The sequence below is a fragment of the Flagellimonas sp. L-11 genome (assembly GCF_056857735.1).
On the sequence record NZ_JBSXNR010000078.1, the window covers coordinates 1 to 57671 of the forward strand.

Sequence of the window (57671 nt, forward strand, 5' to 3'; positions counted from 1 at the left end):
GGGCACGTCACCGCTCATCGACAACTCTTTGATCAATAGTTCCCGCTGCTCCAAGGGCAGCGACATGATCTCTTTCTTAAGTTCTGATAGTTCCATACTGTACAAGATACAAATAATAGCTATTTTAAACTAGAGCCTTTAATAAGTATGACTAGTTGAAATTAAGCATGTTGAGGAAGAACATCATCTTTTTTACACTTCTTTTATTTGTGCCCTTCTTTATTTGGGCGCAAGGATATCGATTGCCCGAAGGTGAAAAGTCTCAAAAGATAAAGTTTGAGCTCATCAACAACCTTATTATAATTCCAGTAGAGGTAAACGGTACAGAGCTCACCTTTATTTTGGATTCTGGGGTAAGTAAGCCCATACTTTTTAATCTTTCCGAGTCAGATTCCATACCGATAAATAATGTTTCCGAAGTCACCATTCGTGGTCTTGGCGGAGGAAAACCGATGAAGGCCCTAAGTTCCAAAAACAATGCTTTTAAACTTGGTGAGGCTAGAAATTACTCCCAAGACCTTTATGTGGTTCTGGACAGGGGAATCAATTTTTCTACCACCCTTGGTATTCCCGTGCACGGAATTATGGGGTACGATCTATTCAGGGACTTTATTGTTGAAGTAAAATATAATTCCAAAAAGATAAAATTGCACAATCCAGAATTGTACCAATATAAGGATAAAAGAAAAACACAGACCCTACCGCTTACCGTAGAGAAAAGAAAGGCCTATGTGGAAGGCACGGTGCTAATGAAGGATACTGCAAATGTACAGGTTAAATTGCTGGTGGATACCGGTAGTAGTGATGCCTTGTGGCTGTTTCCGGCACCCGAAAAAGGGCTGGAGATTCCGGAAAAGAACTACGAAGACCACCTCGGAAGAGGACTGAGCGGTGATATTTTCGGAAAGCGAAGTAAGGTCAATGGGGTTCGGATAGGCGATTTTGAACTTGAAGAAGCCAAAGTAGCATTTCCTTACCTTGAATCTTTTCAGGGGTTGGAAGGCATGGGTGATCGTAATGGCAGTTTGGGGGGTGAAGTCCTCAAGCGTTTCAATATCGTTTTCGATTATGCCCGAGGGCTGGTTACTTTAAGGAAAAATGGAAACTTCAAAGACCCCTTCCAATATAATTTAGCAGGAATAGACTTGCAGCACAACGGTTTGCGTTATATCGCAGAAAGTATTGCCGATGTCAATGGAATTGTGAAAGAGGATGATGCGGATACTTTTGGGAATGTCCAAATTTTATTGGAAAATAAGACCCGTTTAAGTCTTGTTCCCGAAATTGTTGTATCCGGTATTCGTTCGGGAAGCCCCGCTGCGGAGGCAGGATTACGTGAGGGTGACGTGATTTTAGCGGTAAACGGAAAAAGAGTCCATAAGTACAAGCTTCAGGAAATCCTTAAAATGATCAACGAAAGAGAAGGGAAGCGGATAAAAGTATTGATCGAACGGTACAACAGGGATTTGCTGTTCACCTTTGTCCTTAAAAAAATGTTTGACGACGACTAATTAAGAAACAAAAAGCCCCAAAACCAATTGGTTTTGGGGCTTTTAAAATATATTTTTCCTTTTCCTTATTTCGCTCCTGGATTTTTGACGGTACCCTTAATTTTCAAAACTTTTGTGGGCGTATCCGCATTGGAGGTCACGGTAATGGCCTTTCTAATGGGGCCAATTCTGTTGGTGTCATATTTCACTTCTATTTTACCAGTTTTTCCAGGCATAATAGGCTCTTCTGGCTTTTTAGGGATAGTACATCCGCAGCTAGACCTAACGTTGCTGATTACCAAGGGGGCATCACCAGTGTTGGTAAATTCAAAAACACGAACACCATCGCTACCTCTCTCGATTTCTCCGTAATCAATGGTCTCGCTTTTAAATTCGATTTTAGCAGTCTCCTGAGCGTAAACCCCTAAGGATAAAAGCCCTACAAACAGCATGAGTACAGTTTTTTTCATCATTTTTGGTTTTTGGGTGAACTTCAAATGTAGATGTTTTGATACCTGCATCCAAAATTCTTTTGTTATAGAATAACGTTACTTATTTTTGTTTCGTATTTCTGGATTGGCTCTCACCCGAAGAATAGCGTAAAAATTAACATTTAGCTTTCCCTTCAAAAATCCAATCTCAGTCCAATTTAACAAAAACTGTACCGAAAAATGGAGATTCCATCAAAATATGACCCAAAAAGGGTTGAAGAGCACTGGTATGCCTACTGGTCCGAGCATAAATATTTCAGCTCCAAACCGGATGAAAGGGAGCCGTATACCATAGTAATTCCGCCACCAAACGTTACTGGTGTGCTTCACATGGGGCACATGCTCAACAATACCATACAAGATGTTCTTATCCGAAGAGCCAGACTCTTGGGGAAAAATGCCTGTTGGGTGCCGGGAATGGACCATGCCTCTATCGCCACCGAGGCCAAAGTGGTCGCCAAGCTCAAAGCCGATGGCATCGACAAATCAAAATTGTCCCGCGATGAGTTTTTAAAGCATGCTTGGGATTGGACCAACGAATATGGAGGTGTGATTCTCCAACAATTGAAAAAGCTGGGCTGCTCCTGTGATTGGGACCGCACCAAATTTACTATGGATGACGATATGTCCGCCTCAGTGATCAAAGTTTTTGTTGATTTATATAACAAAGGGCTGATTTACAGAGGGTATCGAATGGTGAATTGGGATCCAGAGGCCAAGACTACACTTTCCGACGAAGAGGTGATTTATGAAGAAAGGCAAGGCAGTCTATATTATTTATCTTACGCCATAGAGGGATCCGATGAAAAAGTGACCATTGCCACCACCCGTCCAGAGACTATTTTGGGCGATACCGCTATTTGTATCAATCCAAACGATGACAGATACCGTCATCTTAAAGGTAAAAAGGCCATTGTTCCTATTTGTGATAGGGTAATTCCTATCATTGAAGACGAATATGTGGACGTTGAATTTGGTACAGGTTGCTTAAAAGTAACCCCTGCACACGACGAGAACGATAAAAATCTGGGAGATAAGTACAATCTAGACGTAGTTGATATCTTTAATGAGGACGCAACCCTGAACTCATTTGGACTTCATTACGAAGGGAAAGACCGTTTTGTGGTGCGTAAAGAAATCGTCAAAGAACTGGATGAAAAGGGATATCTGGTAAAGACTGAGCAGCACACCAACAAAGTGGGTACATCTGAAAGGACTAAGGCCGTAATCGAGCCACGACTTTCGGATCAATGGTTCCTAAAAATGGAAAACATGGCCAAACCTGCCATCGAAGGCGTTTTGGAAACCAAAGATGTAAAATTGTACCCATCCAAATTTGAGAATACCTACCGCCACTGGATGGAAAACATACGCGATTGGAACATATCCCGTCAATTGTGGTGGGGACAGCAAATTCCCGCTTATTATTATGGGGATGGCAAGGAGGATTTCGTGGTGGCCGAAACTCCGGGCGAAGCATTGGAATTGGCAAAAACCAAGAATCCAAAGATTAAAATGTCCGACTTACGCCAAGATCCCGATGTTTTGGATACCTGGTTCTCATCGTGGTTGTGGCCCATAAGTGTTTTCGGTGGCATTTTGGAGCCGGACAATGAAGAGGTGAATTATTATTATCCAACTAGTGACTTGGTTACGGGACCCGATATTTTGTTCTTCTGGGTAGCCCGTATGATCATGGCCGGATACGAATACCGAGGAAAACGGCCTTTTGAAAATGTATACCTGACCGGATTGGTCCGTGACAAGCAACGCAGAAAAATGTCCAAATCATTGGGCAATTCACCCGATGCCCTGCAATTGATATCCGATTTTGGTGCCGATGGTGTTCGTGTTGGACTTTTATTGAGTTCGGCTGCCGGTAACGATTTGTTGTTTGATGAGGCACTTTGCCAGCAAGGAGCCAACTTTGCCAATAAAATTTGGAACGCTTTCCGATTGGTAAAAGGTTGGGAAGTGGCGGATATTCCACAGCCCGAAGCTGCACAAAAGGGAATTGAATGGTACAAGGCAAAGTTCAATCAGACCCTGATGGAAATTGAAGACCATTTCTCCAAGTACCGTATTTCCGACGCCTTGATGGCTACCTATAAATTAGTGTGGGACGATTTCTGCTCTTGGTTGCTGGAAATTGTAAAGCCAGAGTATCAAAAACCGATCGATAAAGCAACCTACAACGAAGTGCTTCGTCTTTTCGAAGAAAACTTAAAATTGTTGCACCCATTTATGCCTTTCTTAACGGAAGAAGTTTGGCAACATATCGCCGAGCGTACCCCCGAAGATGCGTTAATTGTAACGCAATGGCCAAAAGCTAAAGGAGTGAATTCAGCCCTAATTGCCGAGTTTGAATTTGCTTCCGAGGTAATTTCTGGGATACGGACCATCAGAAAAGAGAAAAATATTCCTCAAAAGGATGCTTTGGAGCTCTTTATGTTTAATGATGAGAAAGTAGGCGATCAAATGGACGCCATCATTCTAAAACTAGGAAATCTGTCAAAAATGGAGGCAGTGGATACTGGTTTGGAGGGTGCTTTGACCTTTAGGGTAAAGAGCAACGAATATTTTATTCCAATCAGCGGAACCATCGATGTGGATGCCGAAATTGCCAAGATCACCGAAGAGCTGAATTACACCAAAGGATTTTTAAAATCTGTGGAAAAGAAGTTGAGCAATGAGCGTTTTGTGAACAATGCCCCTGAAAAGGTGGTGGCCATGGAACGCAAAAAAGCAGCCGATGCCGAGGCCAAGATTGAAACCTTGGAAAAGAGTTTGGCCAGTTTAAAATGACCTTTGGTTATAAATAGGAATGATTTTGAAAAGAGGGTATATAAAAAGCAACAAAAGTTTAAATTTGTCAGGTTGAGGCCTTCGGCTACGCTCAGGATAAACTAAAGTTGAAACCCGTTGATTATCAACTTACTTTTGGTTGTCGACTACCTGCCCGTCCGGCAGTTGGGCACTCGAACTGACAGATAACAAGCTTCTAGAGCCCCTCTTTTATCATTATTTTTCATACTTTGGAAAATATTAGAACCAACAATACAATTACCAATGAAAAACCTCAATAGAAGAAGTTTTATCCAAAAAACCTCATTGACTGCGGCAGCAATCTCTATAGCTCCAACGTATTTAAAAGCCAATTCAGAAAGACCGCTTTCATCAACGTATATGGGTGGATTTGCCGCACCTAAACTAGAAAAGGTGCGTGCTGCATTTATAGGGGTAGGAGCCAGAGGAGGAACCCATGCCAAGTTTTTTGCTGCTTTGGAAGGAACTGAAGTCGTCGCCATCTGTGATTTATACCAGGATTTGGTAAAAGAAAAGACCCAATGGGTAAAAGAGGCCAGCGGACCAGACCGACATACAAATATTGCCCAATACTGGGGCGATGAGGATAAGTGGCGTACCATGCTCAAAGAGGTAAAGCCCGATGTGGTGTTTATTGCCACGAACTGGGTAAATCACGCACCTATGGCCATTGGGGCCATGGAAAACGGGGCACACGCCTTTGTTGAGGTGCCAATCGCTACCACCATCGAAGACATGTGGGATATTGTGGATGCCAGCGAGCGCACCCAAAAACATTGCATGATGCTTGAAAACGTTAATTACAGCCGTGATGAACTGATGTTCCTCAATATGTGCAGGCAAGGATTGGTCGGTGAAATTTTGCACGGCGAAGCAGCTTACATTCACGAACTACGCTGGCAAATGGAAGAGCAGGAACGGGGCACGGGTTCTTGGAGGACGCCCCACTATGCCAAACGGAACGGAAACTTGTACCCGACCCACGGTTTGGGCCCTGTTGCCCAATATATGAGCTTGGCGAGACAAGAAGATACCTTTGGCAGTTTGGTATCTTTCTCTACACCCGCAAGAGGACGCGAGCTGTATGCAGAAAAAAATTATCCAGCCAATCATAAATGGAACCAACTCGATTTTAAAGGAGGGGATTTGAACACTTCCATCATTAAAACAGCCATGGGTAAAACCATCATGGTACAGTGGGACGAAACCAGCCCAAGACCCTATTCCCGATTAAATTTGGTGCAGGGAACCAAAGGTGCGTTGGCAGGATTTCCGACCCGGGTGGCTATTGAAGGCGGAGTGGAAGGACTCACGGAAGACCACCATTCTTGGGTTCAAGGGGAACAACTCGAAAAAATATATGAAAAATATGACCATCCGCTCTACAAACGATTAAACGAAGCTGCCAAGGGCAGTGGGCATGGAGGGATGGATGGTATTATGGTGTATCGAATCGTGGAATGCCTGCAAAAAGGACTTCCGTTGGACCAAAATGTATACGAAGGATGTTTGTGGAGCGCAGTTGCGCCATTAAGTGAACGCTCCGTAGCAAGTGGTGGTGCACCACAGCCTTTTCCAGACTTTACAAGGGGCAATTGGAAAGAAACAGCACCACTGGAAATAATAAGTTAAGCAGTAAAGATTAATGATCGAAATAAAAGTCCCGGCCCGAATCTGTTTTTACGGGGACCATCAAGATTATTTGGGATTGCCCGTAATTGCAGGAACCATTGACCGCTTCATCAATTTAAAGGCGATTCCGAATTCTGATAGAAAATACCTTTTGAAGCTGTTGGATTTAAAGGACGAATTGTCCATTTCTTTGGATGATGATTTGAAACAAGTGCAAGCCGATGATTACTTCAGGTCGGTAATGGCAATTTTAAAAGAGCAAGGTTTCCAACTTGACCAAGGTTACGACATCGAAATTTCAGGAAACATTCCCGTGAATGCAGGGCTTTCCAGTTCTTCGGCCTTGGTAGTGGCCTGGATTCGTTTTTTGGTGGCAACACAGGGAAAATCGGAAGAAATCAGCGATTATCAAATAGGAAGATGGGCGTATGAGGCCGAAGTGCTGTTCTTTGACCAACCCGGAGGTTTAATGGATCAGTACACCATCGCTCAAAAAGGACTTATTTATATCGACACCCAAAGTGGGGAAAGCACACGTTTGAATGCTGATTTGGGCAAACTGTTGGTTGCTGAATCGGGCGTGCCCAAAAAGACCCTGGAAGTGCTCAAAAATGCACGGGTGTACGCACAAAATGCGGTGGGCGCCGTTAAAAAGGTACATCCTGAATTTGTTTTGGAAGAATCATGTTTGGGTGATTATGAAAAATACATCGACTTGGTGCCAGAGGAGCTTCAGGGGTATTGGTACTCTACCATATACAACTATCACATCACATTACAAGCAAAGGAAGAGCTTTTGAAAGCTGCTCCCAATCCACAAACTTTGGGAGATTTAATGAACCGGCACCAAACCATTCTTCAAAATCAAATCAAGAATACACCATCGGAAATGATTGAGATGATGGATGCTGCTCGTGATGCAGGGGCACTGGGAACAAAAATAATCGGTTCTGGAGGTGGAGGATGTATGGCGGCCATGGTAACTGATGCTGTCGAGGAACAGGTAAAACAGGCGTTTTTGGACAAAGGTGCCAAAGCGGTGTATGCTGTAGAACTAACAAGTTGATTACAATGGAGAATACGAGTTTGATCATTATGGTGGGAGGGGCGTCTTCCCGAATGAAGCGGAGTTTAAAAAATAAGGAGGATCAAAAAGGGGTCATGGACAAAATCCCCCATAAAAGTTTGATTCCCGTAGGGAAAAATGGCAGGCCCTTCTTGTATTACTTGGTACAGAATGCCGTGGAGGCAGGATACGCCAAACTGTATTTGATCACTAGTCCCGGAAACCAAGCATTTCAAAGTTTGATTGATAATAAGGATCTTCCTGCAGGGTTGGAAGTTTTTTTGGCAGTCCAAAGCGTGCCCGAGGGAAGAAAAAAACCTTTGGGAACCGCAGATGCGCTCCAGCAATGTTTAGATCAATACCCAGAGTTGAAACAGACCACCTTCACCGTTTGCAATGGGGATAATCTTTATTCTGTTGGCGCTTTGATGAATTTGAGGGTGGAGCGGACAGCACCGCACGCCTTGATCAGTTACGGCAGCTCGGGTTTTGATTATACCGAAGAGCGTATTGCCAAATTTGCCGTAATGGACATTTCTTCTGATGGATTTTTGAAGGAAATCATCGAGAAACCAAATATAGCGGATGTACCCAAATATAAAGATGCTTCAGGCGAACTTCGGGTAAGCATGAACATTTTTAGTTTTTCTGGAGCGGAAATATATCCCTATTTAAAAAAATGTCCCATTGATCCTGTTCGGGATGAAAAGGAATTGCCCAAAGCGGTGGCCGTTTTGGTAAGTGAAGAACCGCAGAGCGTATTTTGTATACCACGCTCCGAACACATTCCAGATTTAACGGATGCCAACGATATTCAATTATTTAAAAATTTAGAGTAACTTAAAGGCATATAATCCCATTCTTGCATCGAGCAAAGTTTAATTTTTGGAAATGGAATCGTATGCAATGGCATTGTTATATGCCACACCGTTTTTTATAGGCCTGGTGCTTATTGAAATACTTTATGGTCGATTTGTAAAGGACCAGAAACATAATCTAATGGATACCGTGAGCAGCCTTAGCTCGGGTTTGACCAATGTGGTTAAAGATTCTTTGGGGCTTGTAATCATTCTGGTGAGTTATCCCTTTTTATTGGAACATTTGGCTTTGGTGGAAATCAAAGCGACCTGGTTGGTTTGGGTGGTGGCTTTTATTGCGTTGGATTTTGCAGGCTATTGGAATCATAGGTTGAGCCATCACATTAACTTTTTTTGGAACCAGCATGTAATTCATCATAGCAGTGAGGAGTTTAATTTGGCCTGTGCGCTTCGTCAACCTATTTCCAATTTGTTGGGCTATTATGCACTTTTATTGATTCCTGCAGCCCTCTTGGGTGTTCCGGACCAAGTGATTGCCATTTTGGCTCCCATCCATCTTTTTGCCCAATTTTGGTACCACACTCAGTATATTGGGAAGTTGGGTTTTTTGGAATATGTAATCGTTACTCCCTCACAACATCGGGTGCACCATGCCATCAATAAAGAGTATATTGATAAAAACCTCGGACAGATTTTTTGTGTTTGGGACAGAATTTTTGGAACGTTTCAAGAGGAATTGGATGAAGTGCCCCCACAATACGGGGTATTGAAACCGGCAAACACTTGGAATCCCATTATTATCAACTTTCAGCATGTATGGAGGTTGATGCAGGATGCATGGCGCACAAAAAGCTATTGGGACAAATTGCGCATTTGGTTTATGCCAACGGGTTGGCGTCCACAGGATGTAAAAGAGAAATACCCTGTCGCCATCATTGAGAATGTATATAATTTTAGGAAGTATAAACCCCAAGCGTCCTCTTCCCTTAAAGGTTATTCTCTTTTTCAACTGGCCATTACCACTATTTTAATGCTTTTTATGTTCTACAACTATTCGGATATTGGTTTTGATGGTCTCTTGTTGTTCGGTGCTTTTATTTTTGTGGGTATTTATGGCTACACCACCTTAATGGACGGTAAAAATTATGCCGTTTGGATTGAAGTGATCAGAGGGGTAGGGGGATTGGTGTTGATTTATTTTACTGAGGACTGGTTCGGAATCAATGCGTACTTTTCCATGGGAAGTTATCTTGTAGCTTTTTATTTTTTGATCACCATTTTTGGAGGTATTTACTTTACCTACTTTGAGAAGTCGTTTATTGCTACGGATTTGGCTTCTTAGAGTGTTTTTAGCTCTTTCTCCACCAATTCCACATATTTCTCCATGGCCTCTTCCTCACTAATTCTTTTGGCTTGGAACAATGCGTTTGCCTTAAAAGCGTTGATCAATGGTGTTCTACTGCCAGGATTGTCAAAGTTTTTGTTTGCTATCTTGAAATAGGCATAGAGTTTTAGCAGAAGATCCGCGGGCAACGGGTCGGTGTAGCCGTTGACAAAGTCAACGGCATCGTTAAATCTTTTGTGTAGGTCTTCGTTAATCATCCAACGGTCTTATAGAGGCAATACAGGTGCGCGCCCCAACTACTTTTTGGTTCAATTTAACGGTAATGTCACAATCAAGCGGCAATAAGAGGTCTACACGGGAGCCAAATTTGATAAAGCCGGCATCATCGCCTTGTGTTACTTGTTCGCCTTCTTCGGCATAGTTTACAATTCTACGGGCCATGGCACCGGCAATCTGCCTGTACCCTATTTCACCAAATTTAGGGGTGTGCAGTATTATGGTGGTGCGTTCGTTTTCGGTACTGGACTTTGGGTGCCAGGCCACTAAATATTTTCCAGGATGGTATTTGGAATAGGTTACCGTGCCACTGGCGGGGTATCGGGTTACATGTACATTGGTGGGCGACATAAATATGGATACCTGTTTTCTTTTTTCTTTAAAGTATTCGGGCTCATCAACTTCTTCGATAACAACGACCTTACCATCAACGGGGGCCAGAATTTCATCAAAATTGGGCGTGACCAGTCTCTTTGGGTTTCTAAAAAACTGCAGAATTGCAATCAAAAAAAACAATGCGGCTATTTGAACGGCAAAACGAATCCATTCCACATCGATATAATACTGTGCGACCAATACGGCAGCTACCACTAGAAAAAAAGTGGCGATAATAATTTTTTGCCCCTCTTTATGAAACATAGGAGAATATAGTTAAAATGAAATAAGCAAAAGGCGCAGCGAACACCAAGCTATCCAGTCGGTCCCAAATTCCGCCATGCCCGGGTAAAATAGCTCCGCTATCCTTTACCCCGGCCATTCGCTTGAATTTTGACTCCAATAAATCGCCCAAACTCCCTGCGACCACTATTAAACAGGCCATTGCCATCCACTCTGTTACAGAAAGCCTTGTTTCGTACCAGGATAAAAAGTAAGCGGCCACCAGTGCAAAAATAAGACCTCCTACAGAACCTTCAATAGTTTTTTTGGGTGAAACTGCAGGAAATAATTTTGAACGGCCCAAAGTTCTTCCGACCAAATAGGCAAATGTGTCGTTTACCCATATTAAAATAAAGATGCCCATGATCAAAAATTGGGCAAACTCATCATGTTTATACGGTATCATGGTCAAAAAAATACATCCGCCACCAATGTAAAAAAGGCCGATGATGAATTTTTGAAGGTTATTGAATTTTTTCGGTTTTTTCGAAAACAGGAACATTAACAGTGCTAGGTCCACTGTTATGGTGCAAAGCATCAACAAGTTTACTGCTGTGCTATCGTTGGTCAGGTAGATGAAAACCCACCAAAGTGCCAAATAGGCTGCAAACATATAATATCCCTTAAGGCGGACTATACGCTTGTATTCATAAAGGCAGGCCAATCCAAATGCCATAAAAAGAAAGTCGAAAGCGTCCGAACTTAAAAATACCGCGCCTAGCAGAAGTACCACATAAATCACCCCTGTTATGGAGCGTCTTAAAATTTCTTTCATGTATTTATAAATCTTCCAGGAGTAAAAGATATACATTTTTTGAGGCACTTCCGTAGGAAAGGAAGTCATCTTTGTTTTCCTCGGTAGCTTGAAAATGCTTTAATGTGGTAATGTTATTGGGAATATTATTTTGATAACGTTCTTTAATTATTTTGAGAGCTTCGCTTATGGAATCCACCAATTGACTGGTAGTGGCGAACACCACCAAATTGGAAGGGAGTTCATTTAATTTTTTTTCCTTGATTTGATTGGAGCATACCAAAATGGAACCATTGTGGGCAACAAGGTGTTCACAGGTGGTGAAGAAAATCTCACTTTTGTTGCGGTTGTCTGTGAAATCTATATTTTCTGAAGCAAAACGGGTTTCCAATCTTGGATCCATGGAATAGAAAAGATGGTTTTGCCAATCGTTCTCGGAAACAATGTTTTTGAGAGCTTCGGATATTTCGGCAAAGTCTTCACAGTAAATAAACTTTCCGCCATTTTTTTTAAAGTAGATGGTAAATTTCTCATCTACGGGAATTTTTAAATCGGGCATGTGGTCGCCACGGGTTTCCGCAGTTTCCTTGGAAACCTTTTTTCCTCCTCCGAAAAGTTTTTTAAAAACTCCCATTTATGGCATTGTGTTCTTTGCTACTGAATCAATATAATTCTTTTGATTAAACTTTATATATCAACGGTTTATTCTGCAGGTTCAAGTTTTTCTTCCTCTTTTTCAAAAGGCCTCCTACCAAATATTTTTTCCAGATCGTCTTTAAAAATAACTTCTTTGTCCAAAAGTCTTTCGGCAAGTTCGGTAAGCTTGTCCTTGTTGTCTGCCAACAATTTAATAGCTCTCTGATATTGCTCTTCAATCATTTTGGAAATTTCCTGATCAATTTTTTGAGCAGTCTGCTCACTATATGGTTTGGTAAACCCATATTCGTTCTGTCCAGATGAGTCATAATAGGTAATATTCCCCAATTGATCATTTAGCCCATAAATAGTGACCATAGCGCGGGCTTGTTTGGTTACTTTTTCCAAATCGCTCAACGCACCTGTGGATATTTTATCGAACATTACCTTTTCCGCTGCCCTACCACCCATAGTGGCGCACATTTCGTCCAACATTTGCTCTGGACGTACAATTAAACGTTCTTCGGGTAAATACCATGCAGCTCCCAAGGATTGTCCGCGGGGAACAATGGTAACTTTCACCAAAGGTGCAGCGTGTTCCAACATCCAGCTTACCGTTGCGTGTCCGGCTTCGTGGTATGCAATGGTTTTCTTTTCCTCAGGTGTGATGATTTTGTTTTTCTTTTCCAGACCTCCAACAATTCTATCCACGGCATCCAAGAAATCTTGTTTGGTCACTGCTTTTTTCTCTTTACGGGCTGCGATAAGGGCAGCTTCGTTGCAAACGTTGGCAATATCGGCTCCGGAGAAACCAGGGGTTTGTTTGGCCAAAAAGTCCAAGTCCAAGGTTTCAGCGGTCTTAATGGGGCGAAGGTGTACTTCAAAAATTTCTTTTCTTTCGTTCAGGTCGGGCAGGTCAACATAAATTTGACGGTCAAAACGTCCTGCACGCATCAATGCCTTATCCAGTACATCGGCACGGTTGGTAGCGGCAAGCACAATGACGTTGGTGTTGGTGCCAAAACCATCCATTTCGGTCAATAACTGGTTTAGGGTGTTTTCGCGCTCATCGTTGGAACCTGTAAAGTTGTTTTTTCCCCTTGCACGTCCAATGGCATCAATCTCATCAATAAAAATAATGGCTGGAGATTTGTCCTTTGCTTGTTTGAACAAATCGCGCACTCTTGATGCCCCAACGCCTACGAACATTTCAACAAAATCGGAACCTGATAGCGAGAAGAAAGGTACTTTGGCTTCACCTGCCACGGCTTTTGCCAATAATGTTTTACCGGTTCCGGGTGGACCTACCAATAAGGCCCCCTTTGGTATTTTACCACCTAATGAAGTGTATTTGTCAGGATTTTTAAGGAATTCTACAATTTCCTGTACTTCTTCTTTGGCTCCTTCGAGACCTGCCACATCTTTAAAAGAGGTGCGGGTGTCTGTTTTTTCATCGAACAATTTGGCCTTGGATTTTCCAATGTTGAAAATTTGTCCGCCTGCGCCTCCACCTGCACCACCAGACATTCTGCGCATCAGGTAGATCCAAATACCGATAATAAGGGCAAATGGAAGCAGGGTCAAGAATATTTCGCCAATTACGTTGGATTCCGTATCAAACTCAACAATGGTATCGAGATTGTTCTCTTTTTTGATTTCCGTGATTTCGTTTTGGAAAATCTGCAGATCACCATAATCCAACACATATTGGGGTACCAATCCTGTTGAAGGGAACAAGGGCTTTTCGGCCACGCCTTTATGTACATCTTTGTTAAGTGCTTCCTCGGTAAGGAATACCTTGGCTTGACGTGTATTTGTAATGATGACGATTTTGGAAATATCACCATTGCGCAAAAATTCCTGTAATTCGGAGGTTGTGGTTTTTTCTGTGCTTGATAAACTGCTTCCACCAAAAAATTGGAAGCCAATGATCAAGGCGATTACCACACCATATATCCACCACGAGCTAAAACGTGGTTTTTTCGGAGTGTTATTGTTCGGGTTGTTTTCTTTTGCCATTTTTTCTTAAGAATTGTAACTGCTTTCCACCATAGTGACCTTGGCATCTCCCCAAAGCCCCTCAATGTCATAAAATTCCCTAATGTGTTTTTGAAATACATGTACCACAACGTTAACATAGTCCATTAGCACCCATTCCGCGTTTTCAGAGCCTTCAACATGCCATGGCTTGTCGTGTATGGCCTTGCTAACCTTTTTTTGGATGGATGAAACAATTGCGTTTACATGTGTGTTGGAAGTACCGTTACAGATGATAAAGTAGTCGCAAACTGTATTTTCGATTTCCCTAAGGTCCAGTAGATTTATATCAACTCCTTTAACGTCTTCTATTCCTTCTAGGATTAAGGCAATCAATTCATCTGCGCTAGCTTTCGTTTTCTGCATTCAAAAAGTTTAGTTTTTTACAAAGTTATGTTTTTTTTGTTTTCTTAGCCCTAGTTTTTAACAAATCATAAAGGCTTACCACATTGGGAAAACAATTTCAAATACTCAAACTTAATGCCACGGACTCAACGAATTCATATTTAAAGGATTTGTTACGTTCGGAAAATCCTATGGATTACACTGTGGTTGTTGCGGAAAAGCAACTTAAGGGAAGGGGGCAAATGGGAACTTTTTGGCAATCTGATGGAGGTAAAAACCTCACATTTAGTGTATTAAAAAATTTTTGTGCGTTTAATGTACAACACCAATTTGTTTTGAACATTGCAATTTCCTTGGCCGTTTGCGATACCCTGAACGAACTTTTTGTACCCAATGTTAAAGTAAAGTGGCCCAACGACATTATGTCAGGTTCAATAAAAATCTGCGGTATTTTAATCGAAAATGTCCTAAAAGGTGATAAGGTAGCCCATTCCATTATCGGAATTGGCCTGAATGTGAACCAAACGGATTTTTTGGGGTTGGAGAAAGCATCATCTTTAAAATCAATAATGGGACAAACTTTTGACCTAGATGAGCTGCTTCATAAAATTTTGCAACGTATCAGGTCTTATCTTCAGGGGATAGAAACAAAAACGGTCAATCAACTTTTACCAGCCTACGAGAAATTACTTTTCAAAAAAGATAAACCATCAACTTTTACCAATGTAGATAATGAAATGTTTACGGGGTATATCCGCAGGGTGTCCCCTTCGGGCAAATTGGTGCTCGAATTGGAGGATAGGGTATTTAAAGAATTTGATTTGAAAGAGGTAAGCCTGCTTTACTGACCTATTTTGTCCAGATTATTGGATAAAGTTCCCATAAAATTAGTAATCGGCGCCTTGATCATCATGGCCATCATGGCATTGAACTCTCCTTCAAAATTTAATGCCACCTCGCTTTCATTTTCTCCTAAAGACTCAATGTCCGCAGTTAATGTAAAAGGTAGTTTGTCGCTTGCCGCGCCCAGCACAACTTTGTGGTGCGGGTTTTGTTCCTTTAGCCTTAGTACGATCTCTGGCATGCCTTTTAACGCGAATTTGAATGTGTTTTCGTCCAACACTTCAAATTTGTCAATATTGTCGGGCATTAGCGTTTCAAAGTTTTTGATGTCCGTCAAGAACTCAAATACTTCTTTGTCGCTTTTCGCTACTTTCTTCTTTGAGGCTTCAATATGCATGGTAAAATATTATTTCCATTCTTGTGGATTGGATTTCCACTCCAATAATGTTTGTAGTTGTGTTTCTTGAATATAATTGGTGTCGGAGGCTTGCTCTATGAGGTTTTCGTAATCCGATAGGGTATGGAGTTCCACGCCTTCTTTTTCAAAATTCTCAGTGGATACCGGGAAACCGTAGGTGAAAATGGCGATCATTCCCTTAATATCCGCCTTTTGTTCCTTGAGCGCCTTTACGGCATTAAGGCTACTGTTTCCGGTACTGATCAAATCTTCGATGACCACAACGCTTTGGCCGGGTTCAAAATATCCTTCGATTTGATTTTGCCTACCGTGCTCTTTGGGTTTTGGCCTTACATAAACAAAAGGAAGTCCCAAAGCTTCTGCGACCAAAATACCGATCCCGATGGCTCCTGTGGCCACACCGGCTATAACATCGGGCTTGCCGTAGAGGGTCTCGACCTGTTTTGCTATTTCTTCCCTTACAAAATTCCGCACCTGGGGGTAAGAGAGCATGATCCTATTATCGCAATAAATAGGCGATTTCCAACCAGAAGCCCATGTAAAAGGATTTTCAGGTTCCAACTTAATTGCATTAATTTGTAATAACAGCTCAGCTGTTTTTTTTGCGATTTGTTTATCTAAAACCATTGCGCAAATGTATGAAGTTTTTGTTAATGAGGCCCCACTGATTTTAACAAACGAGCGCCCCCAGGATTCCAATGGTAATTTGTTCTCGTTGGATGGTGATTCTATTGTTGAGGCGATTCGACTTTTGTCCAAAAAGAAGTTGAAAAAGGCGTATCTGTACCACCCTGATGACAAAAAAATCCTGAAGCTTTTTATGCACAAGATTCCAGTAGTGGTTGCTGGTGGTGGATTTGTGATCAATAAAAAGGGCAAGGTTCTCTTTATTTACAGGAACGGAAAGTGGGATTTGCCCAAGGGAAAAGTGGACAAGGGAGAATCCATAGAAAATGCCGCAATCAGAGAGGTTGAGGAGGAGACCGGTGTTAAAAATCTAGTGATTGAAAGATTTCTTCATACAACGTTCCATATATTTAAAAGGAACGGGGAATACCGATTGAAGCAGACGCATTGGTTTATTATGTCGACCGATTATACCGGAAAATTGGTGGCCGAAAAATCCGAAGGCATCAAAAAGGTGAAGTGGAAAGGCCCTAAAAAAACCAAAAAAGCATTAAAGAACTCTTATCATAACATAAAGGTATTGTTCGATGATTGGCCTTTTAATTAGATAACAAGCCTGCAGCTTCGCTGTTTTTCGCTATCCTGAATATAGGGTAGGTGAGGTAGGCTTCTTCAAAATGTACGGAGCGTTCAAAAATCCAATTCAATTGTGCATACCAATTGTTGGAAAAATTAAGGTCTTTTTCTTTTTTCATTTCAAACTCCCGAAGCAGCAAAGAGTCTTTTTGCAACATTTTCAGGGCTACGTCTTCAAAAACATAAGGGGAGAACCCTTCTTTGCGTTGCAAAACGGTATCAAAGAAGTTCCAGTTAAAGAATGAGTCGGCCCCTTGTGGTTCCAGTGTCTCCAAAAGATACCTGATTCCTGATTGATGGATGGGTATCAATAAATCCCCTTCCCTAAAATGAACTTTTTTAACGATTTTTTCCACTTGGGTGTCGTAATGCAAATAATGACCTTCGTAAGGTGCGTTTCTGGTGTTGAAATCCACTATTTTGTATACTTCTACAGAAAGAGTGGTATCTTGTGCTATGGATGAATATTGAATTTTGTTGGCATCCAACCGCTCTATGACCCTTTTCCAACTCTTTTTTATGATATAGGCTTCTGGAACTTTAACTGTGTCCATTGGATAAAAGTAATCTTGGTACACCGTTTTTTTGGTGAACGGCTTATCTCGGTTGTACTTTAATCTTGGAAGTCCTGTTACTTCGCTAGTGATTTGTTCAGCTTCAAACCCTTTAAAATTGAGGATGCTGGACTTTGTGGTGTCCACCTGCCAGTTGAAGTAATATTCGGAAAGGTCCATGTTGCTTTCCAAGGTCTCCTTTCGAAGCGATTTTATGTTCTCGTGTTCTGCCTCGACCACTTCAATCAAGCTTTGCATAAGAGCATATGTTCCCTCGACCCGTTGTTTGTATGGTTTTAGCATATGTGTCTCCACCATTAGGCCCAAGGTACTCCAAAGTGTGGTGTATCCCGTGGAATATCTGGGGTGGTCCATAAATTGGCTGAACCCCATTTCTGGCGGAACATTAAAAACATTGACATAAGGCGTGATGTCCCATTCCTTTTCGGCCAAGGAATTTTCAAGATTAGGCATCAGGCTATCGTGCAGGTATTCTCCCATTGTACCGCCCAATTTATTATGTTGGGTAAAAAGATGGGTCAGGGTATATTGGTAATCCGCTCCATTGCTTACATGGTTATCGATAAAAACATCAGGTTTTACCCTATGGAATATTTGGGCAAAGGTCTTGGCGTTTTGGGTGTCCATTTTGATGAAATCCCGATTAAGGTCGTAATTACGGGCATTTCCCCGAAACCCATATTCCAAGGGCCCATTTTGATTAGCCCTGGTGGTGGAGTTGCGGTTGAGCGAGCCACCTACATTATAGATGGGAATGGTGACCAATACCGTATTTTTGGGTGTGGGCAGTTTGCCGGTGGCCAAGTCCCTGTAAAGCATCATGGTGGCATCTATGCCATCGCTTTCACCCGGGTGTATTCCATTGTTGATTAAGATGATGGATTTTTCCTTGCGGATATTTTCATAATTAAAATCCCCTTCTGGATTAAATGTTACTGTGTGCAGTGGGTAACCGCTGTCCGTTTTGCCTATGGTGTGAATGTTTATCTCTGGAAATTCACGGGCAAGGGCAATGTAATAGTCAATGGTTTGTTTATAAGTGGCCGTTTCTTTTCCATCAGATAATTCAAAATGGGTCGGGTACGAGGATTTCTCATCCTGCGTTTCAGATTCGCAGGAGACCAAAAGGAAAAGGGCCGTTAAAAAAAATATATGCTTCAAAATATTACGGGAACTTTGGTTCGCACAAAAACCTGTGTTTGGCAGCTCCAAAAATACATAATATTATAATTTAAGAAGCCACATTGATACAGCCAAGGTCTTCTGGCTCTATTTTAAAAATGGGTTTGTTCTTAAAGTTTAGGATATGTGGACATCTGTCTTTGAAACTGTTCCATTTTTTGTGATCTGCTGGATCTATGGAAGATGTGATCATGTTGATTACGACATGCTCATCGATATTTAGATCGATCAATTCATCAAGAAACCCCCAGCCATCCATAATGGGCATATTGATGTCGAGAAAAATGACATCCGGAATATTTTCTCCTTTCTCTTGTCTTTCCTTTATGGCCTCATAGGCTTCGTGCCCGTTTTGAAATATTTGAACGTCATCACAATGAGTAACCGACCGCAACATTTTTTTAATACCAAATACGGTAATGGGATCATCGTCCACAATAAAAATACAACTAACTTTCTTCATTAAAATAAACATTGAACGTAGTGCCCTTGTCAACTTCACTTTGCACTGTTATACTTCCGCCCATGGCCTCAATTTGGTTCCTTACAAGGTATAGGCCAAAGCCTTTGGCATCTTTTCTATTGTGGAATGTTTTGTACATTCCAAAAATTTTGTCGCCGTATTTGTCTAAATTTATTCCCAATCCGTTGTCGGAAATACTCAAGATTATCCCTTCGTTGGACTTTACGGCATTTATGGTAATCAATGGTTCTCTATTGGGGCTTTTATATTTGATTGCGTTGGATACAAGGTTCAATATAATGCTGTCCAAATAGGCAGGAACACAATTCACCTCAATATTCTCCGATATATTGTTTATGACTTGGGACTTGTTTTCCTCCAAAAGGGCTGAAAGGTTTTTCAGTACCTTTAGAACATTATTTTTTAGATTGAGCGGTGTTTTTGTTTCCGATGTTTTGGTATTGATGTCCACCACTTGGTTCAAGTTTTCCAAGGTTTCCAACAAGTTGTCCGATGCCTGTGAGAGCATTTTTAAAATACGTTTACGTTCTTCAGCATCCTTTTCCGAGTTTAAAAAGCCCAGAAGCATGGAGAAATTAGCGGAGTGCGACCTCAAATTATGGGAAACAATATGTGCAAAACTGATAAGCTTTTGGTTTTGCATAGAGGTGATATTTATTAAATTCCGCAACTGTTCCTCTTTCTTTTTTATGTTGGTAATGTCCAAACTCATTCCAATGAGTCCGCAAACCTTCCCCTCTAGATCAAAATATGGAATTTTGGATGTAAGAAAATAAATGGTTTTTCCATGTACCGTGCTAGCGGTCTCTTTTCCTATTATTGGAGTTAAGTGCTTCATCACCTGAAGATCTTCCCTAAAAAATTTGGCCGTTTCTTCGCTGTATAGGTCAAAATCGGTTTTACCAATAACTTGTTCTGGTTTTTTATTGAGAAACTTGCATTCCCCTTTGTTTACCAAAACTTTTCTGGATTCCAAATCTTTTACATATACATTCAATGGAAGGCTATCTACCAATGTGGAGAGCAATTGTTGGTGTTCCTTTACTGTGGTTTCGGCCGTTACCTGATCATGTATATCCTTTATAGTGCCAAAAACCTTAACTGTTTTTCCGTTTTCTATTATTGGTTTTCCTGTTATACGGACCCATCTTTCTTCACCATGGAGCGTAACGATCATTAACTTGGCATCATACGGTTGATGGCTTAGGGCAATTTTATGGAAAAGCATGGATGCTTTATTTCGGCTATACCCTGGTTTAAAGAAATTTAAGGCCTCTATTACGGTTGGCTCGAAGCACTCAGGAACTTGGTAGATTCGTTTTGTTTCCTTGCACCAAGTAAGTTTCTCTTCTTCAATTTCATACTCCCACCAACCGGTTTTGGATACTTCTACCTTTGTTTCCAGAATATTGTTCAACCAATCTATCTGTTGTTCTTTTTCAGCTTCGGAGGTAATATCGTCAGTTTGGACAATGGTCCCTATCACATTCTCCTTTTCATCGAACCATGGGGCAAAATAGCTTTTCAAATGGCGTGTGCCCTTGCTGCTTTTTATTTTATGTTTAATGGAAAAGGGGGTGTGCTCCATGAGCTTTTTCTCAAGGTCTAAAACCTCTGGATATAATGGAAAAATTTTCGTTTGGTGGTTCTTGTCTTGTAAGGATTGACCAAAAATTTCGAGCCACGAACAGGAGGCATCTTGTACGATGCCTTTCTTGCAAAGTAGAGCGGTTGCCTTTGGCAACTGTTTTAGTAAATAAAATTGGTCAACTCTTTCAACTGCTTTCAAAACTCGGGGGATGTTTAAAGACGTTCTACCGCTAAGAAATTTCTGACCAAATGTATAATTATTGAATTGTCAGATAGATTTATTGTTGTGAAAGCATGGATAATTGTTGTGAAAGCATGGATAAATGTTGTATTCGATGGGTTAGTTATGGTTTGAAAATTTCACAAAAGAAAGATTTTACCTACAGTCAATTATTGAAAAAGGAAATGATTTTTATTTTTTGACCACAACTGTGTCAGGTACTAAGCCAGTATGGTCGCCGCCATTCCTAATAACATCGCGAACTATGGAAGAACTGATATAGGATTTGCCAGAAGATGTCAATAAAAAAACCGTTTCGATTTCCGACAGTTTGCGGTTGGTGTGGGCAATGGCTTTTTCAAACTCAAAATCTGCTGGATTGCGCAATCCTCTCAATATAAAATTGGCCTCTATTTTTTTGCAAAAATCCACGGTCATTCCCTTGTAGGTGGTCACTTTGATTTTTGGTTCGTCTTTAAATGCCTCTTCTATAAATTTAACACGTTCTTCCAGAGAAAACATATATGTTTTATCCGCATTGATCCCAATGGCAATCACCAATTCATCGAATAGGGTGACTCCTCTTTTTATAATGTCGTAATGTCCTAAAGTAAGTGGGTCAAAAGAACCGGGAAACAATGCGCGTCTCATGTTGTGGAATAAAGTTTTTTAAAAATACGGTTTCTATCGCAAAGCTTCAACAATAGCGCTATCAAAAAGTGCCTCCAGGGAAATTCCTGCTGTATTGGCCTGCTGTGGCAGAAGGCTTTCCTCGGTAAGTCCCGGGGTTGTGTTTATTTCAAGCAGATGTGGTACATCACCAATAAAAATAAACTCACTACGGGTGTAGCCTTTCAATCCTAGAGTTTTGTATATAAACTCTGCCATGTGCCTTACCTTGGATTCTTGTTTTTCGGATATTCTTGCCGGTGTAATCTCCTGTGATTTCCCCATGTATTTGGCTTCAAAGTCAAAAAAATCGTTCTCCGAGATGATTTCGGTCGCAGGGAGCACAGTTACTTTATTCTGATAGGTAATCACACCAACCGATACTTCGGTGCCGTCCAAAAAAGATTCGATAATGATTTGGGTGTCCTCCTTAAAAGCATCATCAATGGCATTGGCCAAATCCTCTTTTTTGTGCACTTTGGATACGCCGTAGCTGCTGCCCGCTCTGTTGGCCTTTACAAAACAGGGAAGTCCAACTTTGTCCACAATGGCATCTTCGTCCACCGATTGCCCTTTGTTCAAATAATAAGAAGTGGCACAAGGCACGCCATAAGGTTTAAGGGTGCTCAACAAATCCCGTTTGTTAAAAGTGAGCGCAGCTTCGTAATGGTTACAGGCGGTTTGTGGAATGCCCAAAAGTTCAAAGTAAGCTTGCATTAGGCCATCTTCACCAGGGCTTCCATGGATGGCGTTGAAAACACAATCAAAATTAATCTTGTCCCTGTTGACCATGATACTAAAATCAGATTTATCGACCGGCGTCTCATTATCGGATGCATCCAAATAAAACCATTTCTCTTTGGTAATCACGATTCGGTACGCATTGTATTTTTTTTTATCCAGATATTTGTGCACCACATTTCCGCTTTTAATGGAAATATGGTACTCACTGGAATAGCCGCCCATAATTATGGCAATGTTCTTTTTCATTGACTTGTAAAATATCGCAAAGCCAAAATAAAGAAAAAAGGGTTGGCTTTCCTATATTTGTTCCGTTAAGGTGAACTACATGAAGAATTTTTTCAACTTTTTAAAAAGCAAGACTTTTTTGATTCAACTTGGATTGGCTGCAGGGGCCGTTCTGGTTTTGGTGTTTGTTGCTTTGCAATGGCTCAAAAGTACCACCAATCATGGTGAATTTGTAGAAGTGCCGGATTTTTCCAAAATGTCGGTTATGGAGATGCGAAAAGCGGTCGAGGAAGCAGGACTTAGATATCAGGTATTGGATTCTTCCAACTTTAACCCGGAGTATCCCAGGTTTTCCATTTTGGATCAAAATCCGCCCGCGGGGAACAAGGTGAAGTCAAACCGAAAAATATATTTTACGGTAAACCCTTCTGGATATAAAAAGGTGACCGTACCGGATATTATCCAAGTTACCCAACGCAATGCCGCTTCCATGCTCAAGGCCGTAGGTTTGGATGTGGAGCGCGTTACTTATATTGATGAGTTGGGCAAGGACATGGTGTACAGAATGAAATACAAAGGGAAATACATAAAACCGGGAGATAAACTACCCAAAACCTCCAAAGTGGAGCTGATTTGCGGAAATGGTACCATACCCGGTAGTGCTAGGGTACAGGCAGATTCCCAATAAACATGAACACTCCGGACAATCAAGATGAACTGTCTCAAGATGAGCTCTACGAGCATCATGGCTTTGTAGCATCCAAAGGTCAGGAGCCTTTGCGTGTGGATAAATTCTTAATGAACTTTATCGAGAACGCTACGCGGAACAAGATTCAGCAAGCTGCCAAAAAAGGTCATATTTGGGTGAACGGTTCTATTGTAAAGCAGAATTATAAGGTTAAGGCAGGCGATGAGGTTAAAGTGATGTTCGAGCATCCACCTTATGAATTTTTACTTACCCCCGAGGATATTCCCCTGGACATTGTTTATGAGGATGATGTGTTTTTGGTGGTGAACAAACCCGCAGGCATGGTAGTACATCCAGGCCATGGCAATTACTCGGGCACCTTGATCAATGCGCTGGTCTATCATTTTGAAAACTTACCGAACAATAGCTCCGATAGGCCTGGATTGGTACACCGCATCGATAAGGATACCTCAGGTTTGTTAGTGATTGCCAAAACAGAATCCGCAATGACCCATTTGGCCCAGCAGTTTTTTGATAAGACCAGTGAGCGCGAATATGTGGCCTTGGTTTGGGGCAATGTGGAAGAGGACGAAGGTACTGTGGAAGGGCACATTGCTCGAAACCCTAAAAACCGCCTGCAAATGATGGTTTTTCCAGAAGGCGACGAGGGCAAAGAAGCAGTAACCCATTACAAAGTATTGGAACGTTTTGGCTACGTTACTCTGATTTCCTGCAAGTTGGAGACAGGTAGAACGCATCAAATTAGGGTGCACATGAAATATATTGGGCATACCCTGTTCAACGACGAACGCTACGGGGGTGACAAAATTTTAAAGGGGACTACCTTTACCAAGTACAAGCAATTTGTGGATAATACCTTTAAGGTGTTGCCCAGACAGGCCCTACATGCCAAAACACTTGGCTTTGAACATCCTGTAACGGGCGAATTTATGCGCTTTGATTCCGAATTGCCCGAGGACATGGTGAACGGTATTGAAAAGTGGCGTGGCTACTCCAAGCACCACGAATCATAGCTTTCTTCAATCTTAAGATTGAAAACACCATTGGAATACCCTTCCTAAAAAGTAAAATCCTCGCTACTTTTACAAAAAATTAGAACAAGATGAAGATTGTGATATCCCCGGCCAAGTCGCTCGATTACGATACGGCTTTGCCCTCATCAAAATATAGTCAACCCCAATTTTTGGAGCAAGCGGAAAAACTGAATTCCGTCTTAAAAAAGAAAAAACCAAAGGCTTTGTCGGAACTGATGTCCATTTCCGATAAGCTAGCGGATTTAAGCTGGGAGCGCAACCAAAAATTTAAACTTCCTTTTACCGCTGACAATGCGAGACCTGCTGTGTATGCATTCAATGGCGATGTCTATCAAGGCTTGGATGCTTATACTATCCCAGAAGATAAACTGGACCGCTTGCAGGATACGTTGCGAATTTTGTCCGGTTTGTATGGTGTTTTAAAGCCATTGGATTTGATGCAGCCCTACCGATTGGAAATGGGAACGCAACTGAAAGTGGGTCGTAAAAAGAACCTGTACGAGTTTTGGAAAGATCAGATTACGGAATCCTTGAACAACGAACTAGAGGAGGACGAATTGTTCGTGAATTTAGCGAGCAACGAATACTTCAGCGCTGTGGACGATAAGAACCTCAAGGTTCCCGTGATTGCACCGGTCTTTAAAGATTGGAAAAACGATAAACTGAAAGTCATAAGTTTTTTCGCCAAAAAAGCGCGTGGTTCCATGGTTCGTTACATCTTGGACACAGAAGCCGAAACGCTGGACGATATCAAGAATTTTGACTACGATGGCTATCTTTATAGCGAGGAACATACGGTAAAGAAAAACGAACCCGTGTTCATCCGATAAAAAACTTTGGTAAAATCCGAAGTAATCTTTAAGTTAAGGTCGATTAAAGGCGTGTTGTTACGATAGAAGTGCACATGCCTTAAATTGTGATACACTTAAATTTAACCCAGAGGTTACACTTTATTCACGACCTTTGGGTGTTTGTCTATTTTTAACACTAACATAAACCAAATTCATGCAGCAGACTAAACGGTTAGAAGAGTTTAAAAAATCGGTAACCAATAAGTTCAATATCTATAACAGCCTTTTCCTAAGCTTGCCCTATAAGAATGTGGAAAATGTGGGGATTCTTATCCCGCTTTTGCTCGATCAGTGCGAGAAAGGTCTAAAGGCAGGAAAAGAACCCCAAGAGATTCTGGAGGTCTTTTTCTCCAATTTTGTGGATATTCAGGACGAACGGGAACGATTGGATTTTATGTTCAGAATTGTACAATATGTAGAGCGCCAAGTGGTGTTGTACGATAGTGTGGAAGATTCCGCATTTCCCAAACTTCAGGAGTACAGTAGTTCGTTGACCATCAAGGATTATTTTGAGTTGGTAAACCGTACCAAAAACTGGGACAAGGTCTCCAAAAAATTATCAACCTTTAGTGCGCGTATTGTTTTAACGGCGCACCCCACACAGTTTTACACCCCAGCTGTTTTGGATATCATCGCAGAGCTACGCTCGCTGATTGATGAAGATAGAATCCATGATATTGATGTGACCCTTCAACAATTGGGTTTAACCTCTTTGATCAATGCAAAAAAACCTACGCCCTTGGATGAGGCAAAAAATATCATCTACATTCTTCGTAACACCTATTATGATGCAGTTGGAGAACTTTATCAATATGTAAAAAGCAACATTAAGGATGAAAAGTTTGAGAACTACAACCTTATGAAGCTTGGTTTTTGGCCAGGGGGTGACCGAGATGGAAACCCATTTGTAACGGCCGATATTACCAAACAAGTGGCCGACGAACTCAGGCTCACCCTAATGAAGTGCTACTACAACGAATTGAAGGATCTTCGCAAGAAATTGACCTTTAAAGGCATGCAAGGTCACCTTAATGCGTTGAGCGGTAAAATGTACCAGGCCATGTTCGATCCCAGTGCGCCAATTTCCTACGAAGGCATTATTGAGCATTTAGGTGCGGTGAGAGAAGAGTTGATCGAACATTATCATAGCTTATATTTGGATGAGTTGGATCAGTTTATAGATAAGGTCCACATTTTTAAAACACATTTTGCAACCTTGGACATCCGTCAAGATCACAGCAAACACAAATTGGTGGTGGAAACCGTGCTTAAAAAGCAAGGAGCCATCAAGGAAAGTTTGGAAGAACTCAAGGAAAAGGAGTTGGTGGATTTATTGCTCCAAGGCGATTACAAACTTGATCCGAAGGATTTTGATGATGACATTGTAAAAGATACCATTCTCAACATTCAAAATTTAAAAGCAATTCAGGACAAAAACGGTGAAGACGGATGTAACCGCTACATCATCAGTAATTCAGAAGATATTTTTTCCGTGTTGTTTGTATTTGGATTGTTCAGATGGTGCGGTTGGGACGAGAAGGAAATCACTTTTGATATTGTTCCATTGTTCGAGACCATGAACGGTATGGATGCTTCCGAAGAAGTCATGCAAACCCTGTTTGATATACCACAATACAGACAGCACTTGGAGCGAAGAAGAGATATTCATACCATAATGCTCGGCTTTTCCGATGGCACCAAAGATGGAGGGTATTTAAAAGCCAACTGGTCCATTTTGAAGACCAAAGAAACCCTGAGCAAGGTCTGCAAGAAAAATGGGATCAGTGCCATTTTCTTTGATGGTAGGGGAGGTCCACCGGCAAGGGGTGGAGGTAAGACCCATAGGTTCTACGCGGCCCAGACCAAGGATGTGGCCAATCACGAGATTCAGCTTACCATTCAAGGGCAGACCATTACCAGTACCTACGGAACCAAGGAGCAGTTTATTCACAATTCCGAACAGTTGCTTACCGCGGGGCTCAGCAATAACCTTTTTGGCAAGGAACACACGATTTCTGCAGCGCAACGTAAACTTATTGAAGAACTTTCCGAACTAAGTTTTACAAAGTATGATGCGTTAAAGCAGCACGATAAATTTATTCCGTATTTGGAAAACAGGAGTACGCTAAAATATTACACCAAGGCCAATATTGGCAGTAGACCGGGGAAACGGGGCAACAAAAAGCAACTGACTTTGTCCGATCTTAGAGCCATTTCATTTGTAGGTTCTTGGAGCCAGTTAAAACAGAATGTCCCTGGTTATTTTGGTTTGGGTTCCGCCATAATGCAGTTAAAAGAGGAAGGACGATTGAACGAGGTGAAAAAGCTCTACAAAGAAGTACCTTTTTTTAAAGCGTTAATGCTAAACAGTATGATGTCCTTGGCCAAAACCAACTTTGATTTGACCAGTTATATGAAAGATGACCCCGAGTTTGGCGATTTCTGGAATATCCTTTACGATGAATTCCAATTGTCCAAAAAAATGTTGTTACAGATTTCTGGTCTAAAAATTCTGATGGAAGATGAAGCCGTTTCGAGGGAATCGGTAAAAATCAGGGAAAAAATTGTATTACCATTGTTGGTGATTCAGCAAAATGCCCTGTACCATATCACCCAAAATTCAGAATACAAAGAACTGTATGAGAAAATCGTGACCCGTTCCCTCTACGGAAACATCAATGCAAGTAGGAACTCGGCTTAGTCCCTGATTTCTTCTCGAATCTAATAATGGCAACCAGTATGGTGCAAAATTTAAAAGCATCATACTGATTGTTTATTTTTACCCAAACACGGAATATTTTCAATTTTGAGTTCGCAACTTTTTAAACACATCCATCCCTACGAACCCTTTTTGTTGTCCGAAGCCACTAAATTGATTGTGGGCACTTTGCCGCCACCCCGTTTTACAACAAGAGCGCTGAAGCCACAAGATGTTGATTTCTGTTATGGCAGTTGCAATGGACAACTTTGGCCCATTTTAGATAGAATCTTCGATTTGGGGCTGAAATATGAAACCACAAATGAAGCGGTTATGCAACGCAAGCATTTTTTGATCAAGAACAAAATTGGAGTCTGCGATATTGTGGAAAGTGCAGAACGCGAAAAAATTGATGCCTCCGATTTGGGGATGCAAAATGTGGAACTTCGTGATTTGGTCGGTTATTTGCAAGCACATCCCAACATCCAAACCGTTTTATTCATGGGCGGTAACAGCAAAAATGGCCCGGAATATTTCTTTCGCAGACAGTTAAAGGAATATGGTCTAAAATTAAAAGTTGTCTCCAATGAAGTACCCCGAATCCATCATTTGGAATTGCCTTTTGATTTAAGTCCAATGTCAGTTCGAGCGCAGTCGAGGACGGTCAAAACCGTTTCATTGACGGCGCCTTCGGGAGCTGCCAATCGTGCTGTTGGAAGTTTACAGGCCTACAAAGAGTTAAAAAACAAAAATCCTGATTTCAATACCCTTGATTTTAGGGTGATGCAGTATCGGGAGTTTTTTTAATTCATTTCAGAAGAAAGAATCCCATAAAACGCCTTAATGCCATAGGCCAACTGCCCAATTTTGATGTTCTCGTTGGGGCTGTGCTGGTTGTTATCGGGGTTTACAACGGGAACTATAAACGCGGGAATCTTCAATTCATTGATAAATGGTGAAATCGGTACTGTACCGCCCATAGTGCGTATCTGAATCACTTCTTTACCAAAACTTTGATTCAAGGTGTTCACAATAAATTTACCATAAGGATTGTCCAAATCGGTTCGGAAGGCATCTGTAACGCTACCTTCTTCCACGGTTACAATTTTATCAAACTGCATACGCTCTTCTTTGGAAGGAATATGATTCAATACTATGTATCCCTGCTTGGTGATATGGTCCTTTACCAAGTTTTTAAGACGGTTTCCATCACTCTCTACTACCAATCTCAAATCCAGTTCAGCGATAGCACTTTCGGGAACAATGGTCCGTGCTTTGTTACCAACCCAGCCCGAGCCCAATCCACGAATGTTCAAGGATGGGTATTGTAAAGCCTCTTGATAATAACCGCCCACTTTTTCGGCAGTTTTAAACTGAAGTTTTTCAGCAATCGCCTCGTCACTATCAGGAACACTTTTTAGTATGGAATCGGTTTTTCCGTCAATGGAAATACCATCGTAATAGCCGGGAATGGTCACCCTACCTTCGGTATCTTTCATGGTAGCCAGCAACTGTGCCAACTGAAACCCGGGGTTTGGTGCATAATTGCCGTAATGTCCACTGTGTTGAGGTTTAATGGGGCCATAGGTGGTAAGTGTCAAGGTGGTGATGCCTCGACATCCATAAACCACCGTTGGGTTTTCCGAAGCATGAACAGGTCCGTCCACGATCATCAAAAAATCGGATTCCAATAGTTCGCGGTACTGCTTAACGGCAGCTGGCAAGGGTTTGCTGCTCTTTTCCTCTTCACTGTCCAAAATCACTTTTATGTTAAAAGGAATTTCTTTGCCATCTTTCTTTAATAAATCCATAGCGTTCAAGAGCATCACAATAGGCGATTTATCATCAGAAGTTGACCGTCCGAACAAGCGCCAGTTGTAATTAATGTCATCCCCCAGTTCATCAAAAGAAACCGTTTCAAAAGTATCATCGCTGGGCTTTTTTAAAACCACTTGATAGGGATTGGGTTGGTCCCATTTGGATGGGTCTACGGATTGCCCATCAAAATGCATGTAAATGAGTATGGTGGGTTTTTCACCGCTCACTGGCGTGGCCGCAAAAAACAGGGGAAGCCCTTCTGTGTCCAAAACGGCAGTATTGAAGCCTCTATCACCAAATTTACGCTTCAACCACATGATGTTGCGGTCTATATCAGCAGCATCCAAAGCGTCGTTGGGAATGGCGATAAATTCCCGAATTTCGTTAATGGCATCGGCCACTTGCGATTTTACGGCTACATCATCCTGCGCGAAAAGGGAAAAAGTAAGTGATAGGCAAACTAGGGATAGTATTTTTTTCATGAGACAGATCAGCGTTGATTTTAAAAGCTGAAATTTAACGAATTTGCTTCACAAAGTCACTAATACCATCCACTCCATTTGCTGTTATATGTTTGATGAAAGCCGAACCAATGATAGCTCCTTTGGTTTTTTTAGTCGCTTGCTCAAAAGTTTCGGCATTGCTAATGCCAAACCCAACAATTTGAGGGTTTTTCAACTGCATATTGGCAATACGCTCAAAATAGGCTGATTGTTCCGCTCCAAAACCTTGTTTGGCACCGGTGGTGCTCGCAGAACTTACCATATAAATAAAACCTTCGGAGGCATCATCAATAGCTTTGATACGCTCGTCGCTCGTTTGCGGGGTGATTAAAAAGACGTTGATCAGTCCATGTTTTTTGAAAATGGCTTCGTATTCCTCTTGATATTCATCCAAGGGCAGATCGGGCAGAATGAGTCCATCAATACCAATTTCTTCACATTTAGCGCAGAATTCCTCCACGCCATATTGAAGCACGGGGTTGAAATAACCCATTAGGATCAAAGGAATGTTGACCGATTTGCGGATATCTTCCAGTTGTTCAAAGAGTAATACCGTGTTCATTCCATTTTTAAGGGCAGTTGTGGAACTTTCTTGTATGGTCGGTCCATCGGCCAAAGGGTCACTGAACGGCAGTCCTATTTCGATGAGGTCGACCCCGCTTTTTTCTAAATCTTCGATGATTTTTACGGTATCGTTCAAATTGGGATAACCTGCCGAAAAGTATATGGAGAGAATTTTTTTGTCCTCTTGTAGTTTTTGTTTGATCCTGTTCATTTTAATTTTTCATTGGATTCCTGCTTTCGCAGGAATGGACATTAAATTATAACTTAAAATAATCAATATAGTTCTGCAAATCTTTGTCGCCACGCCCGGATAGGTTGACCACCACCACATCATCTGGATTAAACTTCCTTTCTTCAAAAATGGCGAGAGCATGGGAAGTTTCTATTGCTGGTATGATACCCTCTAGTTTACAAAGCTCCAAGCCGGCCTTCATAGCATCATCATCGGTAATGGAAATAAATTCACCCCTGCCAGACGCGTACAAATGTGCATGCATGGGCCCAACACCCGGGTAATCCAATCCTGCCGAAATGGAGTAGGGTTCTGTAATCTGCCCATCTTGGGTCTGCATCAACAAGGTTTTACTACCATGGATAATGCCTACTTTGCCCAAAGCGGAAGTGGCAGCACTTTCACCAGAATCAATGCCTTTTCCTGCAGCTTCCACGGCAATAATACCTACGTCCGGAGTATCCAGATAATGGTAGAACGCACCCGCAGCATTACTTCCACCACCTACACAGGCTACCACATAATCAGGTTTTTCGCGACCTTCTTTTTCCCGAAGTTGATTTTTGATTTCTTCGGAAATCACGGATTGAAAGCGGGACACCATGTCAGGATAGGGGTGAGGCCCTACTACGGAACCAATAATGTAATGCGTGTCCACGGGATTGTTGATCCAGTCGCGAATCGCTTCGTTGGTGGCATCTTTTAAGGTTTTACTGCCCGATGTGGCCGGTCTAACCTCGGCCCCCAACATTTTCATTCGTGCCACGTTCGGGGCTTGGCGGGCAATATCAATCTCACCCATGTATACAATGCACTCAATCCCCATAAGGGCACAAACGGTAGCTGTTGCCACACCATGTTGTCCAGCACCTGTTTCAGCAATAATTCGGTTTTTGCCTAATTTTTTGGCCATCAGAATCTGGCCAATGGTGTTGTTGACTTTATGGGCTCCGGTATGGCACAAATCTTCCCGTTTCAGATAGATTTTCGTGTTATATTTTTCGGATAGACGGTTGGCGAAATAAAGTGGTGTAGGCCTGCCCACATAATCTTTTAGCAATTGGTGAAACTCTTCCTTGAACGAAGGTTCTTCCATGATGCTAAGGTAGTTTTGTCTTAGCTCCTCGCAATTGGGATATAACATTTCGGGGATAAATGCTCCCCCAAACTCTCCGTAATATCCCCGTTCATCAGCATGATAACTCTTCATAGATTTATTTTTTTAGTTGCGACCGCTCTCTAGCGATTCAATGAATATTTTTAAGTCTTCTATATTTTTTAATCCGGGTGCTCGTTCAAATTTGCTGTTCACATCAATGGCGAAACAGTTTTTGGAAGCTGGACTGTTTAAAAACTCTTGTAATTTTTCTTTGGAATCCAATCCAATGCCACCACTTAAAAAGTAGGGTTTGTTGGATGGGTAGTTTTCCAAAACCGACCAGTCAAACGCATAGCCATTGCCGCCCGGAAGCTTTCCTTTGGTGTCAAAAAGAAAATAATCGCAATCCTCTTCATAATCTTTCAATAGATCAAAATCAAAATCATCCTTGATGGAGAATACTTTAATAATCTTCAGCTTTGTCAGGTCTAGCGCAGTCGAGACCACATTTTCGTTTGATTCCTTTTGATTTCTCGACTGCGCTCGAAATGACAGAAAGCTGTCTTTTAATGCTTTGCAATACTCGGCACTTTCCTTCCCGTGGAGTTGCACAGCATTCAATTCATACTTCTTTACTCTTTCCAAAACCTCTTCCAAAGGCGCATCCACAAAAACGCCCACTTTTTTAATGGAACTGGGCAATACTGGCATTTCTCCCGAAAAATATCGAGAGGATGGCTCCCAGAAAATAAACCCCAAATAATCGGGCAGCAATTTTGCCGCCTCGGTTGGATTGTGGTTCATGCCGCAGATTTTTAGTTTCATAGTGCTGTTCTTTGCTCTTTCGAACTATCAGATTGGTCGTCGTCGAAATATCGTTTATACGATTATCTTATCAATAAATTTTTTTGCATTTTCACCCGGATTGTCCGTCTTCATAAAATTTTCCCCGATCAAAAAGCCTTTATAGCCAAACGCTTTTAAATCCCGAATGGCCTCAACCGAACTAATGCCGCTCTCGGAGACTTTCACAAAATCATCAGGTATTTTAATCGACAATGATTTGCTGATGTCCAAATCAACTTCAAAAGTTTTGAGGTTGCGGTTGTTTACTCCCAAGATGTCCAAACTAGGCATTAGGGACTTTTCAAGTTCTTCTTCGTTGTGTACTTCAAGCAATACATCCAGTCCTAGATCTTTGGCCAATTTGGACAAGGTTTTTATTTCTTCTTTGGATAAAATAGCAGCAATCAACAAAATTACGTCTGCACCGTAAGCTTTGGCTTCCACGATTTGATATTCATCTATGATGAACTCTTTTCGCAAAATGGGAATGTTGGTGGATGCCCTTGCCAGAACCAGATCATCCAACGAGCCTCCAAAGTATTTGCCATCGGTAAGTACGGACATGCCACAGGCCCCTGCATCGGTATACCCTTTGGTTACGTCCTGTACGCTCAAATTTTGGTTGATAACGGATTTGGAAGGGGAACGGCGTTTGTGTTCGGCTATAATGCCCGAGTTGCTCTTACGCAATACTTCTGCCAAGGAGACGGAGGTGCGCTCCATCATTACCGAGGCCTCCAATTGGGTCAGGGTGATCAGCGATTTTTTTAAATCGACTTCTTGGCGTTTATCGGCTACTATTTTGTCTAGTATGTTCATGTTGTTTTTGTTATCCCACACCTGATGCGGGATCTATTTTTTTATTGACTCCTCCTTTCACAGGAACGACAATTAGCTTGTTTTTACTTTTTACTCAATTCCTGTATTTTTTTTAAAGCTTGTAAACCTTTGCCACTAAGCAACGATTCCTTTGCTTTTTCAAAACCTTCTTTTGGGGTAATGCCCTTCACGGTGGCAATGGCTACCCCTGCATTGGCGCAAACCACGTTATTTTGGGCATCGGTGCCTTTTCCTTGCAAAATATTCATGAATATCTGAGCCGAATCGGCCACATCTTCACCACCGACAATATCTTGTTGTGAAACTTTATCCACTCCAAAATCAGTAGGCTTCAATATGGCTTCGGTATTGTTGGAAATGGTCTTGGTGTCACCCGTCAACGAGATTTCATCATACCCATCCAACGCATTTAAGATGGTGAACTTTTTATCTGTGTTTTGATAGAGGTATCCATACATTCTGGCCAATTCCAGATTAAATACTCCTACCATTTGATTTTTTGGAAATGCAGGGTTTACCATAGGTCCCAACATATTGAAAAATGTTTTCACCGCCAACTCCCTTCGGATGGGAGCCACATTTTTCATGGCGGGGTGGAAGAGTGGGGCGTGCAATACACAAATACCAGCTTCCTCGATGGTTTTCTTTAGAAAATCAGCCTTATTACTGAATTTGATGCCCAAGAATTCCATTACATTGCTACTACCACATTTGGAGGAAACCCCGTAATTTCCGTGTTTGGTCACATGAATTCCAGCTCCGGCTGTCACAAAAGAGGCCAAAGTGGAAATGTTGAAAGTATCCTTGCCGTCACCGCCCGTTCCGCACAGGTCGATTGGGTCGTATTCAGCAAGGTCAACGGCCAAGCAAAGTTCCAAAAGGGCATCGCGAAAGCCTTCCAGTTCTTCAATGGTCACGCTCCGCATCATGTACACGGTGAGGAAAGCCGCAATTTGTGAGGTGTTGTATTCTCCTTTGGCAATGTTTACCAAAACCTGCTTGGCTTCTTCCTTGGGGAGAATTTCGTGATTGATGAGTTTATTTAATGTCTCTTTCATTGTTCTTCTTTGTCAATCCTGCACGTCGGCCTTGCTCGGCACAAACTCCAGCAGGAATCTATTTGTTATTATTTTGGATTCCCACTTTCGTGGGAAAGACACTCGTTTTTGCTCGGTCTGTCATTCCGCATTTAATTTGGGAACCAGTTTCATTTTTGTTTTGGATTCCTGTTTTTTGCAGGAATGACATATCCCTAGCTTTCCAACCAATTTTTTAGCATTTGTTTTCCTTCGGGTGTTAAAACCGATTCTGGATGAAACTGTACAGCGGTCACCTTGTATTCTTTATGTCGAAGGGACATAATTTGTCCGTTCCCGTCCACCGCAGTGGTCTCCAATACCTCCGGCAAATCAGTATCAACTACCCAAGAATGATACCTTCCCACTTGAAGCGTTTTTGGCATGTCCTTGTAAATAGGGTCGTCTTTAGTGACGGTTATGGTGGTATCCACTCCGTGATAAACTTGGTCCAAGTTCACCAATGTGCCTCCGAACACTTCGCCTATGGCTTGCAGCCCCAAGCAAACCCCAAAAATACGTTTGGTGGGGGCGTAGGTTTTTATAATTTCCTTCAAAAGTCCTGCTTCATCGGGAATTCCTGGTCCAGGAGACAAAACCACATAGTCAAAGGGTTCTACTTCGTCCAAAGTAAGTTGGTCGTTCCGTTTTACGGTAACCTCGCAATCCAAATCCTCCAGATAGTGCACCAAGTTGTAGGTGAAGCTATCGTAATTGTCTATCATTAAAATCTTTCTTTCCATGCTTAGATTGTTTCGGCAATTTCCAGCGCTTTGGTCAATGCGCCCAATTTATTGTAGGTTTCTTGGAGTTCATCGTCCGGGTTGGAGGCAGCTACCAAACCTGCTCCAGCTTGGTAATACAGTTCGTGATCCTTGCTCAAAAAGGTTCGGATCATAATGGCGTGGTTAAAATTGCCTTCAAAATCCATAAACCCGATGGCCCCACCATAATAAGAACGACCCGTTTTTTCGTATTTTTCAATGAGCTGCATGGCCATATGTTTTGGCGCTCCACTCAATGTTCCTGCCGGGAAGGTGTCGGCGACTACCTTCATGGTGGTGCTGTTCTTTTTCTTTTGCCCGGTTACTTTGGACACCAAATGGATGACGTGGGAGAAATACTGTACTTCTCGATAAGTTTCCACTTTTACGGTATTTCCGTTGCGGCTGAGGTCGTTTCGAGCCAAATCCACCAACATTACGTGCTCGCTGTTTTCTTTTTCGTCCTGTGCCAATTTTTTTGCCAGTTCAGCATCTTTTTCATCGTTGCCGGTACGTTTATAGGTCCCGGCAATGGGGTGTATCTCGGCTTTGCCTTCTTTTACGATAAGCTGCGCTTCCGGAGAACTACCGAATATTTTAAAGTCACCGTAATCAAAATAGAATAGGTATGGGGATGGATTTATGGAACGCAGTGCTCTATAAACATTGAATTCATCTCCCTTGAATTTTTGTTTGAATCTTCTGGAAAGTACCAACTGGAAAACATCACCTCGCTGACAATGCTTTTTGGCCAACTCCACTTGTTCCTTGTAATCTTCATCTTTAAGGTTGGATTCTGGTGCTCCTTCCTTGTTGAAATTGTATGATGAAAAGGTGCGTACATTAAAAAGCTGCTCCATTTCATCCACATTGCTTTCTGAGTTGTAACAATGCGCGAACAAATAGGCTTCATTCTTAAAATGATTGATGGCAATGATGTTCTGGTACACCGCATAGTAAATATCGGGAATATTGGCAGAATCATCCTTTTTGGATATTGCTACATCCTCAAAATAGCGGACGGCATCGTAGGCCATATACCCGAACAGTCCGTTGTAAATAAATTTAAAACCGTTTTGCGACGTTTTAAATTGCTTGCTAAAGTTGTGGATTACTTCTGTTACATCGGTGTCAGGTGTAATTTTGGTAACTTCTTTTGTGCCATCAGGAAACTCTTGGGAAATAATTTCGTTAGCTACTTTAATGGAGGCAATGGGATTGCAGCAGATGTACGAAAAACTGTTGTCGTTGGCATGGTAGTCGCTACTTTCCAAAAGGATGCTGTTGGGGAATTTGTCCCTGATTTTTAGGTAAACGCTCACGGGCGTAATGGTGTCCGCGAGAATTTTTTTGTAATGTGTTTTTAATTCGTATTTCATATTAGCTCTATAAAATGAAAAAGGCTTGTCGCGATGACAAGCCTCTTATATGATAATAATGGGGACTTAGCTCACGACATTCGACGTAAGTTTGTCCACCACCAGATATTTACTGTTCCGTTAATCATTGGTTCAAATATAGGGAGGAATTTTTAACGGGACAACAATGTTTTGTTTAAAATAGAAAATCCCGTCCAAGAATTTCTAGGACGGGATTTTCACACACTAAACTGGTGTTGATTACATCTGTAGGTCAACTACCAAATCAAATTCATCATATATCAATTTGTCCTTGGCGGTACCAATAATCCCAGATCCGTATTTTACATCGTACTTGGTTCTGTCCACTTTCAACGTAGCAGTTGCTTTGTCCCCATAAACGGAAACATCGAAAGTTATGGGCTCGGTAGTACCTTTAATGGTAAGGTCTCCTTTTACCTCGTATGAATTTTTCCCTGTTGATTTCACCTTAGTGAAAACCAATGAGGCGGTCGGGTGGTCGGCAGTACCGAAAAAGTCGTCGGACTTAAGGTGCCCATCCAATTTGTCTTTGTACTCACCTTCCAAATCTTGGGTGTTGATACTTGACATATCCACTACAAAGTTACCACCAACCAATTTTTCACCGTCAAATTCCAGAGTACCAGATTCAAGGCTGATGGTTCCATTGTGGGAACCACCTACTTTATAACCTTTCCAGATTACGGTGCTTTCAGAAGTTTTTACTTCTTTGGTTTCTTTTTCGATTGGGTTGGCAATGGCAGAGGCACTAAATAGGGTGACCAATGTTAAACTTAAAATTGTCTTTTTCATGATTGTGTTAAATTTCTGTTTTAATTGTTAAGGGTTAAAATTTATATAAGCGTAAATAATTCTTCTTTGGATTTTCTCACTTTGGGCAAATGTTGTGTTTCATCTTCTGCGGAACGATAACCCACGGCCAAAACAACTGCTGCGTTGAGGTTTTTATCCTCTAGTCCTAAAATCTCATTGTATTTGTCAGATTCAAAACCTTCCATGGGGCAGGTGTCGATCTTTAATTCCGCCGCGGCCTGCATCAAATTGCCGAAAGCAATATATGCCTGTCTAGCGGTCCAATTGCTTTTAGTTTCTGTTGGAAGATCTATCAATTTGGATTTCATAAAGTCGGAATATCCTTTTAATCCTTCCTCGGGGATATTTCTGGTTTCACTCACATTGGCCAAATAGTCGTCGACCAATTCCTCCCCGAACTCAGTGGCATTAGCAAATACGATAATGTGAGATGCATCTGTAATCTGTGATTGATTCCACGAAGCAGGTTTCAATTGTTCCTTGACTTTTTGGTCAGATACCACAATAACATGGTAGGGTTGCAATCCATAGGAGGAAGCACTTAATCGTGTAGCTTCCAAAAGGGTTTCCAGATCTTCGTCCGATACCTTTTTTGTGGTATCGAATTTTTTGGTGGCATAACGCCATGTTCTATGTTCTAAAATGTTGCTCATTATATCTAAAATTTATCTAATAGTTGATTTAATTGTTCCAAATCTTCTTTGTTGAGGTTTTTTACAATATCATTTTCTGCTTCCGAGACGGCCTTGTCCATTTTAGAAAGTGCCTCCAACCCCGATGCTGTTATGGTAATTTCAACTTTTCGTCTGTTTGAAGGGCACACCGATCGGTTTACAAATCCCTTGGTGATCAATTTGTCTACCAAACGAGTGGTATTGCTCATTTTGGTTACCATACGCTCGTTTAAAGTGGACAGGTTGGCTGGTTTGTCTTTCTGTCCTCTCAATATTCTAAGAACATTAAATTGTTGCATGGAAATCTCGAAGGGCTTCAGTGCAGAGGCAAAGGCTTCATTACTCTTGTTATGAACCAATGTCATGTGGATAATGGTCTTGGTTTCCAAGGACAATTTTTGGGTTGTCTTAATAATTTCTTCCACATTCATGTATAAACAATATTTGTATATACAAATGTATATCGATTTTTGGTGATGAACCAAATATTATACCGATAAATTTTTGTTAAAGAATAAAAAAATGCATTTACAGTGTGTATTTTTAAATATGTAAAATTCACATAATGAATAGGTTATTTGCTTTAGGGTTGATGGTTTTTATTTTTTTTGGATGTACCGAAAAGAAAAAGAAAGATACAGAAGTGGCAGAAAAAGCTGATACAGTAACTGTTGCGCAAGAAGATATTGCGACCGCAGCCGTTAAGTTCCCTGTTTATGACTTTAAAGAGCTTGAGCCTTTGTTGCACAAGAAAGATGATAAAACCTACATAATTAATTTTTGGGCCACATGGTGTAAGCCTTGTATTAAAGAAATGCCCTATTTTGAAAGGGTGCATGCTGAGCAAAAGGACAATAATGTAAAAGTGATATTGGTAAATTTGGATATGCCCAATATGTGGAAGAGTCGCTTGGAGCCTTATGTGGAAAATAAAGGAATCCAATCGGAAGTGGTAATACTTGATGACCCAAAACAAAATGATTGGATTCCAAAAGTTTCCGAAGAGTGGGGCGGAGGTATTCCTGCTACCTTAATATATAATAAGGACAAACGAACTTTTTACGAACGTGGTTTCACGTACGAAGAGCTGAACGAAGAGTTGAATACATTCATAAACTAATCGACTATGAAAAAAACAAAGATTTTAGGATGGTCGGCATTGGCGTTGATTTTTGTAGCGGCCTTTGCCATGGGATTCAAGGCCGCGACCGAGCATAATTTGGACAATGGTTATGAAGTTGGGGATATGGCTGCCGATTTCTCCTTGAAAAACGTGGACGGAACCATGGTGTCCTTGTCAGATTTTGATAAGGCCAAAGGCTTTTTGGTGATCTTTACCTGTAATACCTGCCCGTATGCGCAAGCTTACGAGGACAGGATAATAGCATTGGATACCAAATATAAACCCCAAGGGGTACCCGTAATTGCCATTAACCCGAACAACCCAAGTGCCAAACCCGGCGACAGTTTTGCTAAAATGAAAGAGCGCGCAGGCGAAAAAGGCTTCACTTTTCCTTATTTGTTCGATGAAGGGCAAAAAGTATATCCCCAATACGGAGCAACTCGAACCCCACACGTTTTTTTGTTGGAAAAAGTAGATTCAGGAAATATGGTAAAATATATTGGAGCCATTGATGATAATTACCAAGATGCCTCGCAAGTAGATGAAAAATTTGTAGAAAATGCTGTGGACGCCATGTTGGAAGGTAATGAAATCAATCCTACAACGACAAAAGCCATTGGATGTGGTATAAGATAAGCCACGATAAAAATAAAACAACCAGAAATCCGGAGTAATGCTTCGGATTTTTATTTTTGTACCAATTTAAATTGAAAAAAATGTCAGATCTATCACAAGAAGAATGGGCGGAGCAATTGGAAAATGATGACAACGCCTTTATTTTGGATGTACGTACCCCCGAAGAAGTGGAAGAAGGATACATTCCCGGAGCAACGAACATCGATATTTATTTGGGTCAAGAATTTTTGGACGAGGTGGAAAAACTGGACAAGTCCAAAAACTTTTATGTCTACTGCCGATCAGGAAACCGTAGCGGACAAGCCTGCGCCATAATGAACAGTATCGGGATCGAGAATGCATATAATTTGGAAGGTGGCTTTATGGAGTGGGAAGGCGAAGTAGCAGAATAAGCCTCCATTTATCCCAAATCAATGCGAGAAGACCTACTTTATTTTATTTGGAAGCACAACAAGCTTCCAACAAAACAGCTGTGTGCCGGTAAGGGCGAAGCCATCGCAATCAAGGCCACGGGAATCCAAAACAGGTATGCAGACCCCGTTTTTTTAATGCCAAGGCAGAAATCGACGGTCAGCTATGGGCCGGTAATGTGGAGATGCACTTGAAATCTTCCGATTGGTATGTGCATCATCATAAAACGGATGAAAATTACGACAATGTCATTCTCCATGTTGTTTTGGGAGGATGACATTGCTGTTTTTAGAAAAGATGGTTCCCAAATTCCCACCTTGGAAGTGCAACAATATGTTTCCAATCAGCTTTTGAACTTTTGAATATTGACGATTGTTCGGACTCCTATTGTCTCCAACTCAAAAAAGAATATAACTACTTGTGCAGTAAGTTTGGTTTGACCGAGAATCTATCAAAACCTGAGTTTTTTGGCTTGTGGCCACTGAATTTTCCCACTATTAGGGTTTCGCAATTGGACAGGGAAGACAATTCCATCATAAAAATTTTGATAAAATAGGCCCAACAACACAAAATGCTTTGGAAAGTCAAGCAAAGTTGGAGCTCTATACTAATTACTGCTCCAAAAATAAATGCATACAATGCGCCATTGGTACACAATTATTGAATAGAAATACATAATTTTAGCCATGTCTTTGTTCTACAATACCCTTTACTACTTTCAAAAAAGAGGCTTTGAGGTCTGTCGGCGCATAGCGGAACGGCTTGGCATTCGGGCCCGTGTGGTGCGCACAAGCTTTATCTATTTAACCTTTGTTACCCTGGGTTTTGGTTTTGCCCTATACCTTTTTATTGCATTCTGGCTTCGGATCAAGGACCTGATCTATACAAAAAGAACCTCTGTATTTGACCTCTGATCATGATTAGACTGATGCGCTCCAAAATAGTATTGGCACTTTCCTTAATGGTTGTGGTGCTCTTGTTTGGGGTGTTCGGTTATAAAATGCTGTCCGATTTTACTTGGATAGAGGCCATTTACATGACCATTATTACGGTAACTACCGTAGGCTTTTCGGAGGTGAGGCCGTTGGATGCCAATGCAAAGATTTTTACCGTATTTTTAATCGTCACCAGTGTTTTTATATTCGGTTTTGCCATTTCTGTGGTTTCGGAGTATATCTTGGGAAGGAATTCGCTGGAACTACTAAAAAAGAGAAAAGTGAAGAAGCAAGTAGATAGTCTTTCAAACCATGTTGTGGTTTGCGGTTTTGGTAGAAACGGCATGCAGGCCGCCGAAAAACTGATTGCCTACAAAAAGCCTTTTGTTGTTATTGAAAAAGATAAGGAGATCATTGAAAGGCACGAAGATGATGTGTTGTTTGTGGAGGGCGATGCCAATGAGGACGAGGTGCTGCTGCAAGCCGGTATCGATCGCGCACAGTATTTAATCACCGCCGTGCCCGACGATGCGGCCAACCTTTTTATAGTACTGTCCGCAAGGCAGCTCAACAAGAATCTGTTCATAATAAGTAGGGCGTCTCAGGTCACTTCTATAAAAAAACTGGAATTTGCTGGGGCGAACAAAGTAATTATGCCCGATAAAATTGGTGGGGACCATATGGCTTCTTTAGTAGTAATGCCCGACTTGATCACATTTTTAGATCAACTCTCCATTGAAGGGGAACATACTACAAATTTAGAAGAGGTTGAAATCGAGGACTTCACCAGTCAAATGGACTGTAGCTCCCTTAGGGATTTGGACTTGCGAAGAAAAACGGGCTGTACAATTATAGGTTACATAGACCCGAACGGAAAATATATCATCAATCCAGAGGCAGATATGGCATTACAGCCAAAAAGTAAGGTGATTGTTTTGGGAAGACCGGAGCAAATACGTAAATTAAATCAAATGTTCCAGATAGGTTAGTTAAAAAAACATAAAATTTGATAGCGTTGAATTTTTTTTAGATATTGCTGCCTTTACCGTACCAAAAACTAACTAATTTCAATATATGAAGTATTTTATTACTCTATTGGCATTTTTTGCACTAACCACAGGTTTTTCACAAGAATTGACCGTAGTGGGCAAAACTTATAACGTCTCCGATAACATAAATAATGGGGTCATAGAACTTGAAGTTGATGGTGGGGTCGAACCCTATACCTATAAATGGAGCAACCAGAATACGCCGCTCACATCAAAAAGGGCGCAAGGGCTGGTGGAAGGAATACCATATAGTGTAGTTGTAACAGATGCTGCAGGCAATTCCGTTACAAAGGAGTTTGAAATTGAGACAGAATCGATCACTGAAGTTTTCAACGGAACCATGACCCCGGCAGTAAGTGCTTTGGGGTCTGTTCTTTTTTGGGACCCCTTTGCCGCCATTGGAATATACGATCCTGTGGCCTACGCCGATGTAAAACTGATTGGTATCCCGGATTGGAGCAATGAAACCCAGGACAAATTTGTACTTAAGGAATGGCTCAAAGAAGAAAAGGCAAGTGTTGCCAAAGGCGAGGATATTGCCATTATATCCAGTGACAAACGAGGTGAGATAACCATACAATCCAACGCCAAAGGAAAACTCTTGCAAAAGGTGAAACAAGGGGGAGTAATCTATAACTCCCAGAACCCGGAGCATGTTATAGAGCAGGGAGCGCATTATTTTGCTGAAATCGAGTATGACGAACCCATCCCAATGTTGCATCCCAATGGCGACCCAATTATCAAAGGGATTCCTTTTATTGTAATCTGGTTGGTGTTCGGGGCATTGTTCTTTACCCTCCGAATGGGATTCATCAACATCCGTGGCTTTAAGCATTCAATTGATCTGGCCAAAGGAAAATATGACGACCCTGATGCACCAGGGCAAGTAACCCACTTTCAGGCGTTGGCCACTGCAGTTTCTGGTACCGTAGGTCTTGGAAACATTGCAGGTGTTGCTGTTGCCGTTTCTTTAGGGGGAGCAGGAGCAACTTTTTGGATGATTATCTGTGGTTTGTTGGGAATGTCCTCCAAATTTGTGGAGTGCACCCTTGGCGTAAAATATCGTGACATACTTCCTGATGGGCGCGTGTTCGGTGGTCCTATGAACTACTTGCGGTATGGTCTTGAAAAAAGAAACCTTAAAGGATTTGGTAAAGTATTGGCAGGAGTGTTTGCACTGCTTGCTGTAGGAGCTTCCTTTGGAGGTGGAAATATGTTCCAGGCCAACCAGTCCTTCGAGCAATTGGCAGGACAGTTTCCTGTTTTGGCGGGCAACGGATTTTGGTTTGGTGTTGTTACTGCTATTTTGGTAGGTGTGGTCATCATTGGCGGAATCAGTAGTATTGCTAGGGTAACAGGTAAGATAGTGCCAATTATGGCCTCTGTTTACATTGTAGCTGCCTTGGCGGTCATTATAATGAACATACAAAATATTGGCCCTGCATTTACAGCCATTTTTGAAGGGGCATTGAACCCTTCGGCCTTAAAAGGAGGTATAATAGGTGTTTTGGTGGTTGGGTTCCAACGGGCAGCTTTCTCCAATGAGGCCGGTGTGGGTTCCGCAGCCATTGCCCATAGTGCCGCCAAGACCAATCATCCACCATCAGAAGGCTTTGTTGCTTTATTGGAGCCGTTTATCGATACGGTGGTGGTCTGTACCCTTACGGCCTTGGTCTTGATTTTTACCGGAATGCACGAGGTGGAAGGAATGGCCGGTGCCCAGCTGACTTCCGATGCTTTTGGTAGCCAAATATCTTGGTTCCCTTATGTGTTGGCCTTGGCAGTGTTCCTTTTTGCATTTTCAACCATGATTTCTTGGTCCTATTATGGAATGAGAGCATGGACATATCTTTTTGGGAAGAGCAAGCGTGCCGAAATGATCTATAAAATGCTGTTCTTGGTATTTGTGGTCGTGGGAGCTTCCGTAAGCTTGGGGGCCGTGCTGGACTTTTCCGATATGATGATCTTGGCCATGTCCTTCCCGAACATTATTGGACTCTACATCATGTCCGGTGAAGTGCGTAAAGATCTGGATGGCTATTTACAGAAATTAAAAGTCGGTCAACTCTTTAAAAAGGCTAAAAGTTAAGTTTTAGCATAACCATATTATGGGAAAACAATCCCACTTCAGATTCAATAAACAAGAACGGAGTGGGATTTTCTTTTTATTATTGATAACGACTGTGCTTCAAGGTGGGTGCTACCATGTAAAAGCAAGTCCATCTCAACGGGAAAGCAATTTTGCTCTCGATACAGAGGAGCAGAGCAAGATGGATAGTCTTAAAAACCATCAGCTTGAGGTATCCGTAAAAACTTATCCCTTCAACCCCAATTATATTACAGATTATAAAGGGTATACACTGGGGTTGTCCACTTCGTAATTGGACAGATTGTTTGCTTTTCGTGAAGGGAGCAAGTTCGTGAATTCGGCCAAGGAGTTTCAAACTGTTACCCAGGTATCGGATTCGTTGTTGAATCAAAGTTCACCCTATTTTAAGTTTCCGGATTGGGTCACAACAAATCAATCAATCATCAAAAAAAAGACCTATAACAGAGAAAGAAATCAAGGTGAAGGATATCAACTTGGCTTCTGCCGAAGAGTTGAAATCAATTTATGGTATTGGGGAATATTATCGGAAAGAGTCACAAAGTTCCGGGACAGATTGGGTGGTTTTCTGGTGAAAGAACAGCTTTATGATGTTTATGGTCTAAAAACGGATGTGGGGAAAAAGTGTTGCTTTGGTTTCAGGTTTTGGAGGTTCCACCGATACAAAAAATAAATGTGAACAAGGCTGGTGCAGCCGAGCTGTCCCAATTGAGTTATCAGTAGGTCATTGGCTTTTGACATTGTTGCCCATAGCGACAGGAACGGTGTCTGCAAATCATTTCAAGAATTGAGTAAATGCAATAAATTTCCAACCGAAAAACTAGATAGAATAGCCTTATATTTGTCCTTATAAATAAGGTGGTATGATTGATATGTACTTCACGGAAGAGCATAATTTGTTCCGGGAGAGTTTAAAAGATTTTTTACAAAAAGAAGTGGTTCCCCACATTGAAGAGTGGGAGGACACAGGAAAGATTGATAGGGCTGTTTGGAACAAGTTTGGGGAGATGGGCTTTTTTGGGCTAATGACTTCCGAGGCTTATTCGGGTTTGGACCTGGACCTGTTTTATACCACTATTTTTCTGGAAGAGCTACAAAAGATCAATTCAGGTGGTTTTGCCGCTGCCATGTGGGCGCATCAATACTTGGCCATGACCTATTTGAACAAACTGGCAGATCATGAGCAAAAGAAAGCTTATCTAGAGCCTAGTGTGCTCGGTGATAAAATTGGTTGTTTGGGAGTTTCGGAACCTTTTGGGGGCAGCGATGTTGCGGCCATGCGCACCACGGCAGAAAAAAAAGATGGCGTCTACATAGTGAACGGTTCCAAGACTTTTATTACCAACGGGGTTTACGGCGATTACATTATTCTCGCTGCCAAAACAGACAAGAATGCTGGTCACAAGGGTATCAGTATGTTTGTTTTGGATAGGAATGCGAAGGGTGTTACCGCCAGCAAGCTCAACAAGTTGGGGTGGCGTGCTTCCGACACAGCAGAATTGGCCTTTGATAATGTAGAGGTTCCTGCCTCCAATTTGTTGGGCAAGGAGAACGAAGGCTTTGGTTATATTATGGAGGCCTTTTCCTTGGAACGTTTGGTAATGGGCATCAATGCGCATGCACGGGCCGAGTTTGCCTTGGATTATGCGTTGCAATATATGTCCGAGCGCGAAGCGTTTGGCAAAACCATAGACCAATTTCAGGCTTTGAGGCATAGGCTGGTGGACCTGTATTCGGATATGTTGATGTGCAAACAATTCAATTATGCCACAGTGGCACAAATGGAAAAAGGTGCGTATGTTGTTAAAGAAGCCACCATTTCCAAATTAAAGTCCACCAAAATGGCAGATGAGGTAATCTACAACTGTCTTCAATTTTTGGGTGGCTACGGTTATATTGAAGATTACCCTATGGCACGTTTGAGCCGAGATAGTAGGTTGGGGCCCATTGGTGGCGGTACTTCGGAGATTTTAAAGGAGATTTTGGCCAAAATTATTGTAGATAAAAAGGAGTACAAGAAGCGAACGGTGTAAGAGATTGTCAAAAAAATAAAATATTTCTTTAACTGTTGAATATCATTTGTATATTTGCGCTCCAAAATTCTAAAAGAAAGGAGGTTGTAGCCCATGTTAATTATACCAGTAAAAGAAGGAGAAAACATCGATAGAGCTTTAAAGCGTTTTAAGCGTAAGTTCGACAGAACAGGTACCATGCGTCAGTTAAGGTCAAGACAGCAGTTTACCAAACCTTCTGTAGAGCGTAGAGCGCAAATTCAAAAAGCACAGTACATTCAGGGTCTTAGGGATCAAGAAGAAGTATAGGGCTATCGCTTTTGCATAATATATTAATCCCGTTCCAATATTGGAGCGGGATTTTTCGTTTTAGCTATAGGCCAATCGTAATTGCTACCTTTGATATATGTCCGTATCAGCATTTATATCCTATTTAAGGTTGGAGAAAAACTACTCCGAACATACCGTAAAAGCGTATGAAAAGGATATTGACGCCTTCTCCAGTTTCTGCAGGGAGCATCATGGGGAGATCAATCTGGAAAACGTCTCTTATCCATTGATTCGAAATTGGATCGTCCACTTGTCCGACCAAGGAATTTCAAATAGAACCATCAACAGAAAAATATCTTCACTGCAGGCCTACTATAAATTTTTATTGAAGGTGGGAGATATTGTCATTTCCCCATTGGTAAAACATAGGGCGCTTAAAACCAATAAAAAAGTAGAGGTTCCATTTTCTGAAACGGAGATGGAAACTATTTTATCCAAAATTCCTTTTGATGAAGATTTTGGAGGGGAGCGCGATAAACTCATTATAGAACTTTTGTACACCACCGGCATGCGAAGGGCCGAATTGGTAAATTTAAAGGTGACGGATGTAAACTTCTCCGGCCATACATTAAAAGTTTTGGGCAAACGGAACAAAGAACGTATTCTTCCCTTGTTGCCAGCCACTATGGAGCAGATAAAAAACTATTTGACCAAGCGCTCCGAACTTGAAAACGCATCGGATTCCACATATTTGCTATTAACAAAAGAAGGTCTTAAAATTTATGAAACACTTGTTTATCGTACCATAAATAAGTATTTTAGTTTGGTGTCCCCCAAGGTGAAAAAGAGTCCGCATATACTCAGACACACCTTTGCAACACACTTGCTCAATAGGGGGGCGGATTTAAATTCCGTAAAGGAATTATTGGGTCATTCCAGTTTGGCATCTACGCAAGTGTACACGCACAACAGTATTGCCGAGCTAAAAAAAGTACACCAAAAAGCCCATCCAAGAAACAAGAAATAAAATTCTTGTATTGTTTAACTTCACTGTCCTGGACAGTACTAAAAACTTCGTCTTATGAAAGTAAACGCACAATCGGTAAATTTTACAGCTGATGGAAAACTCCTCGACTTTGTCCAAAAACGAATGGACAAGATGGAATTGTTCTATGACAAGGTCATTGAATCGGATGTATATTTAAAAGTTGAAAACACAAGTGCTAAAGAAAATAAGATCGTGGAAATCATGGTGTTTGTCCCTCGGGACAAATTCATGGTAAAAAAACAATGTAAGTCGTTTGAAGAGGCTGTGGATTCGGCCTGTAGTTCCTTGGAAAGGCAGTTGGTGAAAAAGAAGGAAAAACTGAGGGCGAAGGCGTGATGAAAATTTTTCAAAATTTATTTTGAATTAAAATATAAATATATACATTTGCAGTCCGTTAGAAATAGCGGGCTTTTTTAGTGAGTAAAAAGCGGTGAAATGCCGATATAGCTCAGCTGGCTAGAGCAGCTGATTTGTAATCAGCAGGTCGTGGGTTCGAGTCCCTCTATCGGCTCGTAAGTTACTGAAAATTAAGGCGGGGGGATACTCAAGCGGCCAACGAGGACAGACTGTAAATCTGTTGGTTTTTACCTTCGCAGGTTCGAATCCTGCTCCCCCCACAAAAGTTGTTCGTCGGAACAACCGGGAAAGAAGGTTTTTTGAAATAATGGAATCTTTGGATGAAAATCCATAAAAATGCGGGAGTAGCTCAGTTGGTAGAGCGTCAGCCTTCCAAGCTGAATGTCGCCGGTTCGAACCCGGTCTCCCGCTCTAAACTTGAAACTTTGATTTCAAGACGAAGGTTGAAGTTTTGACGAGCTAGACTTGTAACTTTTAAACTCTAAACCTGATAACCCATAGGCCGGTGTAGCTCAGGGGTAGAGCGTTTCCTTGGTAAGGAAGAGGTCACGGGTTCAAATCCCGTCATTGGCTCAAAACGATTTGTACACTAATATAAACTAAGATTAAAATTATTTAAAATGGCAAAGGAAACTTTTGATCGTTCCAAACCGCACTTAAATATTGGTACCATTGGACACGTGGATCACGGTAAAACTACATTGACCGCTGCTATTACCACTGTATTGGCCAACGCAGGTTTGTCTGAAACAAGAAGCTTTGATTCTATTGACAACGCTCCTGAGGAAAAAGAAAGAGGTATTACAATCAACACTTCACATGTTGAGTACCAAACAGAAAACCGTCACTACGCACACGTTGACTGTCCTGGTCACGCGGATTATGTAAAGAACATGGTTACTGGTGCTGCTCAGATGGACGGTGCTATCTTGGTTGTGGCCGCTACGGATGGTCCAATGCCACAAACTCGTGAGCACATCCTATTGGGACGTCAGGTTGGTATTCCACGTATCGTTGTTTTCTTGAACAAAGTCGACATGGTGGATGATGAAGAGCTTTTGGAACTTGTTGAAATGGAAGTTAGGGAATTGCTTTCTTTCTACGAGTACGATGGTGACAATGGTCCTGTTATCGCTGGTTCTGCACTTGGTGCTTTGAACGGTGAGCAAAAGTGGGTTGACACAGTTATGGAGTTGATGAAAGCTGTTGATGAGTGGATCGAGGAGCCCGAGCGTGAAGTTGACAAAGACTTCCTTATGCCAATTGAAGATGTATTTACCATTACAGGTAGGGGTACTGTTGCTACTGGTCGTATCGAAACTGGTGTTGCCAATACAGGTGACCCTGTTGATATCATCGGTATGGGTGCTGAGAAATTGACTTCCACTATTACAGGGGTTGAAATGTTCCGTAAGATTTTGGATAGAGGTGAAGCTGGTGATAACGTAGGTCTTCTTTTGAGAGGTATCGAGAAATCTGATATCAAAAGAGGTATGGTTATCTGTAAGCCAGGTTCTGTTAAGCCGCACGCTAAATTTAAAGCTGAGGTTTATATTCTTAAAAAAGAAGAAGGTGGTCGTCACACACCATTCCACAACAACTACCGTCCTCAGTTCTACTTGAGAACTACCGACGTTACTGGTAACATTAACTTGCCTGACGGTGTTGAGATGGTAATGCCAGGTGATAACTTGACAATTACCGTGGATTTGATCCAGCCTGTAGCTTGTAGTGTAGGTCTACGTTTCGCTATCCGTGAGGGTGGTAGGACAGTAGGTGCCGGTCAGGTTACTGAGATTCTAGATTAAGATTCATTTTATAATAAAATTGCACTCAAGGGTGTTCCGATTTTCTCGGGATACCTTTCAGTGTAATTATAAACGGGTGTAGCTCAGTTGGTAGAGCACTGGTCTCCAAAACCAGGTGTCGGGAGTTCGAGTCTCTCCTCCCGTGCAAAAAGAAAAGACGTTAGCGTGACGGGATGAATATCTCTCTGAAGCCTGTGCTGAGCGCAGTCGAAGCATGCAAGAATAATACATAAAAAATCATGGTCACTTACATAAAGGAATCATTAGAAGAACTTAAGAACAATGTTACGTGGTTGGAAAAAGGAAAAGCTTCCAATCTAATGGTTATTGTAGCTGTTTTCTCCATCTTGTTTGCCTTGGCAACATGGGGGGTGGATTCCTTGTTCAGTAGCTTGATTACGTTGTATTTTGATAAGTTAATAGGATAAAGATCGGTCGATATGTCTGAGGTACTTGAAAAGAAATGGTATGTGGTTAGAGCGGTCAGTGGTCAAGAAAACAAGATCAAAGGCTATATAGAAAGTGAGGTAGAGCGCGCAGGTTTTGGCGATTACCTTGAAGAAGTTCTAGTTCCTACCGAAAAAGTTGTTCAGATCAGAAACGGAAAGAAAATCAACAAAGAACGTGTGTACTTTCCCGGATATATCATGATAAAGGCTAATCTTGGAGGGGAGATGGTTCACATCATTCGTTCAATTACCAATGTAATCGGTTTCTTGGGCGAAGTTAAGGGTGGAGACCCAATTCCTTTAAGGAAATCCGAAGTAAACCGTATGCTAGGGAAAGTGGACGAGTTGGCTGTAAATACAGACAATGTTGCGATTCCATTTGTGTTGGGAGAAACGGTTAAGGTTATTGATGGACCTTTCAACGGATTTAATGGAACTGTTGAAAAAATCAATGAGGAAAAGCGTAAGCTGGAGGTTATGGTGAAGATTTTTGGTAGAAAAACTCCACTGGAACTTAGCTATATGCAAGTAGAAAAAGTATAACAAGAGCTGTTACATATATAAAGCTGTGTTGCTTCCAATTGACACACTTTAAATTTAATTAGAAACAATGGCAAAAGAAGTAGATAAGGTAGTTAAATTACAAGTTAGGGGAGGTGCTGCGAACCCATCGCCACCGGTTGGACCCGCCTTAGGTGCTGCTGGTGTTAACATCATGGAGTTCTGTAAGCAGTTTAATGCTCGTACACAGGACAAACCAGGCAAAGTATTGCCGGTTGTTATCACCGTTTACAAGGATAAATCTTTCGATTTTGTTGTAAAAACACCACCTGCGGCAGTTCAATTGATGGAAGCGGCTAAGATTAAAAAAGGATCTGGCGAACCTAACAGGGTTAAAAACGGTTCAGTAACCTGGGATCAAGTAAAAGCAATCGCCGAGGACAAAATGGTGGATTTAAATGCTTTTACCGTAGAATCTGCAATGAGTATGGTTGCAGGTACTGCAAGATCTATGGGCTTGAAAATAGCCGGACAGAGACCTTTTTAAAATCTTAAAGCAATTAAGAAATGGCAAGATTGACTAAAAAGCAAAAAGAAGCCCAATCCAAAATAGATAAGAACAAACTCTATTCCTTGGAAGAGGCATCAGCTTTAGTAAAAGAAATAACCAATGTAAAATTTGACGCTTCCATTGATTTGGCTGTTCGTTTGGGTGTAGATCCAAGAAAAGCAAATCAAATGGTGCGAGGCGTTGTCACCCTTCCTCACGGAACGGGTAAAGACGTAAAAGTTTTGGCATTGGTGACTCCAGACAAAGAAGCAGAAGCTAAAGAAGCTGGTGCTGACTTTGTAGGGTTGGACGAATATTTGGAGAAAATTAAAGGCGGTTGGACCGATGTTGATGTAATCATCACTATGCCAAGCGTTATGGGTAAATTGGGGCCATTAGGTAGAATTTTGGGACCTAGAGGTTTAATGCCCAATCCAAAGACCGGAACCGTAACTATGGATGTTGCCAAAGCAGTATCCGATGTTAAGGCCGGTAAAATAGACTTTAAAGTGGACAAAACAGGTATTGTGCACGCTGCAATAGGAAAAGCTTCTTTCTCTGCGGACAAAATCGCGGGAAATGCTAGGGAATTGATAGATACCTTGGTAAAAATGAAGCCATCTGCTGCAAAAGGTGTGTACATGAAAAGTATTTACTTGTCCAGTACCATGAGTCCTAGTATTCAATTAGATCCAAAAGCAGTTCAATAACTGGTAGTTCAATTTTTTTAACTATGACAAGAGAAGAAAAAGCAACAGTAATAAAAGACTTGACTGCACAGTTGACTGATAATCCCAACATTTACTTGGCGGATATATCAGGGTTGAATGCCGTGGACACCTCTAATTTAAGAAGAGCGTGTTTTAAGGCGAACATTAAGCTTGCGGTCGTAAAGAACACCTTGCTTGCAAAAGCAATGGAAGCTTCTGATAAGGAATTTGGCGAACTTCCCGATGTGTTGAAAGGCAATACATCCTTGATGTTGTCCGAAACAGGGAACGCACCTGCGAAACTTATCAAGAACTTTAGAAAAAAATCAGAAAAGCCCGTATTGAAAGGCGCCTTTATAGCTGAGGCAATTTATATCGGGGACAACTACCTTGATGCACTTGTTAACATCAAGTCCAAAGAGGAAGTTATCGGGGATATCATCGGATTGTTACAATCACCGGCCAAAAACGTTATTTCTGGACTTAAGTCCGGAGGTGGTAAATTGGCAGGTATCCTTAAAACCCTTTCTGAGAAAGAATAATTCGCGCACAATAAACTAAGTATATTTTTAAACATTTTTATTAAACGATAGAAAAATGGCAGATTTAAAAGATTTTGCAGAACAGTTGGTAAACCTTACAGTAAAAGAGGTAAATGAATTGGCCGACATTTTAAAAGAAGAATATGGTATTGAGCCTGCTGCTGCTGCAGTAGCCGTTGCCGGTGGTGCTGCCGCTGGTGGAGGCGAAGGTGAAGCTGCTGAGGAAAAATCAGAATTTGATGTAATCCTTACAGCTGCCGGTGGTTCTAAATTGGCAGTCGTAAAATTGGTTAAGGAATTGACCGGTCTTGGACTAAAAGACGCTAAAGAAATCGTAGACAGCGCACCAAAAGCTGTTAAAGAAGGTGTTGCCAAAGATGAGGCAGAAGGTATCAAAAAATCATTGGAAGAAGCAGGAGCAGAAGTTGAGCTTAAATAATCGCTTTTCCCATAAGAACTTGGTTAAGGTCTTTCCATTTTTTGGTTAGACCTTAGCCTATTTATATAAGGAGTGTATAAAGCCGTACACGAACCCACATAGTATTCACGATCAAAATTTGTCCATAGATGTTCACAAACACTATTGAAAGAGTTAATTTCGCATCCGCTAAGAACATACCGGAATATCCGGATTTCTTGGACATTCAGATAAAATCGTTCCAAGACTTTTTCCAGCTTGAAACTAAATCTGACGAAAGAGGAAACGAAGGTCTCTACAACACCTTCATGGAGAATTTTCCAATCACAGATACCAGAAACCAGTTTGTACTTGAGTTTTTGGATTACTTCATTGATCCACCAAGATATTCCATCCAAGAATGTATAGAGCGTGGACTTACCTATAGCGTACCTTTAAAGGCACGTTTAAAATTGTACTGTACCGATCCGGAACATGAGGATTTCGAAACTATCGTACAGGATGTGTATTTGGGAACTATCCCCTATATGACTCCTAGCGGAACTTTTGTGATCAACGGTGCAGAACGCGTTGTAGTATCCCAGTTGCACAGATCTCCAGGGGTTTTCTTTGGACAGTCTTTCCACGCAAATGGAACAAAATTGTATTCAGCCAGGGTAATTCCTTTCAAAGGATCTTGGATTGAATTCGCCACCGACATCAACTCGGTGATGTATGCCTACATTGATAGGAAGAAAAAATTACCGGTAACCACTTTGTTCCGTGCCATCGGCTTTGAAAGGGACAAGGATATTTTGGAAATATTCGACCTTTCGGAAGAAGTAAAGGTTTCTAAGACCGGACTTAAAAAAGTATTGGGCCGTAAATTGGCAGCCAGGGTGTTGAACACATGGCATGAGGATTTCGTGGACGAGGATACAGGAGAAGTGGTTTCCATCGAACGTAACGAAATTGTACTTGATCGTGATACCGTTTTGGAAAAAGAGCATATCGATGAAATCATTGATGCCGACGTGAAGACCATTTTGCTTCACAAGGAGAACAATGCACAATCCGATTACGCCATTATCCACAACACCTTGCAAAAAGACCCTACCAACTCTGAAAAAGAAGCGGTAGAGCATATTTACAGACAATTGCGTAATGCCGAGCCGCCAGATGAGGAAACAGCTCGTGGTATTATCGATAAATTGTTCTTCTCTGACCAACGTTACAACTTAGGTGAGGTAGGTCGTTACAGAATGAACAAGAAGTTGGGCTTGGATATCGGAATGGACAAACAAGTTTTGACCAAGGAAGATATCATCACTATCATCAAATATTTGATCGAGTTGATCAACTCCAAAGCAGAGATTGATGATATCGATCACTTGTCCAACCGTCGTGTAAGAACCGTAGGTGAGCAATTGTCATCACAATTTGGTGTAGGTTTGGCGCGTATGGCACGTACCATCCGTGAGCGTATGAACGTTCGTGACAACGAGGTGTTTACCCCGATAGATTTGATTAACGCGAAGACATTGTCATCTGTGATCAACTCCTTCTTCGGAACCAACCAGTTGTCCCAGTTCATGGATCAGACCAACCCGTTGGCAGAGATTACACACAAAAGAAGATTATCCGCATTGGGACCAGGTGGTCTTTCCCGAGAAAGAGCAGGTTTCGAGGTGCGTGACGTTCACTATACACACTACGGAAGATTGTGTCCGATTGAGACACCTGAAGGACCGAACATTGGTTTGATCTCGTCATTGTCCGTATTTGCCAAGGTGAACAATATGGGCTTCTTGGAAACTCCTTATCGTAAAGTAGAGAATGGTAAAGTGGACACTAAAAACCACATGTACCTAAGTGCAGAGGAAGAAGAAGGAATGAAGATTGCCCAAGCCAACATTCCATTGGCAGAAGATGGCACTATTGAAAGAGAAAAGGTAATTGCCCGTGAAGAAGGCGATTTCCCAGTTGTGGATCCAACAGAGGTGAAGTACACAGATGTTGCACCGAACCAGATTGCATCCATTTCCGCATCCTTGATTCCTTTCTTGGAGCACGATGATGCGAACCGTGCCTTGATGGGATCGAACATGATGCGTCAAGCAGTTCCATTGTTGAGACCAGATTCTCCAATTGTAGGTACAGGTCTGGAAAGACAAGTAGCTACAGATTCTCGAGTATTGATCAATGCCGAAGGAGATGGAGTTGTGGAATATGTGGATTCACAGAAAATCACCATAAAATATACAAGGACCGAAGAAGAGCGCTTGGTAAGCTTTGACGATGATTCGAAGACCTACCAATTGGTGAAGTTTAGAAAAACAAACCAAGGGACCAGCATCAACTTGAAGCCCATCGTAAGAAAAGGCGACAAAGTGAAAAAAGGTCAAGTGCTTTGCGAAGGTTACGCTACCGAAAAAGGTGAATTGGCCTTGGGTAGAAACATGAAGGTCGCCTTTATGCCTTGGAAAGGATACAACTTTGAGGATGCAATCGTGATCTCTGAAAAAGTTGTTCGTGAAGATATCTTTACCTCCATCCACGTTGATGAGTATTCTTTGGAAGTAAGGGATACCAAATTGGGTGCAGAGGAATTGACCAACGATATTCCAAACGTATCCGAAGAAGCTACCAAGGATTTGGACGAGTACGGTATGATCCGCATCGGTGCCGAAGTGAAACCAGGGGATATTTTGATCGGTAAGATTACTCCAAAAGGAGAATCAGACCCAACTCCTGAAGAAAAACTGTTGCGTGCCATCTTTGGTGACAAAGCAGGTGACGTTAAGGATGCTTCATTGAAAGCTTCACCATCGTTGAGAGGTGTGGTTATCGACAAGAAATTGTTCTCGCGTTCCATTAAGGACAAGAGAAAACGTTCCGAAGATAAAGAAGCCATTGCCAGATTGGAAATGGACTACGAAGTGAAATTCCAACAACTGAAAGACGAATTGATTGAGAAATTGTTCAGTTTGATCAGCGGGAAAACATCACAAGGCGTAATCAATGATTTGGGTGAAGAAGTACTTCCAAAAGGAAAGAAATACACCATTAAAATGTTGAACGCCGTTGACGATTTCGCTCACTTGGTCGGCGGAAGCTGGACAACGGACGACGCTACCAATGCTTTGGTTGCCGACTTATTGCACAACTATAAAATCAAATTGAACGATATTCAGGGTAACCTAAGAAGGGACAAGTTTACAATCTCCGTAGGGGATGAGCTTCCAGCAGGTATCATGAAGTTGGCCAAAGTCTACATTGCCAAAAAGCGTAAGCTTAAAGTAGGTGATAAAATGGCAGGTCGTCACGGTAACAAAGGTATTGTTGCACGTATCGTTCGTCAAGAGGATATGCCATTCTTGGAAGACGGAACCCCAGTGGACATTGTATTGAACCCACTTGGTGTACCGTCAAGGATGAACATTGGTCAGATTTATGAAACCGTATTGGGCTGGGCCGGACAAAAATTGGGTCAAAAATATGCGACTCCGATTTTCGATGGAGCCTCATTGGATGAGATCAACAAGCTTACCGATGAAGCAGGCGTGCCAAGATTTGGGCATACCTACCTTTATGACGGTGGAACAGGTCAGCGTTTCGATCAACGAGCAACCGTTGGGGTTATCTACATGTTGAAACTAGGTCACATGGTAGATGATAAGATGCACGCAAGATCTATTGGACCATACTCATTGATCACGCAGCAACCATTGGGTGGTAAGGCACAGTTTGGTGGTCAGCGTTTTGGAGAGATGGAAGTTTGGGCATTGGAAGCTTACGGCGCATCATCTACCCTAAGAGAAATATTGACCGTTAAGTCGGATGATGTTATCGGAAGGGCCAAGACCTATGAGACCATCGTTAAAGGTGAGACCATGCCAGAACCTGGGTTACCAGAATCTTTCAACGTATTGATGCACGAACTTAAAGGTTTGGGCTTGGATATCCGATTGGAAGAATAGAATACTATATACATTAATTATATCATCACCATATTGTTATGGCTAGAATAAAAGATAATAACGCACAAAAAAGGTTCAACAAAATTTCCATAGGATTGGCCTCTCCAGAGTCTATCTTGGCCGAGTCCCGTGGCGAGGTGTTGAAGCCGGAAACCATAAACTATAGAACGCACAAACCAGAGCGTGATGGATTGTTCTGCGAGCGTATTTTTGGTCCTGTAAAGGATTACGAATGTGCCTGTGGTAAATACAAGAGAATCCGTTACCGTGGAATCGTTT

General features: G+C 41.7%; 60 protein-coding genes, 5 tRNA genes and 1 pseudogene (1 of these 66 running past the window's edge). 41 read left to right on the forward strand and 25 right to left on the reverse strand.

Translation table 11 applies throughout. The features are described 5' to 3' along the window. The first annotated feature begins 167 nt into the window (after positions 1-167). On the forward strand, positions 168-1511 hold the full coding sequence (locus AC13CC_RS15710) for an aspartyl protease family protein (protein ID WP_326278804.1): 1344 nt from the start codon (positions 168-170) through the stop codon (positions 1509-1511). Positions 1512-1576: 65 nt separating this feature from the next. Here AC13CC_RS15710 and AC13CC_RS15715 read toward each other — a convergent pair whose 3' ends face one another. Further along, positions 1577-1963: a DUF1573 domain-containing protein gene (locus AC13CC_RS15715; RefSeq protein WP_428979740.1), complete on the reverse strand. Its 387-nt coding sequence runs from the start codon at positions 1961-1963 to the stop codon at positions 1577-1579. A gap of 198 nt (positions 1964-2161) precedes the next feature. Between AC13CC_RS15715 and AC13CC_RS15720 the strand changes: the two genes are divergently transcribed. From AC13CC_RS15720 to AC13CC_RS15740, 5 genes are all read left to right on the forward strand, one after another. Then, entirely contained in the window at positions 2162-4786 is a 2625-nt protein-coding gene (locus AC13CC_RS15720; protein ID WP_482876284.1) for a valine--tRNA ligase, read from the forward strand. Positions 4787-5050: 264 nt separating this feature from the next. Next, positions 5051-6439, forward strand: a complete 1389-nt coding sequence (locus AC13CC_RS15725) for a Gfo/Idh/MocA family protein (protein WP_326278806.1) — start codon at positions 5051-5053, stop codon at positions 6437-6439. A 13-nt stretch (positions 6440-6452) separates the two neighbouring features. Further along, complete coding sequence (locus AC13CC_RS15730; protein WP_482876286.1) at positions 6453-7505, forward strand: GHMP family kinase ATP-binding protein; 1053 nt, start codon at positions 6453-6455, stop codon at positions 7503-7505. Between the two features lie 5 nt (positions 7506-7510). Beyond that, the gene (locus tag AC13CC_RS15735) at positions 7511-8344 is read left to right on the forward strand and encodes a sugar phosphate nucleotidyltransferase (RefSeq protein WP_482876287.1); all 834 of its coding nucleotides are present in this window, start codon (positions 7511-7513) and stop codon (positions 8342-8344) included. A gap of 52 nt (positions 8345-8396) precedes the next feature. Next, positions 8397-9665, forward strand: coding sequence for a sterol desaturase family protein (locus AC13CC_RS15740; protein ID WP_482876288.1), 1269 nt, complete (start codon positions 8397-8399; stop codon positions 9663-9665). Here AC13CC_RS15740 and AC13CC_RS15745 read toward each other — a convergent pair. The 6 genes from AC13CC_RS15745 to rsfS all read right to left on the reverse strand — a co-directional run bounded on the left by AC13CC_RS15745 (position 9662) and on the right by rsfS (position 14394). Further along, the gene (locus tag AC13CC_RS15745) at positions 9662-9925 is read right to left on the reverse strand and encodes an acyl-CoA-binding protein (protein ID WP_326278810.1); all 264 of its coding nucleotides are present in this window, start codon (positions 9923-9925) and stop codon (positions 9662-9664) included. The genes AC13CC_RS15740 and AC13CC_RS15745 overlap by 4 nt on opposite strands. Continuing rightward, entirely contained in the window at positions 9918-10583 is a 666-nt protein-coding gene (locus AC13CC_RS15750; protein WP_293168691.1) for a phosphatidylserine decarboxylase family protein, read from the reverse strand. The genes AC13CC_RS15745 and AC13CC_RS15750 overlap by 8 nt, the downstream gene beginning before the upstream one ends. Beyond that, entirely contained in the window at positions 10573-11376 is an 804-nt protein-coding gene (locus AC13CC_RS15755) for a phosphatidate cytidylyltransferase (RefSeq protein WP_482876289.1), read from the reverse strand. The genes AC13CC_RS15750 and AC13CC_RS15755 overlap by 11 nt, the downstream gene beginning before the upstream one ends. Positions 11377-11380: 4 nt before the next feature. Further along, complete coding sequence (locus AC13CC_RS15760) at positions 11381-11989, reverse strand: LUD domain-containing protein (protein WP_482876290.1); 609 nt, start codon at positions 11987-11989, stop codon at positions 11381-11383. 68 nt (positions 11990-12057) lie between these two features. Next, the gene (ftsH, locus tag AC13CC_RS15765) at positions 12058-14010 is read right to left on the reverse strand and encodes an ATP-dependent zinc metalloprotease FtsH (RefSeq protein ID WP_293168686.1); all 1953 of its coding nucleotides are present in this window, start codon (positions 14008-14010) and stop codon (positions 12058-12060) included. 6 nt (positions 14011-14016) lie between these two features. Then, positions 14017-14394 (reverse strand): ribosome silencing factor, encoded by a 378-nt coding sequence (gene rsfS / locus AC13CC_RS15770; RefSeq protein ID WP_100817468.1) that lies wholly within the window; start codon positions 14392-14394, stop codon positions 14017-14019. A 170-nt stretch (positions 14395-14564) separates the two neighbouring features. Here rsfS and AC13CC_RS15775 point away from each other — a divergent pair, with 170 nt between their 5' ends. Beyond that, positions 14565-15221: a biotin--[acetyl-CoA-carboxylase] ligase gene (locus tag AC13CC_RS15775; protein ID WP_482876292.1), complete on the forward strand. Its 657-nt coding sequence runs from the start codon at positions 14565-14567 to the stop codon at positions 15219-15221. Here AC13CC_RS15775 and AC13CC_RS15780 read toward each other — a convergent pair. Further along, positions 15215-15613 (reverse strand): SRPBCC family protein, encoded by a 399-nt coding sequence (locus tag AC13CC_RS15780; protein WP_326278815.1) that lies wholly within the window; start codon positions 15611-15613, stop codon positions 15215-15217. The genes AC13CC_RS15775 and AC13CC_RS15780 overlap by 7 nt on opposite strands. 9 nt (positions 15614-15622) lie before the next feature. Beyond that, positions 15623-16261, reverse strand: coding sequence for an orotate phosphoribosyltransferase (pyrE, locus tag AC13CC_RS15785; RefSeq protein WP_326278816.1), 639 nt, complete (start codon positions 16259-16261; stop codon positions 15623-15625). Between the two features lie 7 nt (positions 16262-16268). Here pyrE and AC13CC_RS15790 point away from each other — a divergent pair, with 7 nt between their 5' ends. Continuing rightward, on the forward strand, positions 16269-16868 hold the full coding sequence (locus AC13CC_RS15790) for an NUDIX hydrolase (RefSeq protein ID WP_482876294.1): 600 nt from the start codon (positions 16269-16271) through the stop codon (positions 16866-16868). Here the strand turns inward: AC13CC_RS15790 and AC13CC_RS15795 are convergent. The 5 genes from AC13CC_RS15795 to AC13CC_RS15815 all read right to left on the reverse strand — a co-directional run bounded on the left by AC13CC_RS15795 (position 16861) and on the right by AC13CC_RS15815 (position 22607). After that, positions 16861-18633 carry a M14 family metallopeptidase gene (locus AC13CC_RS15795; RefSeq protein WP_482876295.1) on the reverse strand — a complete coding sequence of 591 codons (1773 nt, stop codon included), beginning with the start codon at positions 18631-18633 and terminating at the stop codon, positions 16861-16863. The genes AC13CC_RS15790 and AC13CC_RS15795 overlap by 8 nt on opposite strands. Before the next feature lie 70 nt (positions 18634-18703). After that, the gene (locus AC13CC_RS15800) at positions 18704-19117 is read right to left on the reverse strand and encodes a response regulator (RefSeq protein ID WP_482876297.1); all 414 of its coding nucleotides are present in this window, start codon (positions 19115-19117) and stop codon (positions 18704-18706) included. After that, the gene (locus tag AC13CC_RS15805; RefSeq protein ID WP_482876298.1) at positions 19104-20927 is read right to left on the reverse strand and encodes a PAS domain S-box protein; all 1824 of its coding nucleotides are present in this window, start codon (positions 20925-20927) and stop codon (positions 19104-19106) included. The genes AC13CC_RS15800 and AC13CC_RS15805 overlap by 14 nt, the downstream gene beginning before the upstream one ends. Before the next feature lie 213 nt (positions 20928-21140). Next, positions 21141-21599, reverse strand: a complete 459-nt coding sequence (coaD, locus tag AC13CC_RS15810) for a pantetheine-phosphate adenylyltransferase (RefSeq protein ID WP_326278821.1) — start codon at positions 21597-21599, stop codon at positions 21141-21143. A 33-nt stretch (positions 21600-21632) separates the two neighbouring features. Further along, entirely contained in the window at positions 21633-22607 is a 975-nt protein-coding gene (locus AC13CC_RS15815; protein ID WP_482876300.1) for a D-alanine--D-alanine ligase, read from the reverse strand. 79 nt (positions 22608-22686) lie between these two features. Here AC13CC_RS15815 and AC13CC_RS15820 point away from each other — a divergent pair, with 79 nt between their 5' ends. From AC13CC_RS15820 to AC13CC_RS15840, 5 genes are all read left to right on the forward strand, one after another. After that, positions 22687-23274, forward strand: coding sequence for a PASTA domain-containing protein (locus tag AC13CC_RS15820; protein ID WP_482876301.1), 588 nt, complete (start codon positions 22687-22689; stop codon positions 23272-23274). Positions 23275-23276: 2 nt separating this feature from the next. Further along, on the forward strand, positions 23277-24308 hold the full coding sequence (locus AC13CC_RS15825) for an RluA family pseudouridine synthase (protein WP_482876302.1): 1032 nt from the start codon (positions 23277-23279) through the stop codon (positions 24306-24308). Positions 24309-24397: 89 nt separating this feature from the next. Then, complete coding sequence (gene yaaA, locus AC13CC_RS15830) at positions 24398-25159, forward strand: peroxide stress protein YaaA (RefSeq protein ID WP_482876304.1); 762 nt, start codon at positions 24398-24400, stop codon at positions 25157-25159. A gap of 175 nt (positions 25160-25334) precedes the next feature. After that, on the forward strand, positions 25335-27881 hold the full coding sequence (locus AC13CC_RS15835) for a phosphoenolpyruvate carboxylase (protein ID WP_482876305.1): 2547 nt from the start codon (positions 25335-25337) through the stop codon (positions 27879-27881). A gap of 105 nt (positions 27882-27986) precedes the next feature. Further along, positions 27987-28685, forward strand: a complete 699-nt coding sequence (locus AC13CC_RS15840; RefSeq protein WP_482876306.1) for a uracil-DNA glycosylase family protein — start codon at positions 27987-27989, stop codon at positions 28683-28685. Here the strand turns inward: AC13CC_RS15840 and AC13CC_RS15845 are convergent. The 11 genes from AC13CC_RS15845 to AC13CC_RS15895 form a co-directional block, all read right to left on the reverse strand. Then, positions 28682-30178 (reverse strand): M20/M25/M40 family metallo-hydrolase, encoded by a 1497-nt coding sequence (locus tag AC13CC_RS15845; protein WP_482876307.1) that lies wholly within the window; start codon positions 30176-30178, stop codon positions 28682-28684. The genes AC13CC_RS15840 and AC13CC_RS15845 overlap by 4 nt on opposite strands. Before the next feature lie 34 nt (positions 30179-30212). After that, on the reverse strand, positions 30213-30974 hold the full coding sequence (trpA, locus tag AC13CC_RS15850) for a tryptophan synthase subunit alpha (protein WP_482876308.1): 762 nt from the start codon (positions 30972-30974) through the stop codon (positions 30213-30215). A gap of 46 nt (positions 30975-31020) precedes the next feature. After that, positions 31021-32205 (reverse strand): tryptophan synthase subunit beta, encoded by a 1185-nt coding sequence (trpB, locus tag AC13CC_RS15855; RefSeq protein ID WP_326278830.1) that lies wholly within the window; start codon positions 32203-32205, stop codon positions 31021-31023. 12 nt (positions 32206-32217) lie between these two features. Further along, positions 32218-32919 (reverse strand): phosphoribosylanthranilate isomerase, encoded by a 702-nt coding sequence (locus AC13CC_RS15860; RefSeq protein ID WP_482876309.1) that lies wholly within the window; start codon positions 32917-32919, stop codon positions 32218-32220. Positions 32920-32973: 54 nt separating this feature from the next. After that, entirely contained in the window at positions 32974-33759 is a 786-nt protein-coding gene (trpC, locus tag AC13CC_RS15865) for an indole-3-glycerol phosphate synthase TrpC (RefSeq protein WP_482876311.1), read from the reverse strand. An 83-nt stretch (positions 33760-33842) separates the two neighbouring features. Further along, positions 33843-34838, reverse strand: a complete 996-nt coding sequence (trpD, locus tag AC13CC_RS15870; RefSeq protein WP_482876312.1) for an anthranilate phosphoribosyltransferase — start codon at positions 34836-34838, stop codon at positions 33843-33845. A gap of 194 nt (positions 34839-35032) precedes the next feature. Then, on the reverse strand, positions 35033-35599 hold the full coding sequence (locus tag AC13CC_RS15875; protein ID WP_482876313.1) for an anthranilate synthase component II: 567 nt from the start codon (positions 35597-35599) through the stop codon (positions 35033-35035). A 2-nt stretch (positions 35600-35601) separates the two neighbouring features. Next, positions 35602-36999: an anthranilate synthase component I family protein gene (locus AC13CC_RS15880; RefSeq protein WP_482876314.1), complete on the reverse strand. Its 1398-nt coding sequence runs from the start codon at positions 36997-36999 to the stop codon at positions 35602-35604. A 240-nt stretch (positions 37000-37239) separates the two neighbouring features. Then, the gene (locus AC13CC_RS15885; protein WP_326278836.1) at positions 37240-37812 is read right to left on the reverse strand and encodes a YceI family protein; all 573 of its coding nucleotides are present in this window, start codon (positions 37810-37812) and stop codon (positions 37240-37242) included. Positions 37813-37853: 41 nt separating this feature from the next. Then, positions 37854-38486 carry an NAD(P)H-dependent oxidoreductase gene (locus tag AC13CC_RS15890; protein ID WP_482876316.1) on the reverse strand — a complete coding sequence of 211 codons (633 nt, stop codon included), beginning with the start codon at positions 38484-38486 and terminating at the stop codon, positions 37854-37856. A gap of 5 nt (positions 38487-38491) precedes the next feature. Then, positions 38492-38938 carry a MarR family winged helix-turn-helix transcriptional regulator gene (locus AC13CC_RS15895; RefSeq protein ID WP_326278838.1) on the reverse strand — a complete coding sequence of 149 codons (447 nt, stop codon included), beginning with the start codon at positions 38936-38938 and terminating at the stop codon, positions 38492-38494. Positions 38939-39072: 134 nt separating this feature from the next. Between AC13CC_RS15895 and AC13CC_RS15900 the strand changes: the two genes are divergently transcribed. The 28 genes and pseudogenes from AC13CC_RS15900 to rpoC all read left to right on the forward strand — a co-directional run. Beyond that, positions 39073-39627, forward strand: coding sequence for a TlpA family protein disulfide reductase (locus AC13CC_RS15900; RefSeq protein WP_482876317.1), 555 nt, complete (start codon positions 39073-39075; stop codon positions 39625-39627). A gap of 6 nt (positions 39628-39633) precedes the next feature. Then, entirely contained in the window at positions 39634-40266 is a 633-nt protein-coding gene (locus AC13CC_RS15905; RefSeq protein WP_326278840.1) for a thioredoxin family protein, read from the forward strand. An 80-nt stretch (positions 40267-40346) separates the two neighbouring features. Continuing rightward, the gene (locus AC13CC_RS15910) at positions 40347-40658 is read left to right on the forward strand and encodes a rhodanese-like domain-containing protein (protein WP_293168633.1); all 312 of its coding nucleotides are present in this window, start codon (positions 40347-40349) and stop codon (positions 40656-40658) included. A gap of 21 nt (positions 40659-40679) precedes the next feature. Next, positions 40680-40954 (forward strand): annotated as a pseudogene (locus AC13CC_RS15915) (DUF2851 family protein). Beyond that, entirely contained in the window at positions 40908-41039 is a 132-nt protein-coding gene (locus tag AC13CC_RS15920) for a hypothetical protein (protein ID WP_482876332.1), read from the forward strand. The pseudogene AC13CC_RS15915 and the gene AC13CC_RS15920 overlap by 47 nt, the downstream one beginning before the upstream one ends. Beyond that, on the forward strand, positions 41036-41233 hold the full coding sequence (locus AC13CC_RS15925) for a DUF2851 family protein (protein ID WP_326278842.1): 198 nt from the start codon (positions 41036-41038) through the stop codon (positions 41231-41233). Before AC13CC_RS15920 ends, AC13CC_RS15925 begins: the two co-directional genes overlap by 4 nt. A 130-nt stretch (positions 41234-41363) precedes the next feature. Beyond that, positions 41364-41591 (forward strand): PspC domain-containing protein, encoded by a 228-nt coding sequence (locus AC13CC_RS15930; protein ID WP_014033469.1) that lies wholly within the window; start codon positions 41364-41366, stop codon positions 41589-41591. A gap of 2 nt (positions 41592-41593) precedes the next feature. Then, a complete protein-coding gene (locus AC13CC_RS15935; protein ID WP_326278843.1) occupies positions 41594-42601 on the forward strand; it encodes a potassium channel family protein in 1008 nt (335 codons plus the stop codon). An 85-nt stretch (positions 42602-42686) separates the two neighbouring features. Next, positions 42687-44750, forward strand: coding sequence for an amino acid carrier protein (locus AC13CC_RS15940; RefSeq protein WP_482876318.1), 2064 nt, complete (start codon positions 42687-42689; stop codon positions 44748-44750). A 19-nt stretch (positions 44751-44769) separates the two neighbouring features. Beyond that, on the forward strand, positions 44770-45042 hold the full coding sequence (locus AC13CC_RS15945) for a hypothetical protein (protein WP_482876319.1): 273 nt from the start codon (positions 44770-44772) through the stop codon (positions 45040-45042). A 589-nt stretch (positions 45043-45631) separates the two neighbouring features. Beyond that, complete coding sequence (locus AC13CC_RS15950; protein WP_482876320.1) at positions 45632-46801, forward strand: acyl-CoA dehydrogenase family protein; 1170 nt, start codon at positions 45632-45634, stop codon at positions 46799-46801. Positions 46802-46894: 93 nt separating this feature from the next. After that, complete coding sequence (gene rpsU, locus AC13CC_RS15955; RefSeq protein WP_090299076.1) at positions 46895-47089, forward strand: 30S ribosomal protein S21; 195 nt, start codon at positions 46895-46897, stop codon at positions 47087-47089. Positions 47090-47186: 97 nt separating this feature from the next. Then, positions 47187-48077 carry a tyrosine-type recombinase/integrase gene (locus AC13CC_RS15960; RefSeq protein WP_482876321.1) on the forward strand — a complete coding sequence of 297 codons (891 nt, stop codon included), beginning with the start codon at positions 47187-47189 and terminating at the stop codon, positions 48075-48077. Between the two features lie 54 nt (positions 48078-48131). Continuing rightward, positions 48132-48434 carry a ribosome hibernation-promoting factor, HPF/YfiA family gene (gene hpf / locus AC13CC_RS15965; protein ID WP_293168620.1) on the forward strand — a complete coding sequence of 101 codons (303 nt, stop codon included), beginning with the start codon at positions 48132-48134 and terminating at the stop codon, positions 48432-48434. Positions 48435-48535: 101 nt separating this feature from the next. After that, a tRNA-Thr gene (locus tag AC13CC_RS15970) sits at positions 48536-48609 on the forward strand. Between the two features lie 23 nt (positions 48610-48632). Then, positions 48633-48715, forward strand: a tRNA-Tyr gene (locus AC13CC_RS15975). Positions 48716-48793: 78 nt separating this feature from the next. Continuing rightward, positions 48794-48866, forward strand: a tRNA-Gly gene (locus AC13CC_RS15980). Positions 48867-48956: 90 nt separating this feature from the next. Next, positions 48957-49028 (forward strand) — tRNA-Thr (locus tag AC13CC_RS15985). Positions 49029-49075: 47 nt separating this feature from the next. Further along, positions 49076-50263: an elongation factor Tu gene (gene tuf / locus AC13CC_RS15990; protein WP_163626893.1), complete on the forward strand. Its 1188-nt coding sequence runs from the start codon at positions 49076-49078 to the stop codon at positions 50261-50263. A 72-nt stretch (positions 50264-50335) separates the two neighbouring features. Next, positions 50336-50408 (forward strand) — tRNA-Trp (locus AC13CC_RS15995). A 94-nt stretch (positions 50409-50502) separates the two neighbouring features. Next, on the forward strand, positions 50503-50691 hold the full coding sequence (secE, locus tag AC13CC_RS16000) for a preprotein translocase subunit SecE (protein ID WP_293168616.1): 189 nt from the start codon (positions 50503-50505) through the stop codon (positions 50689-50691). A gap of 12 nt (positions 50692-50703) precedes the next feature. Continuing rightward, entirely contained in the window at positions 50704-51255 is a 552-nt protein-coding gene (nusG, locus tag AC13CC_RS16005; protein WP_014033479.1) for a transcription termination/antitermination protein NusG, read from the forward strand. 67 nt (positions 51256-51322) lie between these two features. Further along, positions 51323-51760, forward strand: a complete 438-nt coding sequence (gene rplK / locus AC13CC_RS16010; protein WP_293168614.1) for a 50S ribosomal protein L11 — start codon at positions 51323-51325, stop codon at positions 51758-51760. A 20-nt stretch (positions 51761-51780) separates the two neighbouring features. After that, entirely contained in the window at positions 51781-52473 is a 693-nt protein-coding gene (gene rplA, locus AC13CC_RS16015) for a 50S ribosomal protein L1 (protein ID WP_163626889.1), read from the forward strand. A gap of 23 nt (positions 52474-52496) precedes the next feature. After that, positions 52497-53015 (forward strand): 50S ribosomal protein L10, encoded by a 519-nt coding sequence (gene rplJ / locus AC13CC_RS16020; RefSeq protein WP_326278848.1) that lies wholly within the window; start codon positions 52497-52499, stop codon positions 53013-53015. Positions 53016-53070: 55 nt separating this feature from the next. Then, entirely contained in the window at positions 53071-53454 is a 384-nt protein-coding gene (rplL, locus tag AC13CC_RS16025; RefSeq protein ID WP_014033483.1) for a 50S ribosomal protein L7/L12, read from the forward strand. 128 nt (positions 53455-53582) lie between these two features. Continuing rightward, entirely contained in the window at positions 53583-57392 is a 3810-nt protein-coding gene (rpoB, locus tag AC13CC_RS16030; RefSeq protein ID WP_326278849.1) for a DNA-directed RNA polymerase subunit beta, read from the forward strand. A 38-nt stretch (positions 57393-57430) separates the two neighbouring features. Next, a protein-coding gene (gene rpoC, locus AC13CC_RS16035; protein ID WP_326278850.1) for a DNA-directed RNA polymerase subunit beta' crosses the window boundary here: on the forward strand, positions 57431-57671 show its beginning. Its footprint extends 4058 nt past the window's final position; the window shows 241 of its 4299 coding nt (coding positions 1-241); its start codon is at positions 57431-57433; its stop codon lies off the right edge, out of view.

Bases quoted from the DNA above. Each gene is read 5' to 3' on its own strand.
- AC13CC_RS15710 (WP_326278804.1), top strand. From the start codon at position 168: ATGTTGAGGAAGAACATCATCTTTTTTACACTTCTTTTATTTGTGCCC.
- AC13CC_RS15715 (WP_428979740.1), bottom strand. From the start codon at position 1,963: ATGATGAAAAAAACTGTACTCATGCTGTTTGTAGGGCTTTTATCCTTA.
- AC13CC_RS15720 (WP_482876284.1), top strand. From the start codon at position 2,162: ATGGAGATTCCATCAAAATATGACCCAAAAAGGGTTGAAGAGCACTGG.
- AC13CC_RS15725 (WP_326278806.1), top strand. From the start codon at position 5,051: ATGAAAAACCTCAATAGAAGAAGTTTTATCCAAAAAACCTCATTGACT.
- AC13CC_RS15730 (WP_482876286.1), top strand. From the start codon at position 6,453: ATGATCGAAATAAAAGTCCCGGCCCGAATCTGTTTTTACGGGGACCAT.
- AC13CC_RS15735 (WP_482876287.1), top strand. From the start codon at position 7,511: ATGGAGAATACGAGTTTGATCATTATGGTGGGAGGGGCGTCTTCCCGA.
- AC13CC_RS15740 (WP_482876288.1), top strand. From the start codon at position 8,397: ATGGAATCGTATGCAATGGCATTGTTATATGCCACACCGTTTTTTATA.
- AC13CC_RS15745 (WP_326278810.1), bottom strand. From the start codon at position 9,925: ATGATTAACGAAGACCTACACAAAAGATTTAACGATGCCGTTGACTTT.
- AC13CC_RS15750 (WP_293168691.1), bottom strand. From the start codon at position 10,583: ATGTTTCATAAAGAGGGGCAAAAAATTATTATCGCCACTTTTTTTCTA.
- AC13CC_RS15755 (WP_482876289.1), bottom strand. From the start codon at position 11,376: ATGAAAGAAATTTTAAGACGCTCCATAACAGGGGTGATTTATGTGGTA.
- AC13CC_RS15760 (WP_482876290.1), bottom strand. From the start codon at position 11,989: ATGGGAGTTTTTAAAAAACTTTTCGGAGGAGGAAAAAAGGTTTCCAAG.
- ftsH (WP_293168686.1), bottom strand. From the start codon at position 14,010: ATGGCAAAAGAAAACAACCCGAACAATAACACTCCGAAAAAACCACGT.
- rsfS (WP_100817468.1), bottom strand. From the start codon at position 14,394: ATGCAGAAAACGAAAGCTAGCGCAGATGAATTGATTGCCTTAATCCTA.
- AC13CC_RS15775 (WP_482876292.1), top strand. From the start codon at position 14,565: ATGGATTACACTGTGGTTGTTGCGGAAAAGCAACTTAAGGGAAGGGGG.
- AC13CC_RS15780 (WP_326278815.1), bottom strand. From the start codon at position 15,613: ATGCATATTGAAGCCTCAAAGAAGAAAGTAGCGAAAAGCGACAAAGAA.
- pyrE (WP_326278816.1), bottom strand. From the start codon at position 16,261: ATGGTTTTAGATAAACAAATCGCAAAAAAAACAGCTGAGCTGTTATTA.
- AC13CC_RS15790 (WP_482876294.1), top strand. From the start codon at position 16,269: ATGTATGAAGTTTTTGTTAATGAGGCCCCACTGATTTTAACAAACGAG.
- AC13CC_RS15800 (WP_482876297.1), bottom strand. From the start codon at position 19,117: ATGAAGAAAGTTAGTTGTATTTTTATTGTGGACGATGATCCCATTACC.
- coaD (WP_326278821.1), bottom strand. From the start codon at position 21,599: ATGAGACGCGCATTGTTTCCCGGTTCTTTTGACCCACTTACTTTAGGA.
- AC13CC_RS15815 (WP_482876300.1), bottom strand. From the start codon at position 22,607: ATGAAAAAGAACATTGCCATAATTATGGGCGGCTATTCCAGTGAGTAC.
- AC13CC_RS15820 (WP_482876301.1), top strand. From the start codon at position 22,687: ATGAAGAATTTTTTCAACTTTTTAAAAAGCAAGACTTTTTTGATTCAA.
- AC13CC_RS15825 (WP_482876302.1), top strand. From the start codon at position 23,277: ATGAACACTCCGGACAATCAAGATGAACTGTCTCAAGATGAGCTCTAC.
- yaaA (WP_482876304.1), top strand. From the start codon at position 24,398: ATGAAGATTGTGATATCCCCGGCCAAGTCGCTCGATTACGATACGGCT.
- AC13CC_RS15835 (WP_482876305.1), top strand. From the start codon at position 25,335: ATGCAGCAGACTAAACGGTTAGAAGAGTTTAAAAAATCGGTAACCAAT.
- AC13CC_RS15845 (WP_482876307.1), bottom strand. From the start codon at position 30,178: ATGAAAAAAATACTATCCCTAGTTTGCCTATCACTTACTTTTTCCCTT.
- trpA (WP_482876308.1), bottom strand. From the start codon at position 30,974: ATGAACAGGATCAAACAAAAACTACAAGAGGACAAAAAAATTCTCTCC.
- trpB (WP_326278830.1), bottom strand. From the start codon at position 32,205: ATGAAGAGTTATCATGCTGATGAACGGGGATATTACGGAGAGTTTGGG.
- AC13CC_RS15860 (WP_482876309.1), bottom strand. From the start codon at position 32,919: ATGAAACTAAAAATCTGCGGCATGAACCACAATCCAACCGAGGCGGCA.
- trpC (WP_482876311.1), bottom strand. From the start codon at position 33,759: ATGAACATACTAGACAAAATAGTAGCCGATAAACGCCAAGAAGTCGAT.
- trpD (WP_482876312.1), bottom strand. From the start codon at position 34,838: ATGAAAGAGACATTAAATAAACTCATCAATCACGAAATTCTCCCCAAG.
- AC13CC_RS15875 (WP_482876313.1), bottom strand. From the start codon at position 35,599: ATGGAAAGAAAGATTTTAATGATAGACAATTACGATAGCTTCACCTAC.
- AC13CC_RS15880 (WP_482876314.1), bottom strand. From the start codon at position 36,999: ATGAAATACGAATTAAAAACACATTACAAAAAAATTCTCGCGGACACC.
- AC13CC_RS15885 (WP_326278836.1), bottom strand. From the start codon at position 37,812: ATGAAAAAGACAATTTTAAGTTTAACATTGGTCACCCTATTTAGTGCC.
- AC13CC_RS15890 (WP_482876316.1), bottom strand. From the start codon at position 38,486: ATGAGCAACATTTTAGAACATAGAACATGGCGTTATGCCACCAAAAAA.
- AC13CC_RS15895 (WP_326278838.1), bottom strand. From the start codon at position 38,938: ATGAATGTGGAAGAAATTATTAAGACAACCCAAAAATTGTCCTTGGAA.
- AC13CC_RS15900 (WP_482876317.1), top strand. From the start codon at position 39,073: ATGAATAGGTTATTTGCTTTAGGGTTGATGGTTTTTATTTTTTTTGGA.
- AC13CC_RS15905 (WP_326278840.1), top strand. From the start codon at position 39,634: ATGAAAAAAACAAAGATTTTAGGATGGTCGGCATTGGCGTTGATTTTT.
- AC13CC_RS15910 (WP_293168633.1), top strand. From the start codon at position 40,347: ATGTCAGATCTATCACAAGAAGAATGGGCGGAGCAATTGGAAAATGAT.
- AC13CC_RS15920 (WP_482876332.1), top strand. From the start codon at position 40,908: ATGAAAATTACGACAATGTCATTCTCCATGTTGTTTTGGGAGGATGAC.
- AC13CC_RS15930 (WP_014033469.1), top strand. From the start codon at position 41,364: ATGTCTTTGTTCTACAATACCCTTTACTACTTTCAAAAAAGAGGCTTT.
- AC13CC_RS15935 (WP_326278843.1), top strand. From the start codon at position 41,594: ATGATTAGACTGATGCGCTCCAAAATAGTATTGGCACTTTCCTTAATG.
- AC13CC_RS15940 (WP_482876318.1), top strand. From the start codon at position 42,687: ATGAAGTATTTTATTACTCTATTGGCATTTTTTGCACTAACCACAGGT.
- AC13CC_RS15945 (WP_482876319.1), top strand. From the start codon at position 44,770: ATGGGAAAACAATCCCACTTCAGATTCAATAAACAAGAACGGAGTGGG.
- AC13CC_RS15950 (WP_482876320.1), top strand. From the start codon at position 45,632: ATGATTGATATGTACTTCACGGAAGAGCATAATTTGTTCCGGGAGAGT.
- rpsU (WP_090299076.1), top strand. From the start codon at position 46,895: ATGTTAATTATACCAGTAAAAGAAGGAGAAAACATCGATAGAGCTTTA.
- AC13CC_RS15960 (WP_482876321.1), top strand. From the start codon at position 47,187: ATGTCCGTATCAGCATTTATATCCTATTTAAGGTTGGAGAAAAACTAC.
- hpf (WP_293168620.1), top strand. From the start codon at position 48,132: ATGAAAGTAAACGCACAATCGGTAAATTTTACAGCTGATGGAAAACTC.
- tuf (WP_163626893.1), top strand. From the start codon at position 49,076: ATGGCAAAGGAAACTTTTGATCGTTCCAAACCGCACTTAAATATTGGT.
- secE (WP_293168616.1), top strand. From the start codon at position 50,503: ATGGTCACTTACATAAAGGAATCATTAGAAGAACTTAAGAACAATGTT.
- nusG (WP_014033479.1), top strand. From the start codon at position 50,704: ATGTCTGAGGTACTTGAAAAGAAATGGTATGTGGTTAGAGCGGTCAGT.
- rplK (WP_293168614.1), top strand. From the start codon at position 51,323: ATGGCAAAAGAAGTAGATAAGGTAGTTAAATTACAAGTTAGGGGAGGT.
- rplA (WP_163626889.1), top strand. From the start codon at position 51,781: ATGGCAAGATTGACTAAAAAGCAAAAAGAAGCCCAATCCAAAATAGAT.
- rplJ (WP_326278848.1), top strand. From the start codon at position 52,497: ATGACAAGAGAAGAAAAAGCAACAGTAATAAAAGACTTGACTGCACAG.
- rplL (WP_014033483.1), top strand. From the start codon at position 53,071: ATGGCAGATTTAAAAGATTTTGCAGAACAGTTGGTAAACCTTACAGTA.
- rpoB (WP_326278849.1), top strand. From the start codon at position 53,583: ATGTTCACAAACACTATTGAAAGAGTTAATTTCGCATCCGCTAAGAAC.